General features: G+C 74.5%; 53 protein-coding genes, 3 tRNA genes, 1 pseudogene and 1 riboswitch (1 of these 58 running past the window's edge). Of the genes and pseudogenes, 28 read left to right on the plus strand and 29 right to left on the minus strand.

Going from position 1 to position 56,276, the window contains the following annotated elements:
• From ABT095_RS22635 to ABT095_RS22690, 12 genes are all read left to right on the plus strand, one after another.
• The coding region (locus ABT095_RS22635) for a hypothetical protein (protein WP_350531283.1) at nt 1-232 on the plus strand (232 nt) is incomplete at its 5' end.
• 97 nt (nt 233-329) lie between these two features.
• Entirely contained in the window at nt 330-1,517 is a 1,188-nt protein-coding gene (locus tag ABT095_RS22640; RefSeq protein WP_350531284.1) for a radical SAM protein, read from the plus strand.
• A 60-nt stretch (nt 1,518-1,577) separates the two neighbouring features.
• Nucleotides 1,578-2,810 carry an MFS transporter gene (locus tag ABT095_RS22645; RefSeq protein WP_350531285.1) on the plus strand — a complete coding sequence of 411 codons (1,233 nt, stop codon included), beginning with the start codon at nt 1,578-1,580 and terminating at the stop codon, nt 2,808-2,810.
• A 15-nt stretch (nt 2,811-2,825) separates the two neighbouring features.
• Complete coding sequence (locus tag ABT095_RS22650) at nt 2,826-4,859, plus strand: prolyl oligopeptidase family serine peptidase (protein ID WP_350531286.1); 2,034 nt, start codon at nt 2,826-2,828, stop codon at nt 4,857-4,859.
• A gap of 202 nt (nt 4,860-5,061) precedes the next feature.
• Nucleotides 5,062-5,244, plus strand: a complete 183-nt coding sequence (locus ABT095_RS22655; protein ID WP_350531287.1) for a hypothetical protein — start codon at nt 5,062-5,064, stop codon at nt 5,242-5,244.
• Nucleotides 5,232-5,393, plus strand: a complete 162-nt coding sequence (locus ABT095_RS22660; RefSeq protein ID WP_350531288.1) for a hypothetical protein — start codon at nt 5,232-5,234, stop codon at nt 5,391-5,393. The genes ABT095_RS22655 and ABT095_RS22660 overlap by 13 nt, the downstream gene beginning before the upstream one ends.
• Nucleotides 5,394-5,451: 58 nt before the next feature.
• Nucleotides 5,452-7,341 (plus strand): AfsR/SARP family transcriptional regulator, encoded by a 1,890-nt coding sequence (locus ABT095_RS22665; protein ID WP_350531289.1) that lies wholly within the window; start codon nt 5,452-5,454, stop codon nt 7,339-7,341.
• Nucleotides 7,342-7,572: 231 nt separating this feature from the next.
• Nucleotides 7,573-8,823, plus strand: a complete 1,251-nt coding sequence (locus ABT095_RS22670; protein WP_350531290.1) for a S53 family peptidase — start codon at nt 7,573-7,575, stop codon at nt 8,821-8,823.
• A gap of 237 nt (nt 8,824-9,060) precedes the next feature.
• Nucleotides 9,061-10,794: a pyruvate dehydrogenase gene (locus ABT095_RS22675; protein WP_350531291.1), complete on the plus strand. Its 1,734-nt coding sequence runs from the start codon at nt 9,061-9,063 to the stop codon at nt 10,792-10,794.
• Nucleotides 10,795-10,853: 59 nt separating this feature from the next.
• Complete coding sequence (locus ABT095_RS22680; RefSeq protein WP_350531292.1) at nt 10,854-11,453, plus strand: helix-turn-helix domain-containing protein; 600 nt, start codon at nt 10,854-10,856, stop codon at nt 11,451-11,453.
• Nucleotides 11,453-11,611, plus strand: a complete 159-nt coding sequence (locus ABT095_RS22685; protein WP_350531293.1) for a DUF6126 family protein — start codon at nt 11,453-11,455, stop codon at nt 11,609-11,611. Before ABT095_RS22680 ends, ABT095_RS22685 begins: the two co-directional genes overlap by 1 nt.
• 60 nt (nt 11,612-11,671) lie before the next feature.
• On the plus strand, nt 11,672-12,097 hold the full coding sequence (locus ABT095_RS22690) for a DUF2690 domain-containing protein (protein WP_350531294.1): 426 nt from the start codon (nt 11,672-11,674) through the stop codon (nt 12,095-12,097).
• Here ABT095_RS22690 and ABT095_RS22695 read toward each other — a convergent pair whose 3' ends face one another.
• The 3 genes from ABT095_RS22695 to pdxR all read right to left on the minus strand — a co-directional run bounded on the left by ABT095_RS22695 (nt 12,098) and on the right by pdxR (nt 14,780).
• Nucleotides 12,098-12,715: a type 1 periplasmic-binding domain-containing protein gene (locus tag ABT095_RS22695; RefSeq protein WP_350531295.1), complete on the minus strand. Its 618-nt coding sequence runs from the start codon at nt 12,713-12,715 to the stop codon at nt 12,098-12,100. It lies immediately after the preceding gene.
• Nucleotides 12,712-13,290, minus strand: a complete 579-nt coding sequence (locus ABT095_RS22700) for an RNA polymerase sigma factor (protein ID WP_350531296.1) — start codon at nt 13,288-13,290, stop codon at nt 12,712-12,714. Before ABT095_RS22700 ends, ABT095_RS22695 begins: the two co-directional genes overlap by 4 nt.
• Nucleotides 13,291-13,355: 65 nt before the next feature.
• The gene (pdxR, locus tag ABT095_RS22705; RefSeq protein WP_350531297.1) at nt 13,356-14,780 is read right to left on the minus strand and encodes a MocR-like pyridoxine biosynthesis transcription factor PdxR; all 1,425 of its coding nucleotides are present in this window, start codon (nt 14,778-14,780) and stop codon (nt 13,356-13,358) included.
• A gap of 80 nt (nt 14,781-14,860) precedes the next feature.
• Between pdxR and ABT095_RS22710 the strand changes: the two genes are divergently transcribed.
• Nucleotides 14,861-15,346, plus strand: a complete 486-nt coding sequence (locus ABT095_RS22710; protein ID WP_350531298.1) for a carboxymuconolactone decarboxylase family protein — start codon at nt 14,861-14,863, stop codon at nt 15,344-15,346.
• Nucleotides 15,347-15,424: 78 nt separating this feature from the next.
• Complete coding sequence (locus ABT095_RS22715; protein ID WP_350531299.1) at nt 15,425-16,261, plus strand: isocitrate lyase/PEP mutase family protein; 837 nt, start codon at nt 15,425-15,427, stop codon at nt 16,259-16,261.
• Nucleotides 16,262-16,266: 5 nt separating this feature from the next.
• On the opposite strand, the gene ABT095_RS22720 is transcribed toward ABT095_RS22715, so the two are convergent.
• Nucleotides 16,267-16,464 (minus strand): hypothetical protein, encoded by a 198-nt coding sequence (locus ABT095_RS22720; protein ID WP_350531300.1) that lies wholly within the window; start codon nt 16,462-16,464, stop codon nt 16,267-16,269.
• A gap of 161 nt (nt 16,465-16,625) precedes the next feature.
• Here ABT095_RS22720 and ABT095_RS22725 point away from each other — a divergent pair, with 161 nt between their 5' ends.
• Nucleotides 16,626-19,277: a beta propeller repeat protein gene (locus tag ABT095_RS22725; protein WP_350531301.1), complete on the plus strand. Its 2,652-nt coding sequence runs from the start codon at nt 16,626-16,628 to the stop codon at nt 19,275-19,277.
• A 65-nt stretch (nt 19,278-19,342) separates the two neighbouring features.
• Here the strand turns inward: ABT095_RS22725 and ABT095_RS22730 are convergent, their stop codons facing one another.
• The 10 genes from ABT095_RS22730 to ABT095_RS22775 form a co-directional block, all read right to left on the minus strand.
• Nucleotides 19,343-20,446 carry a cytochrome P450 family protein gene (locus tag ABT095_RS22730; protein WP_350531302.1) on the minus strand — a complete coding sequence of 368 codons (1,104 nt, stop codon included), beginning with the start codon at nt 20,444-20,446 and terminating at the stop codon, nt 19,343-19,345.
• Nucleotides 20,410-21,861, minus strand: coding sequence for a cytochrome P450 (locus ABT095_RS22735; RefSeq protein ID WP_350531303.1), 1,452 nt, complete (start codon nt 21,859-21,861; stop codon nt 20,410-20,412). Before ABT095_RS22735 ends, ABT095_RS22730 begins: the two co-directional genes overlap by 37 nt.
• The gene (locus ABT095_RS22740; protein WP_350531304.1) at nt 21,858-22,481 is read right to left on the minus strand and encodes a GTP-binding protein; all 624 of its coding nucleotides are present in this window, start codon (nt 22,479-22,481) and stop codon (nt 21,858-21,860) included. Before ABT095_RS22740 ends, ABT095_RS22735 begins: the two co-directional genes overlap by 4 nt.
• Nucleotides 22,459-22,803, minus strand: a complete 345-nt coding sequence (locus ABT095_RS22745; protein WP_350531305.1) for a DUF742 domain-containing protein — start codon at nt 22,801-22,803, stop codon at nt 22,459-22,461. The genes ABT095_RS22740 and ABT095_RS22745 overlap by 23 nt, the downstream gene beginning before the upstream one ends.
• Nucleotides 22,800-23,213 carry a roadblock/LC7 domain-containing protein gene (locus tag ABT095_RS22750; RefSeq protein WP_350531306.1) on the minus strand — a complete coding sequence of 138 codons (414 nt, stop codon included), beginning with the start codon at nt 23,211-23,213 and terminating at the stop codon, nt 22,800-22,802. The genes ABT095_RS22745 and ABT095_RS22750 overlap by 4 nt, the downstream gene beginning before the upstream one ends.
• Nucleotides 23,197-24,492: an ATP-binding protein gene (locus tag ABT095_RS22755; RefSeq protein ID WP_350531307.1), complete on the minus strand. Its 1,296-nt coding sequence runs from the start codon at nt 24,490-24,492 to the stop codon at nt 23,197-23,199. Before ABT095_RS22755 ends, ABT095_RS22750 begins: the two co-directional genes overlap by 17 nt.
• A gap of 270 nt (nt 24,493-24,762) precedes the next feature.
• Nucleotides 24,763-25,896, minus strand: coding sequence for a PP2C family protein-serine/threonine phosphatase (locus ABT095_RS22760; RefSeq protein ID WP_350531308.1), 1,134 nt, complete (start codon nt 25,894-25,896; stop codon nt 24,763-24,765).
• 78 nt (nt 25,897-25,974) lie between these two features.
• Nucleotides 25,975-26,175, minus strand: a complete 201-nt coding sequence (locus tag ABT095_RS22765) for a hypothetical protein (RefSeq protein WP_350531309.1) — start codon at nt 26,173-26,175, stop codon at nt 25,975-25,977.
• Between the two features lie 194 nt (nt 26,176-26,369).
• Nucleotides 26,370-26,945, minus strand: a complete 576-nt coding sequence (locus ABT095_RS22770; protein WP_350531310.1) for a TetR/AcrR family transcriptional regulator — start codon at nt 26,943-26,945, stop codon at nt 26,370-26,372.
• Nucleotides 26,945-27,784, minus strand: coding sequence for an alpha/beta fold hydrolase (locus ABT095_RS22775; RefSeq protein ID WP_350531311.1), 840 nt, complete (start codon nt 27,782-27,784; stop codon nt 26,945-26,947). Before ABT095_RS22775 ends, ABT095_RS22770 begins: the two co-directional genes overlap by 1 nt.
• 163 nt (nt 27,785-27,947) lie before the next feature.
• On the opposite strand from ABT095_RS22775, the gene ABT095_RS22780 reads away from it, so the two are divergent.
• Complete coding sequence (locus tag ABT095_RS22780) at nt 27,948-28,151, plus strand: tautomerase family protein (protein WP_350531312.1); 204 nt, start codon at nt 27,948-27,950, stop codon at nt 28,149-28,151.
• A gap of 11 nt (nt 28,152-28,162) precedes the next feature.
• Here the strand turns inward: ABT095_RS22780 and ABT095_RS22785 are convergent, their stop codons facing one another.
• Nucleotides 28,163-28,453 (minus strand): YiaA/YiaB family inner membrane protein, encoded by a 291-nt coding sequence (locus tag ABT095_RS22785; protein WP_350531313.1) that lies wholly within the window; start codon nt 28,451-28,453, stop codon nt 28,163-28,165.
• Between the two features lie 206 nt (nt 28,454-28,659).
• Nucleotides 28,660-28,818, plus strand: a riboswitch (cyclic di-AMP (ydaO/yuaA leader).
• Between the two features lie 13 nt (nt 28,819-28,831).
• On the opposite strand from ABT095_RS22785, the gene ABT095_RS22790 reads away from it, so the two are divergent.
• Complete coding sequence (locus tag ABT095_RS22790) at nt 28,832-29,674, plus strand: M23 family metallopeptidase (protein ID WP_350531314.1); 843 nt, start codon at nt 28,832-28,834, stop codon at nt 29,672-29,674.
• 172 nt (nt 29,675-29,846) lie between these two features.
• Here ABT095_RS22790 and ABT095_RS22795 read toward each other — a convergent pair whose 3' ends face one another.
• Nucleotides 29,847-30,743 carry a hypothetical protein gene (locus ABT095_RS22795; RefSeq protein WP_350531315.1) on the minus strand — a complete coding sequence of 299 codons (897 nt, stop codon included), beginning with the start codon at nt 30,741-30,743 and terminating at the stop codon, nt 29,847-29,849.
• Nucleotides 30,744-30,818: 75 nt separating this feature from the next.
• On the opposite strand from ABT095_RS22795, the gene ABT095_RS22800 reads away from it, so the two are divergent.
• Together ABT095_RS22800 and ABT095_RS22805 are read left to right on the plus strand one after the other, a co-directional pair.
• Nucleotides 30,819-31,454, plus strand: a complete 636-nt coding sequence (locus ABT095_RS22800) for a GNAT family N-acetyltransferase (protein WP_350531316.1) — start codon at nt 30,819-30,821, stop codon at nt 31,452-31,454.
• A gap of 110 nt (nt 31,455-31,564) precedes the next feature.
• Nucleotides 31,565-32,275: a sensor domain-containing protein gene (locus tag ABT095_RS22805; RefSeq protein WP_350531317.1), complete on the plus strand. Its 711-nt coding sequence runs from the start codon at nt 31,565-31,567 to the stop codon at nt 32,273-32,275.
• Nucleotides 32,276-32,333: 58 nt separating this feature from the next.
• Here the strand turns inward: ABT095_RS22805 and ABT095_RS22810 are convergent.
• Nucleotides 32,334-32,407: transfer RNA gene (locus tag ABT095_RS22810), tRNA-Met, on the minus strand.
• Nucleotides 32,408-32,572: 165 nt separating this feature from the next.
• Here ABT095_RS22810 and ABT095_RS22815 point away from each other — a divergent pair.
• Together ABT095_RS22815 and ABT095_RS22820 are read left to right on the plus strand one after the other, a co-directional pair.
• Complete coding sequence (locus ABT095_RS22815) at nt 32,573-32,899, plus strand: hypothetical protein (protein ID WP_350531318.1); 327 nt, start codon at nt 32,573-32,575, stop codon at nt 32,897-32,899.
• Nucleotides 32,900-32,989: 90 nt separating this feature from the next.
• Complete coding sequence (locus tag ABT095_RS22820; protein ID WP_350531319.1) at nt 32,990-33,688, plus strand: class I SAM-dependent methyltransferase; 699 nt, start codon at nt 32,990-32,992, stop codon at nt 33,686-33,688.
• Here ABT095_RS22820 and ABT095_RS22825 read toward each other — a convergent pair.
• A complete protein-coding gene (locus ABT095_RS22825) occupies nt 33,676-34,245 on the minus strand; it encodes a Uma2 family endonuclease (RefSeq protein WP_350531320.1) in 570 nt (189 codons plus the stop codon). The genes ABT095_RS22820 and ABT095_RS22825 overlap by 13 nt on opposite strands.
• Nucleotides 34,246-34,285: 40 nt before the next feature.
• Nucleotides 34,286-35,236, minus strand: a complete 951-nt coding sequence (locus tag ABT095_RS22830) for a hypothetical protein (RefSeq protein WP_350531321.1) — start codon at nt 35,234-35,236, stop codon at nt 34,286-34,288.
• 122 nt (nt 35,237-35,358) lie between these two features.
• On the opposite strand from ABT095_RS22830, the gene ABT095_RS22835 reads away from it, so the two are divergent.
• On the plus strand, nt 35,359-36,555 hold the full coding sequence (locus ABT095_RS22835) for an aminotransferase-like domain-containing protein (RefSeq protein ID WP_350531322.1): 1,197 nt from the start codon (nt 35,359-35,361) through the stop codon (nt 36,553-36,555).
• Nucleotides 36,556-36,956: 401 nt separating this feature from the next.
• Here the strand turns inward: ABT095_RS22835 and ABT095_RS22840 are convergent.
• The 4 genes from ABT095_RS22840 to trmB form a co-directional block, all read right to left on the minus strand.
• Nucleotides 36,957-37,030: transfer RNA gene (locus ABT095_RS22840), tRNA-Met, on the minus strand.
• 61 nt (nt 37,031-37,091) lie between these two features.
• Entirely contained in the window at nt 37,092-38,669 is a 1,578-nt protein-coding gene (locus ABT095_RS22845; protein WP_350531323.1) for a phosphatidylinositol-specific phospholipase C domain-containing protein, read from the minus strand.
• Nucleotides 38,670-38,789: 120 nt separating this feature from the next.
• Nucleotides 38,790-39,989 (minus strand): PrsW family intramembrane metalloprotease, encoded by a 1,200-nt coding sequence (locus ABT095_RS22850; RefSeq protein ID WP_350531324.1) that lies wholly within the window; start codon nt 39,987-39,989, stop codon nt 38,790-38,792.
• Nucleotides 39,990-40,087: 98 nt separating this feature from the next.
• The gene (gene trmB, locus ABT095_RS22855; protein WP_350531325.1) at nt 40,088-40,924 is read right to left on the minus strand and encodes a tRNA (guanosine(46)-N7)-methyltransferase TrmB; all 837 of its coding nucleotides are present in this window, start codon (nt 40,922-40,924) and stop codon (nt 40,088-40,090) included.
• A 117-nt stretch (nt 40,925-41,041) separates the two neighbouring features.
• On the opposite strand from trmB, the gene ABT095_RS22860 reads away from it, so the two are divergent.
• Nucleotides 41,042-41,701, plus strand: coding sequence for a hypothetical protein (locus tag ABT095_RS22860; protein WP_350531326.1), 660 nt, complete (start codon nt 41,042-41,044; stop codon nt 41,699-41,701).
• Here ABT095_RS22860 and lhgD read toward each other — a convergent pair.
• The 4 genes from lhgD to ABT095_RS22880 all read right to left on the minus strand — a co-directional run bounded on the left by lhgD (nt 41,694) and on the right by ABT095_RS22880 (nt 46,504).
• Nucleotides 41,694-42,923 carry an L-2-hydroxyglutarate dehydrogenase gene (lhgD, locus tag ABT095_RS22865; RefSeq protein WP_350531327.1) on the minus strand — a complete coding sequence of 410 codons (1,230 nt, stop codon included), beginning with the start codon at nt 42,921-42,923 and terminating at the stop codon, nt 41,694-41,696. The genes ABT095_RS22860 and lhgD overlap by 8 nt on opposite strands.
• 263 nt (nt 42,924-43,186) lie before the next feature.
• A complete protein-coding gene (locus ABT095_RS22870) occupies nt 43,187-44,731 on the minus strand; it encodes a TROVE domain-containing protein (protein WP_350531328.1) in 1,545 nt (514 codons plus the stop codon).
• A gap of 226 nt (nt 44,732-44,957) precedes the next feature.
• A tRNA-OTHER gene (locus ABT095_RS22875) sits at nt 44,958-45,038 on the minus strand.
• Between the two features lie 44 nt (nt 45,039-45,082).
• On the minus strand, nt 45,083-46,504 hold the full coding sequence (locus ABT095_RS22880) for an NsdA family TPR-like regulatory protein (protein WP_350531329.1): 1,422 nt from the start codon (nt 46,502-46,504) through the stop codon (nt 45,083-45,085).
• Between the two features lie 743 nt (nt 46,505-47,247).
• On the opposite strand from ABT095_RS22880, the gene ABT095_RS22885 reads away from it, so the two are divergent.
• From ABT095_RS22885 to ABT095_RS22895, 3 genes are all read left to right on the plus strand, one after another.
• Nucleotides 47,248-49,404 (plus strand): asparagine synthase-related protein, encoded by a 2,157-nt coding sequence (locus tag ABT095_RS22885; RefSeq protein WP_350531330.1) that lies wholly within the window; start codon nt 47,248-47,250, stop codon nt 49,402-49,404.
• A 60-nt stretch (nt 49,405-49,464) separates the two neighbouring features.
• The gene (locus ABT095_RS22890; protein ID WP_350531331.1) at nt 49,465-49,947 is read left to right on the plus strand and encodes a universal stress protein; all 483 of its coding nucleotides are present in this window, start codon (nt 49,465-49,467) and stop codon (nt 49,945-49,947) included.
• 81 nt (nt 49,948-50,028) lie between these two features.
• Nucleotides 50,029-50,712, plus strand: coding sequence for a DsbA family oxidoreductase (locus ABT095_RS22895; protein WP_350531332.1), 684 nt, complete (start codon nt 50,029-50,031; stop codon nt 50,710-50,712).
• Between the two features lie 3 nt (nt 50,713-50,715).
• On the opposite strand, the gene ABT095_RS22900 is transcribed toward ABT095_RS22895, so the two are convergent.
• Both ABT095_RS22900 and ABT095_RS22905 read right to left on the minus strand, forming a co-directional pair.
• The gene (locus tag ABT095_RS22900) at nt 50,716-52,782 is read right to left on the minus strand and encodes a sigma-70 family RNA polymerase sigma factor (protein ID WP_350531333.1); all 2,067 of its coding nucleotides are present in this window, start codon (nt 52,780-52,782) and stop codon (nt 50,716-50,718) included.
• A gap of 253 nt (nt 52,783-53,035) precedes the next feature.
• Nucleotides 53,036-54,124 carry a TetR/AcrR family transcriptional regulator gene (locus tag ABT095_RS22905; RefSeq protein ID WP_350531334.1) on the minus strand — a complete coding sequence of 363 codons (1,089 nt, stop codon included), beginning with the start codon at nt 54,122-54,124 and terminating at the stop codon, nt 53,036-53,038.
• A 405-nt stretch (nt 54,125-54,529) separates the two neighbouring features.
• Here ABT095_RS22905 and ABT095_RS22910 point away from each other — a divergent pair, with 405 nt between their 5' ends.
• Both ABT095_RS22910 and ABT095_RS22915 read left to right on the plus strand, forming a co-directional pair.
• Nucleotides 54,530-55,861, plus strand: coding sequence for an NAD(P)/FAD-dependent oxidoreductase (locus ABT095_RS22910; RefSeq protein ID WP_350531336.1), 1,332 nt, complete (start codon nt 54,530-54,532; stop codon nt 55,859-55,861).
• Nucleotides 55,862-56,040: 179 nt separating this feature from the next.
• A pseudogene (locus ABT095_RS22915) lies at nt 56,041-56,276 on the plus strand (PP2C family protein-serine/threonine phosphatase) (its annotated part continues 1,015 nt past the right edge of the window); the annotation flags it as partial.

Here is a 56,276-nt window from a genome sequence, read left to right on the forward strand (position 1 = left end):
CGGTCTGACCGAGGCCGAGGTCGTGGCGCACGGCGAGGACGAGACCCCGTGGTGCGTGGTCAACAGCGGCAACACCGGTCTGACCGAGGCCGAGGTCGTGGCGCACGGCGAGGACGAGACCCCGTGGTGCGTGGTCAACAGTGGCAACACCGGTCTGACCGAGGCCGAGGTGGTCGCCCACAGCGAGGACGAGACCCCGTGGTGCCTCTCCAACACGGGCACCGTCAGCTGACCTCGGACGCCCAACGGGGCCTGCCGCGCGAGCGGTGGGCCCCGTCCCCCCTCCTGCCCTGAACTCCCGCCCGCCCGACCCCTCCTGGAGGCCCCCGATGTCCGCTCCGCAGCATGCGCCCGGCCGTAGCCGGCTGATCAAGGCCGACAATGGCGGCTGGTGGTTCCTGGGAGACGGCGGTTTCGCCAAGCTGCGCCCGGCCCAGGTCACGCCCGAGGGCGAACTCCTGCCGGGCACCGAGCAGTTCCTGCACGAGCGGGGCCTGTACGAGGCCAAGGAGATCTCCTCGTACTCGCTCACGGTGCTCACCAGCACCGACTGCAACCTCGGCTGCGGGTACTGCTTCCAGAACACCGGCCAGGACGAGAAGGGCGGCAACCGCCCGCCCCGGATCAAGCACGCCCGGCTGACCTCCGAGATGATCACCAAGGTGCTCGGCTTCACCCGGGAGCGGATGGCGGCGGCCGAGCTGAACCGGCTCTCGCTGATGCTGTTCGGCGGCGAGCCGCTGCTCAACCCGCGCGGATCGCGCGAACTGCTGCGCCGGGCCGCCGAGTTGGGCGAGCTGTCGGCGAGCATGGTCTCCAACGGCACCCTGCTCACCCCGCTGATCGCCAAGGAGCTGAACGCGGCCGGCCTCGGCTCGATCCAGATCACCTTCGACGGTGACCAGGCCGAGCACGACGCCATCCGGGTCCGGCGCTCCGGCGGCGGCACCTTCGACGTGATCGTCAACAACGTGGCCAAGGCGATGGCCGCCACCTCGCTGCGCTGGCACCTGCGGGTCAACGTCTCGCACCACAACCGGCACGGCATGGACGCCCTGGTCGAGCGCCTCGCCGAGCGTCTGGACGTCTCCCGCTGCGGCCTCCAGTTCGCCCTGATCGGCGACGTCGGTGTCGGGTACTCCAACGACCTCGCCTACGGCTCCTCGCTGGCCGGGGAGTTCACCCGCTGGCACGCCCGCGCCCTCGAGCTCGGCTTCGCCGTCTCGCGCCCCAAGGCCAACAACGGCTGCCAGGCCTGCTCGATCAAGAACGGCCGGTACGGCGCCGTGGTCAACGCCGACGGGGTGCTGGCCAGTTGCTGGGAGACGGCCGGGATGCCCGGCTGGGAGGTCGGCACCCTGGACGACGGCTACCTCGGCGAGCAGGAGACCGAGGGCCGCTGGATCACCTGCTACGACCAGTACCAGTACGGCGAGCAGGCCGCCCGGCTGGCCGCCTTCCAGGACGAGGTGGACGCCGCCCTGCTCGACCGCCTGCACACCGCCGGCCGGCTCTGAACCCGTATCCAATCCCCGCCGGGCGGCACAGGACCCCCGGCCCGTCCCGGAGGTGGACCGATGGCCGAACCCGGAGTGCTCCGCACCAACCGGGCGTTCCGGCGGCTCTGGGTGGGGTCAGCGCTCTCCACGCTGGGCTCCCAGATCTCCCTGATCGCCTTCCCGCTGCTGGTGCTCGGCCTGGGCGGCGGCGCCGCGCAGGCCGGTCTGGTGGCCTCCTGCTCGCTCGTCACCCGGATGGTGCTGCGGCTGCCCGGCGGCCAGCTGGCCGACCGCTACGACCGCCGGTACCTGATGGTCGCCGCCGACCTGGTGCGGCTGCTCACCGTCGGCTCGGTGCCGGTCGCGGCCGGCCTCGGCCTGCTCGGCTACCCCCAACTGCTGGTGGTGGCCGTGGTCGAGGGCGCCGCGACCGCCGTCTTCGCCCCGGCCGCCACCACCGCCGTCCGGGACACCGTGCCGGACGAGCAGCTCACCGCCGCGCTCGCCAAGGACCAGTCCGCGATGGCCGCCGCCGGCCTGCTCGGCCCCTTCCTCGGCGGCTGGCTGTTCACCCTCGACCGGATCCTGCCCTTCGCGGTGGACGCCGCCTCCTACGCCGTCTCGGTGGTGCTGCTGCTGGCCACCGCGACCAGGCCCCGACCGCCGGCCGACGGCGCCGGGCGCGACCGGCGGGTGACGGCGGGCCTGCGCTGGCTGGCCAAGCAGCCCACCCTGCTGCGCCTGCTGGTCTTCGTCGCGCTGCTCAACCTGGTCGGCGCGTCCGCCGAGGTGGCCATGGTGGTGACGCTGCGCTCCGGCGGGTCCGGCGGCTCGGCGGTCGGCCTGGTGATGGCCTGCGCCGGGGTCGGCGCGGTGATCGGCTCGCTGGTCGCGCCGAAGGTGACGGCGCGCTTCACCGCCGGGCAGCTGTTCCTGCTGATCGGGGTGGTCTGGGGCGGCGGCCTGGCCGTCTTCGCCCTCACCCGGCTCCCCTGGGTGGTGGGCCCGCTGCTGGTGCTGCTGGTGCTGCTCACGCCGCCGGCCGGGATCGTGATCGGCCAGGCCGTGCTCTCCCGCGCCCCGCGCGAGCTGCTCGGCCGGGTGAGCACCGCCGTCGACCTCTTCCTCGCGGGGCTGGCCGCGCTCGGCCCCGTCCTCACCGGCGCCGCCCTCCAGGGGCTGGGTATCCCCGCCACCTGGCTGCTGCTTGCCGCCCTGGTCGGTGCCGCCACCCTGCTCGCCGCCGTCCCGATGCTCCGCCACGGCGCCCTGACCGCGCCCGCCCCCGAACCCGAACCCACCGCCGTCTGACCCCGAGGAGCCGCCGTGCTGCCGTACCCGCCCGCACCCCGCACGGAGCTCACCGAGGAGCTGCACGGCCACCCGGTGGCCGATCCGTACCGCACCCTGGAGGACGCTGCCGACCCGGCCACCGCGGCCTGGTCGGCGGCCCAGGACGAGCTGTTCGCCGCCGCCCGCGAGGGCTGGCGGCACCTCGGTGAACTCGAGGGCAGAGTCAGGCAGTTGCTCGCCACCGGGATGACCACCGCGCCCCAGGTGCACGGCGCGCGCGAGTTCAATCTGCGCGCTCGGCCCGACCAGGACCTGCCCGCGCTGTACGTCGCCGAGGGCGGGCGCTCCCGGGTGGTGTTCGATCCGGCCGCCCTCGACCCCAGCGGGGCCACCCTGCTTGAGGACTGGTCGGTCTCCCCGGCGGGCGACAAGGTGGCGGTGCAGACCTCCAGCGGCGGCACCGAGGACTCCGAGCTGCGGGTGCTGTGCGTGGCCACCGGCGCGCTGCTGGACGGCCCGATCGACCGGGTGCGCCGCTCCACCCTGGCCTGGCTGCCCGGCGGCGAGGCCTTCTACTACGTCCGCCGCCTGCCGCCCGAGCTCAACCCGGGCGAGGAGCGCTACCACCGCCGGGTCTGGCTGCACCGCCTGGGCACCGACCCGGCCGGGGACGCCCTGGTCTTCGGCGCGGGCCGCCCCGCCGAGCAGCACTACAGCGTGGCCACCGACGGCCGCCTGCTCACCGTCACCGCCACCGCCGGGGCCTCGCCCCGCACCGACGTCTTCGCCGCCGTGCTCGCCGAGGCCCCGTACGGGCGCCCGGTGCTGCGGCCCGTGCAGCAGGGCGTGGACGCCGCCACCACCGCCCGCCCGTACGGCGGCGCGCTCTACCTGGCCACCCACCGGGACGCCCCGCGCGGGCGGATCGAGCTGGCCGACCCGGTCACCGGCGAGCGCCGGGTGCTGCTCCCCGAGCAGGACGACGCCGTGCTCGAGGACTTCGCCGTCCTGGACGGCCCCGAGCTGCCCCGGCCGCTGCTGCTCGCCACCCACACCCGGCACGCGATCAGCGAGATCTCGGTGCACTGCCTGCGCACCGGCGAGCGGCTCGGCGCGGTCGGGCTGCCCGGCGCCGGCACGGTCGGGCCGCTGCGCCCCCGCCAGGAGCCGGGCCACGAGCTCTGGTTCGCGTACGCGGACCACGTGACCCCCTCGCGCCCGCTGCACTACGACGCCCGCACCGGCCGCACCACCGAGCGGGCCGCGCCCGAGGGCAGCCCCCGGACGTCCGTCCAGGTCCGCCAGGTGGTCTACCCGGGCCTGGACGGCACCCCGGTGCACATGTTCCTGGTCTCCCCGACCGGCGGGCCCGACCGCCCCCGCCCCACCGTGGTCACCGGCTACGGCGGCTTCGGCGCCCGGATGGTGCCCGGCTACGCCGCCCAGGCGGTGGCCTGGGCGGAGGCCGGGGGCGTCTACGCGTTCACCTGCCTGCGCGGCGGCGGCGAGGAGGGCGACGGCTGGCACCGGGCCGGCCGCCGCGAGCACAAGCAGCAGACCTTCGACGACCTGCACGCCGCCGCCGACTGGCTCACCGCCCAGGGCTGGGCGGCCCGGGTCGGCCTGGTCGGCAGCTCCAACGGCGGCCTCACCGTGGGCGCCGCGCTCACCCAGCGCCCCGAGCGGTACGCGGCGGTGGTCTGCCTCGCCCCGCTGCTCGACATGGTGCGCTACGAGCACTCGGGGCTCGGCCCGAGCTGGCGGGACGAGTACGGCAGCGCCGCCGTACCGGCCGAACTGGCCTGGCTGCTCTCCTACTCGCCGTACCACGCGGTGCGGCCCGGCACGGCCTACCCGGCGGTGCTCCTGGGCGTCGCCGACGGCGACACCCGGGTCGACCCGCTGCACGCGCGCAAGATGTGCGCCGCGCTCCAGCACGCCACCACCGGGGCCGGCCCCGTGCTGCTCCGCCAGGAGCGGGGGGTCGGCCACGGCCGGCGCGGGGTGGCCGCCACCGCGGCCCTGCTCGCCGACCAGCTCGCCTTCCTGGCCGAGTACCTGCGCTGACGGGCACCCGCGCGGACCAGGACGTTCGCTCCGATTACGGAGGGCTTGTCCGATTTGTGAGGCGGGTCTGTTGCTGCATGCAGCATGCTGCACTCCGCCTTCCCTTGGCCGGACCGGAAGCCGGACGGCAGGCTTCCTGTGTCAGGTCGGCCCCGGGCACCGCCCCGGGGCCGACGGCCCGTCAGCCTCCAAGGGGAGCACAATGAAGCACGTCAGCGCCGCGGTCGCCGTTCTCGCGAGTGCCATCGCCCTCGCCGTCCTGCCCGCCGCCGCGGCCCACGCGGACACCCCGGCGCCGCCCGCCACCGGCACCCAGCAGCCCGTGGTCCCGCCCACCGCCCCGGGCGACGACATCAGCACCGAGGACACCGCTTGGGGCCACTGAGGGGCAGGCTGGTCGTCTTCCTGACCGGCCTCGCCCTCGGCGCCGCGCTCGTACTCGCCACCCCCGCCCTGCGGGCCGCCCGCTCCGGTGCCCAGCTGCGCCGGGCCCGGGAGGTCCTGGCCGAGTACGAGCTCCCCGCCTGGCCCTGACCGCGGCGGAAGCAGCCCGGACCTCGGCCCGGCACCCCGATCCGAAGGGTGTGTTGTGATGCTGGATCACCTTGAGCAGGCGCCGGCCGGCTGGGCGGCGGAGCGGGGGCACCGCGACCCCCGGTGGCCCCGACCCGCCGACCGGCACCCCGTCGCCCAGCCGCTGCGGTTCCGGGTGCTCGGCGAGCTCTCCGTCGAGCTCGGCGGCCGCCCCCTCCCGCTCGGCCCGCTGCGGCAGCGCCTGGTCCTCGGCCTGCTGCTCTGCCGCCCCAACGCCACCGTCTCCACCGATCTGCTCACCGAGACCGTCTGGGGCGACGAACCGCCCCGCTCGGCCCGCAAGAACCTCCAGGCGTACGTCTGCGCGCTGCGCAAACTGCTCGCGCTCGCCGGCGGCCCGGACCGGCTGAGCCACCACGCCGGTGGCTACCAGCTGCGGGTCGACCCCCAGGAGCTCGACCTGCTGCGCTTCGAGGAGCTGGCCAGGGCCGGGCGCCAGGCCTCCCGGCTCGGCGCCGAGGCACACGCGGCGCGGCTGCTGCGGGAGGCCCTGGAGCTGTGGAGCGGCCCGCTGCTGGCCGATCTGGGGCAGAGCGAGATCGTGCAGCAGGAGGCCGCCCGGCACGCCACCCGCCGCCTCGCCGTCCAGGAGGACTGGGCGGAGACCGAGCTGTCGCTCGGCCACGCGCCCCTGGTGGCCGAGGCGCTGACCGAGGCGGGCCGCGAGCACCCCATGCGGGAGCGGCTGTGCGCGGCCCGGATGACGGCCCTGCACCGCTCCGGGCGGCAGAGCGAGGCGCTGGCCGCCTACGACGACCTGCGCCAACTCCTCTCCCGCCAGCTCGGTCTCCGGCCCGGAGCGGCGCTCGACCAGCTCTACCGGGCGATCCTGGACGGCGCCGAGGGCCCCGGCCGGGCCCCGGCCGACCGGCCGCCGCGCGCCGAGCGACCCCGCACCGTCCTGCCGGCCGGCCTCCCGGACTTCACCGGCCGCCACCAGGAGCTGGCCCGCCTGCAGGAGGTGCTGTCCCGCCCCGGCCAGGCGGTGGTGCTGAGCGGCGCGGTCGGAGTGGGCAAGACGGCGCTGGCGGCGCACGTGGCGCACGACCTGGAGCGGCACTACCCGGACGGCCGGCTGACCGTACGGCTCTGCCGGGCCGACGGCGCACCCCGCCACCCGAGCTCGGTGCTGGCCGAACTCTGCCGGGCCACCGGCCTGTCGGGCGAGGTGCCGGAGGACGAGGAGGAGGCCGCGGCGCTCTGGCGCTCCTGGCTGACGGGCCGCAGGCTGCTCGTACTCCTTGACGACGTGCCGGACGAGGCGAGCGTGCGCCCGCTGCTGCCGGGGGCGGGGCCGGCCTCGGTGCTGATCACCAGCCGGAGCCGGCTGGCCGGGCTCGGCCCGCTGCACCGCCTGGAGCTCGGGCCGTACCCGCCGGGCGAGGCGGTCGAGCTGCTCGGCCGGATCGTGGGCCCCGACCGGGTGGCGGCGGACCGCGTGGCGGCCGAGCGGATCGTGGCGGCGATCGGCCTGCTGCCGCTGGCGGTGCGCATCGCGGGCACCAAACTGGCGGTGCTGCACCGGCTGGCACTGGCGGAGTACGCCGCCCGCCTCGAGGAGAGCCCCTGTCTCCTGGACGAGTTGGCGGCGGGCGATCTCGCCGTCCGGTCCCGGTTGGCCGGGTGGTGGGCCGGGCTGCCCGAGCTGGCCCGCTCGGTGGTCCGCTCGCTGGGCCGCCTGCCAGGGCCGCTGTTCACCCTGGAGGAGGCGATGGCGGTGCTCGGCTGCGGCGCGCAGCTGGCCTGCCGGGTGCTGGAGGGGCTGGTCGAGGATTCGGTGCTCAGCTGCCCCGTCGCGGAGGTCACCGCACACGCCGTGCTCTACGAACTCCCACCGCTCGTCCACGTCTACGCGCGCGAACAGGCGGACCCGGCGCCCGGCAAGTGACGGGACGTGACATGTTTCCGTGGGTCAGGTAAAGGGATAGTCGAATCTTTGACCAACCCATTGTTGACCTGCCCATGCCCTGGCTACCGTCAGCGGCGGCCCCTATCGATATGACGATCTGATCAACCGTCATATTCGGAGTGCCCGGCCGCCCCGCCGCGCCCCACAACGCGGATCCCGGCCGAACCCCAGTTGCTCCTCGGTTCCCCCAGCCACAGGAGGCAGTTCACCGTGCGTACCCCCACTCTGTCCGCCGCCGCCCGCCGCAGCGTGCTCGCCCTGGCCGGCACCGCCGCGCTCGCCGTCTCCAGCCTCGCGGTCGCGATGCCGGCCGGCGCCACCCCGACCGTGTACTCGAAGGGCGGCACCTCCTGGGTCCGCGCCTGCGACACGCTGGCCAAGGGCGACACCATGGCCTGTCACGCGCTGCGCGTCACCAACACGGTCCAGGCGGTCCACGCACTCGGTGTCACTCCCGACGCGACCCCCTCGGGCCTGGGCCCGGGCGACCTGCTGAGCGCCTACAAGCTGGCCGCGAACGGCGGCGCGGGCCAGACGATCGCCATCGTCGACGCCTACAACGACCCGAACGCCGAGTCGGACATGGCGGTCTACCGCTCCCAGTACGGCCTGCCGGCCTGCACCACCGCCAACGGCTGCTTCAAGAAGGTCAGCCAGACCGGCTCCACCACGAGCCTCCCGGCGAACAACTCCGGCTGGGCGGGCGAGATCTCCCTCGACCTCGACATGGTCTCGGCGATCGCCCCCAACGCGCACGTCATCCTGGTCGAGGCCAAGACCGCCTCGATGGCCAACCTCGGCACCGCCGTCAACGAGGCCGTGAAGCTGGGCGCCAAGTTCGTCTCCAACAGCTACGGCGGCGGCGAGTCCTCCTCGGACACCAGCTACGACACCTCCTACTTCAACCACCCGGGCGTCGCGATCACCGTCTCGGCGGGCGACTCCGCGTACGGCGCGCAGTACCCGGCGGCCTCCAAGTACGTCACCTCCGTCGGCGGCACCGCCCTCCGGAAGGACTCCAGCACCCGCGGTTGGAGCGAGTCGGTCTGGTACACCAACTCCACCGAGGGCACCGGCTCGGGCTGCTCCGCCTATGACGCCAAGCCCGCCTGGCAGAAGGACACCGGCTGCGCCAAGCGCACCATCTCCGACGTCTCGGCGGTCGCCGACCCGGCCACCGGTGTCGCGGTCTACCAGACCTACGGCGGCTCCGGCTGGGCCGTCTACGGCGGCACCTCCGCCTCCTCGCCGATCATCGCCTCGGTCTACGCGCTGGCCGGCACCCCGTCCGCCGGGTCCTCCCCGGCGTCCTTCCCGTACGCCCACACCAGCTCGCTGTTCGACGTGACCACCGGCTCCAACGGCTCCTGCTCCCCGGCGTACCTCTGCAAGGCGGGCGTCGGCTTCGACGGCCCGACCGGCCTCGGCACCCCGAACGGCACCGCAGCCTTCAAGGGCTGACACCCCCCTCGGCCCACCCGGCCTACCCGGCCCCACCCGGGCTGACCCCGCACGGCCCTGACCGATCCGAAACGGCACCCCCACGCCGAGTCGGCCCGGTCAGGGCCTTTCCCGTCCCCGGGGTCCGGCCGCCCCGGCCCGCCGTCAGGCGGCAGCCTCACTCGTTCGCCCGCCCGGCTCGCCGCGAGGCGGGCTCCACCTCAGGGTGGTGGCGAGCTGTGACCCGAGGAGGATGCCGTGGGCAGTGTGGCCGAACAGCTGGTGGAGGTGCTCCGGCAGGCCGGGGTGGAGCGGGTGTACGGGGTGGTGGGCGACAGCCTCAACCCTGTGGTGGACGCGATCCGCCGGGCCGAGGGCATCTCCTGGGTGCACGTGCGCAACGAGGAGGCCGGCGCCTTCGCCGCCGCGGCCGACGCCGAGCTCACCGGCTCGCTCGCAGTCTGCGCCGGCTCCTGCGGCCCGGGCAACACCCACCTCATCCAGGGCCTCTACGACGCCCACCGCTCCGGCCTGCCGGTACTCGCCCTCGCCTCGCACATCCCCTCCACCCAGATCGGCACCGGCTTCTTCCAGGAGACCCACCCCGACCGGGTCTTCACCGACTGCAGCGGCTTCTGCGAACTCGCCTCCACCCCCGCCCAGTTCCCCCGCCTGCTGCGGATCGCGATCCAGCACGCCCTCGGCGCCCGCGGCGTCTCCGTGCTCTCCTTCCCCGGCGACCTCGCCGCCCAGCCCGCCGCCGAGCCGACCGGCCGCAGCACCTTCCTCACCGAGCTCGCCGTCCCCGCCCCGCCCTGGGGCCAGGTGCAGGCCCTCGCCGAGGCGCTGGGCTCCGCCTCCCGGGTGGCGCTGTTCTGCGGGGCCGGAGTCCGCGGCGCCCACGCCGAGGTGATGGAGCTGGCCGGGCGGCTGAACGCCCCGGTCGGGCACTCGCTGCGCGGCAAGGAGTGGATCCAGTACGACAACCCGTACGACGTCGGCATGAGCGGCCTGCTCGGCTACGGCGCCTGCCACGACGCGCTGCACCAGGCCGAGTTGGTGCTGCTGCTCGGCACCGACTTCCCCTACGACAGCTTCCTCCCGCAGGCCCGCACGATCCAGGTCGACCACGACGCGACCAGACTGGGCCGCCGCACCGCACTCGAACTCGCCGTGCACGGCGACGTCGCGGCCACCCTGCGGGCCGTCCTGCCGCTGCTGGAGCAGAAGCCGGACCGGGGGTTCCTGGACGCCATGCTGGAGCGGCACTGCAAGGCGCTGGAGACGGTGGTCGGCGCGTACACCCGCGACATCGGGAAGCACCTGCCGATCCACCCCGAGTACGTGGCCGCCGTCCTCGACGAACTGGCCTCGGAGGACGCGGTGTTCACCGTGGACACCGGCATGTGCAACGTCTGGGCCGCCCGCTACCTGACCCCGAACGGGCGCCGCCGGGTGATCGGCTCCTTCCTGCACGGCTCGATGGCCAATGCGCTGCCGCACGCGATCGGAGCCCAACTGGCCTTCCCCGGGCGGCAGGTGGTCTCGATGTCGGGGGACGGCGGGCTCGGCATGCTGCTCGGCGAACTGCTCACCGTGGTCAAGTACCGGCTGCCGGTCAAGACGGTGGTCTTCAACAACGGCGCGCTCGGCATGATCAAGCTGGAGATGCTGGTCAGCGGCTACCCCGAGACCGAGACCGACAACGGGGACGTGGACTACGCCGCCATCGCCCGCGCGGCGGGCATGCCGGCCAAGCGGGTCACCGACCCGGCCCAGCTCCGCGCCGCCCTCACGGAGGCCCTGGAGCGCCCCGGACCGGCCCTGGTCGACGTGGTCACCGACCCGAACGCCCTCTCCATCCCGCCCGTCATCACCGCCGCCCAGCTCAGGGGCTTCGCCCTCGCGGCCGGCCGCACCGTGCTCTCCGGCGGGGTCGGCAAGATGGTCGACCTGGCCCGGAGCAACCTGCGGAACATCCCGAGGCCGTAGGAGCTTGCCTCTGAGGCAAATTTCTTGCCCGAGCGGCACGGGCGGTGTGCACTGGACCCATGAGTGAGGACCAGGAGGTCGAAGGCCTCGGCGCCCGGCTGCGGGAGCAGCGGCTGAGCAGCAGGTACACGCTGGAGACGGCCGCCGCCCGGGTGGGGCTCTCGCCAGCGTACCTGTCGCGGCTGGAGACCGGACAGCGGCAGCCCTCGCTGCCGGTGCTGCTCGGGCTGGCCCGGGCGTACGGGACGAGCGTCTCCGGGCTGCTCGGCGAGGCACCCGGCGAGGCGGACCCGGTCGTGCGGGGCGGGGCGATCGAGCCCGGCCGCGCGGGCGGCTGGGGGTACCGCCGGGCGGGTGCGCCCGGGCGGGCGATGCAGGCGCTGCACGTCCAGGTGCCGCCCTCGCTGCAGGACGCCGTCGTCCGGGTCCACCCGGGGGAGGAGTGGCTCTACGTGACCCAGGGCCGTCTGCGCCTCACCCTCGGCGAGCGGACCCACCTGCTCGAGGCGGGCGACTCCGCCCACTTCGACTCCCTCACCCCGCACTGCATCGCCGCCGACTCGGCGGACGGTGTCGAACTGCTGTTCCTGCACACCCTGTTGCAGAGCCCCGGCGGAGAACTCTGCCTCGGCGGACCGCATCGACAAGGAGCCCACTGATGACCCAGGAGACCGTCGCCCCCGCCGCCGCACTGACCACTGATGCGGGCCGCCGCACCGACAACCGGGTGTGGATCCGCGCCGTGATCTACATCGCGGTCACCCACTTCTTCGCCGGCTTCGTGATCCTCCTCTTCGAGCTCGGATCGCGGAAGTAGCCGCCCTGCGGCAGCCTGAAGGTGCGTCAGCGAACCGCCCCGCGCCCCCCAGGAGCCACTATGCCCGCCGCCCCTCGACCCGCCGTCTGGGCCACCGCCCTGCTGCTCGCCTGCGGCGGCCTGGCCGCCCTGCCCGCCGCCGAGGCCCAGGCGGCGGGCAGGTGTACGGGGTCGGGCTGCACCGGCAAGGACCCCCAGACCGTCGGCTGCGGCGGTGACGCCCTCACCACGGCGTCCTTCTCGGGCGCCGCCGTCCGGGTGGAACTGCGCCACAGCCCGGCCTGCCAGGCCTCCTGGGCCCGCGCGAGCTCCGCCCCGGTCGGCCAGATCCTCTACGTCGAGAACACCCGGGGCGTCCGCCGCCAGATCACCGTCCGCTCCGGCCAGGCCACCGTCTGGACGCCGATGGCCGACGCCACCGTCGCCACCCGGGCCTGCCTGGGCGTCGCCGACAGCGACGCGGTCACCTGCACCTCCTGGCAGTGACTAGCCGACCCCCACCGTGTTGGTCTGCGAGAGCGGGTAGCAGCCGGGCGTCTGCGAGGTCAGTGAGACGTCCAGGCTGGCGACGGTGGCCGGGCCGGTGGCGCCCTTGGGGGCGGTGTTGAGCAGCAGCAGCTTCTCGCCGTGCGGGACGGCGGCGGGGTGCAGGATCGCGATCCGGCCGTTCTTCGGGTCCAGCTGCATGACCTTCTCCAGCCCCTCGGAGCTGTCGGCCACCTTGGTGTGGCAGTCGGCGGAGGGCGTCATGACCAGGGCGGGCACGCCCACCGAGCGCAGGGCCTCCTGCAGCCCGGACCAGTCGGCGCCCATCAGCTGGAAGGAGACGGTGCCGTCCTGGTTGGGGGTCACCGTGTAGGAGACGGTGCTGAGCTGGACGGCCGGCGGGGCGGCGGTGGGGGCGGCCTGCGGCGCGGGGGCCGAGGCGGTGTGCGGCACCAGGACCACCGCGGCGGTCGCGGCCGCCAGCCCGAAGCCGGTCGCCACCAGCCGGCGGGCGTGGCGGGGCCCGGCGGTGATCCGGGTGCCCGAGGCGGGCAGGGCGGCGGCCCGGGCGGTGAGCTCGGCGCCGAGTCGCTGCTGGAAGTTCAGGGGCGTGGTCACGAGACGACCTCCAGGAGAGTGGTGACGGGCTGGACGTTCTGCGGGGCGGCCTTCTGCAGTGCCTTGCGGGCCCGGTGCAGCCGCACCCGGGCGGTGGTCGCGCTGATGCCCAGCGCCTTGGCGGCCTCCTGGACGGCCAGGCCGTCCACCGCCACCAGGTCGAGCACCGCGCGCAGCGGCTCGGACAGCGCGGCGTGCCGGTCCGCCAGGGCGCGGGCCGCGCGGGCCGCGTCGATGCGCCCCTCGATCGCGGACACGTCCTGGTCGTCGAGCATCCGCTGCCCGGCGATCCTGGCCACCGCGTTGCGCTCGCGGGCGTTGCCCCGGAAGTGCGCGGCCAGGACGTTGCGGGCGATGCCGTACAGCCAGGCGACGGGCACGCCCCGGCGGGGGTCGTAGCTGTCGGCCTGCTCCAGCGCGGTCAGGAAGATGTCGGCCGTGAGATCGGCCGCCAGGTGCACGCTGTCGGTGCGCCGGGTGACGAAGCCCAGCACGGTGTCGAACTGCTGCTGGTAGAACACGGCGAAGGCCGCCGGATCACGTGAGGGTGGTGCTGCTGGTTGCTCCGCTGGCACGGATGGCTCCTCGGTGCGGACGAGTACTGCCTGACATCTCTCCTTGGCTCGGGCGCCTCCGGGCGTTACAAGGTCAGCAGGCGGCACAGCGCCTCGACCGCCGCCGGGAAGGAGTGGTCGGGCGGGGTGCCGTAGCCGATCACCAGGGCGGGCGGGCCGTCCGGGCGGGGGCCGGCGGCCGGGGCGCGGTTGCCGGTGGTGGTGTGGATGGCGAGGCCCAGCCAGGCGGCCTGCTGGAGGAGCTCGCGTTCACTGAGGCCGCCCGGGGGGAGCTGGAGGACGGCGTGCAGGCCGGCGGCCAGGCCGGTGACCCGGACGGCGGGGGCGCGTTCGGCGAGGCGGGCGAGGAGCAGGTCGCGGCGGCGGCGGTAGTGCTGGCGGCAGCGGCGGACATGGCGGTCCAGGCCGCCGGAGGTGATGAACTCGGCCAGCGTCAGCTGCTCGAAGGCTCCGCTGTGCCCGTCCGCCAGCAGCTTCTGGCGGGTCACCGGCTCGACCAGGTCGGCGGGCAGCGCGAGCCAGCCCAGTCGCAGGCCGGGGGCCAGGCTCTTGCTGGCAGTGCCGATGTAGGCCACCCGCTCGGGGTCGAGGGCCTGCAGGGCGCCCACCGGCTGGCGGTCGTAGCGGAGCTCGCCGTCGTAGTCGTCCTCGATGACGAGGCCGCCGTGCTCCCGGGCCCAGGCCACGGCGGCCGCCCGCCGGGCGGGCTGCAGGGCGACGCCGGTGGGGAACTGGTGCGCGGGGGTGAGCGTCACCGCGCCGACGTCCAGCCCGGCGAGCAGGTCCGTCCGCGCCCCGGCGGCGTCCAGCGGCAGCGCCACGGCCGCCAACCCGCCTGCCTCGACGAGCCGTTGCTGGTGCGGCAGCCCGTACTCCTCGACGGCGGCGGCCGCCGCCCCGCGCTCGCGCAGCGTCCGGCAGAGCAGCCCGATGCCCTGGGTGTAGCCGCCGCAGACCACGATCCGCTCCGGATCGGTGCGCACACCCCGGACCCGGGCCAGGTAGTCGGCCAGCGCCCGGCGCAGCTCGATCCGGCCGCGCGGGTCGGAGTAGCTGAGCGCTTCGTTCGGGGCGGTGGTCAGGGCGCGGCGGGCTGCGGCCAGCCAGGCGGTGCGGGGGAAGAGCGAGAGGTCCGGGCGGCCGGGGGTGAAGTCGTAGCGGGCGGCCGGGGTGCGCTGCGGCAGGGCGGGGGCCGCCACGCCCTCGCCGACCGCCCGCTCGGCCACCACCGTGCCCGAGCCCTGGCGGGCCGTCAGCCAGCCCTCGGCGGTGAGTTGGGCGTACGCCTCGGCCACCGTGTTGCGGGCCACCCCGAGATCGCCGGCCAGGGTGCGCGAGGGCGGCAGCCGGGTGCCGGGGGCCAGCCGGCCCTCCCGGACGGTGCCGCGCAGCGCGTCCTCCAGCGCGGCGCGCAGCCCCAGGCCCCTGGCCCGCCCGGCGGAGAGGTCGAGGTGCAGGTCGCCGCCGCGGTCGGCCGGTGAGGTGTCCATGGGGCCAGTCTAATTGGCCCAAGAAACTGGCTTGGAAATGGTCCAAACACAAGGGCCGCCTGACTCCTAGAGTAGTGGTCATGACGAACCAGAACCTTGCCGAGTCCTACGTCCCCGCCCCCGAGCAGCGCTTCTCGATGCCCGAGCTGGCCCCCGAGTGGTACCGCGCGATGATCGACCTCGACCGCGCCTCCCGCACGGCCGTCGACCCGGTGATCGGCGAGCTGGTCCGCACCCGGGCCTCGCAGATCAACGGCTGCGCCTTCTGCCTCGACATGCACACCGCCGACGCCCGCAAGGAGGGCGAGCAGGAGCACCGCCTGCACACGCTCCCGGCCTGGCGCGAGACGCCCTACTTCACCGCCCGCGAGCGCGCCGCCCTGGCGCTCACCGAGGCCGTCACCCTGGTCACCGTCGGCCACGTGCCGGACGACGTCTACCAGGAGGCCGCCAAGCACTTCGACCCGCAGGAGCTGGCCCAGCTGATCGCGGTGATCATCACGATCAACTCCTGGAACCGGATCGCCGTCGCCAGCCGCCTCAGCCCCGCCCCGAAGCAGAGCTGAAGCCCGCCGGTCGCCCGAGCTGACCAACTCTCAGGCGCAGCTGCCCACCGCCCGACCTCTCCTGACAGGCTGTCCTCCATGACGAACCTGACGAACCAGCAAGAGAAGGCCCGACTCCTGCACGACCTGCACCGACCGGGCACCCCGCTGGTGCTCGCCAACGTCTGGGACGCCGCGAGCGCCCGGCTGGTCGAGGAGGCCGGAGCGCCGGCCGTCGCGACCGCCAGCGCCAGCGTCTGCTGGACGCTCGGCGCCCGCGACGGCGGCGGTCTCGACCGGGACCGCGCCATCGCCCAGACCGCCCTGATCGCCTCCGCCGTGGGCCTGCCGGTCACCGCCGATCTGGAGAGCGGCTTCGCCGAGACCGCCGAGGGCGTGGGCGAGACCGTCACCGCGCTGCTCGCCACCGGCGCGGTCGGCGTCAACCTCGAGGACGCGGCCGCCGACGGCTCCGGGCTGCGCCCGCTCGCGGAGGCCACCGCCCGTATCGCGGCGGCCCGCGCGGCGGCCGAGGCGGCCGGGATCGACCTCTTCCTCAACGCCCGCACCGATGTCTACATGCTCGGTGTCGGCGAGCCCGAGCAGCAGCTCGATCTCGCGATCGAGCGCGCGCTGGCCTACGTGGGCGCGGGCGCCAGCGGCGTCTTCCTGCCGGGCCTGGGCGACGCGGACGCGATCGCCGCCTTCGTGAAGGCCGTGCCGGTGCCGGTGAACGTGTTCGGCTTCCCCGGCGGCCCGAGCCTCGCCGAGCTGTCCGCCGCGGGCGTCGCCCGGGTCAGCTTCGGCCCGGGCCTGGCCAAGGTCGCGTACGCGGCCGTGGACCGCGCGGCCCGCGAGCTGTACGGCTCGGGCGGGTACGGGCCGCTCGAGGGCGGCCTGGACTACGGGCGGCTGAACGGGTTGTTCCCGGCCTGATCCGGCTACCGGACCGGCGTGTCCCGGATCTGCTGCTGGATGTCCGCCGCGTAGGAGGAGATCAGCGGCAGCGCGGTCAGCTTGGTGAGCGCGGCGTCCGTCTCGGCCAGTCGAGGGTCGGGGAGGGGCGCCGCGCTCGCGTTGGTGGAGGCGAGCGCGATACCGGCCATGGTCAGGGCCGCGAGCGTGGCGATCTTCTTCATGCCCTGCCCAACGAGTCGGCGGCCCGTCGGTCACAAAGATTCGGTCAACTTTTCGCCCAGGCGCCCCACTACTCACCCGTACTGTGGTCGAGTCTCCCCGGCCCGCCGCCAACACCCTGGTGCGGCACGGCCTTTGGTCAGTCATGACTGGGGAGGAACTGTTGTCGGCACCCACCAGCAAGAGGCGATGGCTCACGATCTGCGCCGTCACCGCCACCATGGGCCTGATCGGGCTCCCCGCCAGCGCCGCCGTGCGCCCGGGCACCCCGTTCGGCCTGCGCCAGCAGGCCGCCCAGGCCGAGCAGCGGCTCCAGCACAAGAGCACGCCGCACACCTTCGCCGCCAAGGCGGCCGACGAGGGCGACGGCGACGGCGGTGAGTCGGACGCCATCCAGGAGGGCGCCGACCAGCGGGCGGAGGCCCGTACCTCCCCCGGTGTGGTGGCTCCCGGGGCCTTCTCCGCCGCCTGGGGCCAGCTGCGCTCGCTCCCGCAGACGGGCGGCGACTGGCGGCACCTCACCGGCCTGGCCTACGACTCGGACGACCCGCGCTACCGCGACATCGACTCCAACTCCAGTGCGGGGATGGGCAAGGTGACCGGCCGGGCGACCGCCGTCGCGGCCGACGACCAGGGGCACGTGTACCAGGGCAGCGCGGGCGGCGGTGTCTGGCGCTCCTCGACCGGCGGCGGTCACTGGGAGCCGATCAGCGACCAGCTGCCCACCCAGTCCACCGGCGCGCTCGCGCTGGACGGGCAGGGCCGGCTCTGGCTCGGCACCGGCGAGGCCAACACCAACACCGACGCCTACCTCGGCGCGGGCGTCTTCGTGCGGGCGGACCCGGCGCACGGCAGCTTCTCCGCCCGCAGCCGGGTCGGCGGCGCCGAGCTGGACAGCACCACGATCCACGCGATCCGCTTCGGCGCCGGCAAGGCCTGGGCGGCCACCAGCAAGGGCGTCCGGAGCCACCCGCTGGCCGACCTGAGCGGCCCCTGGCGGCTGGAGTTCGCGCCCAACCCCGACTACCTGCCGGGTGGTTCGCTCGCGGCCGACCCGAGCGCCCCGTACAAGAACATCACCACGGACGTGGCGATCGACCCGCGTGACCCGTCCAAGGTGGTGCTGGCCGTCGGCTGGCGGGGCGGTGACACGTACAACGGCTTCTACTCGCAGGTGAACGGCAGTTGGCAGCGGCTGACTTCGCTCGGCGACCTGCCGACCGACGCCGCGAGCGTCGGCAGTGTGACCTTCGCCCGCTCGGCGGACGGCTCCCGCTACTACGTGACCGACCAGTCCCCGCAGCAGCAGAGCAGCGACCCGAACAGCGCGCTCGCGGGCATCTTCGTCTCCAAGTCCGGCTCCCCGCTGGGGCCGTGGACCCGGATAGCCGACTACCACCAGCTGGCCGCCGCGGGCTCGGGCATGCAGCAGGAGGGCGACCTCCCGGGCAGCCAGTCCTGGTACGACCAGTCGCTCCAGGTGGACCCGACGAACCCGGACCACGTCTACGCCGGCCTGGAGGAGATCTTCGAGACCTCCGACGCGGGCGCGAACTGGAAGGCCGTCGGGCCGTACTGGAACTTCAACTTCGCCTGCTGGAGCATCGATCCGGCGCAGCAGACCGGCAGCTGCCCGACGACCACCCACCCCGACCAGCACGGTCTGGCGGTCGGCAGCTACCAGGGCCACCCGTACCTCTACGCGGCCAACGACGGCGGCACCTACCGCCGCCCGCTGGTCGGGCAGACGGACGCGAGCGGTCACGCCACCGACTGGGCGTCGCTCAACGACGGCACGATCGACACCCTCGAGTACTACTCGGTGGGCATCGGCAAGGACCCGGCCGCCCACGGGGTGGCGGTCACCGGCGGCCTGCAGGACAACGGGCAGTCGATGCTCCGGCCGCACGACAGGGTGATGGGCTCCAACTTCGGTGGTGACGGCGGTGATTCGATCGCCGACCCGGCCAACGGCTGCAACATCGTCCAGGAGTACGTCTACCTGGCGGTCAACGTCACCCAGAACTGCGGTGTCAACGACGGTAGTTGGCTGAACGACCCGAGCAAGGCGACCAGCTGGTCGATCGCCCCGGCGGACAACGCGCTCGGCGGCGCCGGCGCCCGCTTCATCGCCCCGCTGGCGGCCGACACCGCCGACCCGAACCACTGGGTCGCGGGCGGGCGGCACGTGTGGACCCAGGCCCAGGGCTACGCGATCCGCTCCGCCGACGCCTGGACCGCCGCCTACGACCTGGGCCCGGGCCACGTCTCGACCGCCGTGGCCGCCGCGCACGGCACGGTGTACGCGGCCTGGTGCGGCCCGTGCAACAACCAGGGCTTCACCCGGGGCATCGCCGTCGGCAACGCGGACGGCACCGGCTGGCGCCAGCTGAGCCTGCCCGCCGACGGCTCCTCGGTGCCCAACCGCTACCTGAGCGGCCTCACGGTGGACCCGTCCGACGCGACGCACGTCTTCGTCGCCGTCAACGGCTTCTCCCGGCACTGGACGGAGGGCCCGGGCGCCGGCTTCGGGCACGTCTACGAGTCGCACGACTCGGGCGCGCACTGGACGGACATCAGCGCCGACCTGCCGGACGTCCCGGCCGACTCGCTGGTGCTGCTGCCGAACGGCGGCCTGGCCCTGGCCACCGACCTGGGCGTGCTCTACCGGGCCCCGCACCGCGGCAACTGGCAGCGGCTGGGCGAGCTGCCCGCCGTGGCCGTGGACCAGCTGAAGCTCGGCCCGGACCACCGCCTGTACGCCGCCACCCACGGGCGCGGCCTGTTCGCGATGTCGCTGGAGGACCTGGACTGACGGGTTCGGACCGACGGGCCGGGATTGCGAGGGGGCGGGATCCGCTGCGGATCCCGCCCCCCTCGTCACGTCCGGACGTACAGCGCCCGGACGCCGTTGCTCAGGAAGGACGCGATCGGCTCGACCGGCCGGCCCGGGGCCAGGCTCAGGCCGGGGAAGCGGGCGAACAGCTCGCGCAGCGCCGTCTCGGCCTCCAGCCGGGCCAGGCCGGCCCCGAGGCAGAAGTGCGGGCCGTGGCCGAGCGAGAGGTGCCGGGTGTCCGCCCGGGTGAGGTCGAAGCTGCCCGCCGCCGGGTACTGCCGCTCGTCGCGTCCGGCGGACGCGAAGGAGGCGACGATCCCCTCGCCCGCGCGGATCAGCACCCCGCCGACCTCGATGTCCTCCATCGCGTAGCGCAGCGGGAACTGGCCGACGGGCGAGTCGTAGCGCAGCGTCTCCTCGACCACGGCCGACCAGTCCGCCTTGCCGTCGAGCACCAGCTGCAGCTGCTCCGGATGGGTCAGCAGGGCGCGCACGGCGCTGGTGATCAGGTTCAGCGTGGTCTCGTGTCCGGCCACCAGCAGCTGCAGCATGGTGCCGACCAGCTCGTGCTCGCTCAGCCGGTCGTCCGCCTCGCGGGCGGCGATCAGCGCGGTGGTCAGGTCGTCCTGCGGGTCGGCCCGCTTGGCGGCCACCACCGAGCCGAGCAGCGCGTACAGCCCCTCCCGGGTGGCCGCGGCGGCCTCGGGCGTGGCGGAGCTGGAGACCAGGGTGTCGGAGAGCACGTGCAGTTCGTGCTGCTGGTCGAGGTCCAGGCCGAGCAGCTCGCCGATCACCCGCATCGGCAGCGGGTAGGCGAACCGCTCGCGCAGGTCGAACTCGCCCTCCTCGGCGAGTGAGGCCAGCAGCTCGGCGGTCAACTCGGCTATTCGCGGCTGCAGTCCGGCGATCCGGCGCGGGGTGAAGGCCTGGCTGACCAGCCCGCGCAGCCGCCGGTGGTCCTCGCCGTCGGAGGTGACCATGCCGGGCACGGTGACGAAGGCCAGCAGCGGCCAGTCGGCGGGCAGACGGCCCTCCCGCATGGTGCTCCAGAGCTGGGGGTTCTTGCCGATCCGGGGATCGGCAAGAACCTGCTGGAGGGTCTCGTGGTGGGTTACCGCCCAGACCACCACCCCGCCAGGGAGCTCCACCAGGACGACCGGCCCGGCTTCGCGGAGTCGGATGTTCTCTCCGTGCTGGTCGGTTCCGAAGGCGTCGAGCCGGTGGGGGTGGAGGTCGTCCGAGGTGCGGAGGTCGGTGGAGTCCATGCGGGCCTTTCCGGGGCGGGAGTGCGAGGCGGGGTGAACGCGCTGTAGAGCACCGGCAGTGAGACCAGTGCGCGGGACCACGGGGACGGGCGCCAGGACAGCTCGTTCGCGGGTACCGCCAGTTGGAGGTCGGGCAGGCGGTGGAGCAGAGTCTCCACGGCGGTCTCGACGATCAGGCGGGCCGGGTGCTGGGCCGGGCAGACGTGCCGCCCGGCGCCCCAGGCCAGGTGGGCCCGGTTGCCGATGTGCCCGGCGTTCGGCCCGCCGGCGCCGTGCACCGCCGGGTCGGCGTTGGCGCCCGCCAGGCCGAGCACCAGCAGATCGCCCGCGCTGATGTACTGCCCGCCCAGCACGGTGTCGGAAGTGGCCCACCGGCCGGGGAAGTTCTGCGTCGGTGGGTCACGCCAGAGCACTTCGTCCAGCGCGTCGGAGACGGTGAGGCGTCCGCCGGCCAGGGTGGAGCGGAAACGCCGGTCGGTGAGCAGCAGCCGCAGCGTGTTGCCGGTCCAGTTGATGGTGGTCTCGTTGCCCGCGACCAGGATCACCACCAGGTGGTGCACCGTCTCCTCGTCACTCAGCCCGGCCGGGTGGGCCAGCAGCCAGGAGGTGAGGTCCTGGCCGGGCTCGGCCCGGCGGCGCTTGACCAGGTCGACCAGGATGGCCTGGAACTCGGCGTTGGCCCGCACCGACTTCTCGCTGCTGTCCACGAAGTGGCTGATCAGCTCGATCAGGTGCGGCCCGGCCTCGGCGGGCAGGCCGAGCAGCCGGGTGAAGACCAGCAGCGGCAGCCGGCGGGCGTACTGGCTGACCAGGTCGGCCGTGCCGTCCGGGCCCCAGCTGTCGATCAGGCTGTTGGCGGCGTTCTCGGTGGTCTCCCGCAGCTCCCGGTGGTCGATCCGGGCCAGCGTCTGGGCCACCGCGCCGCGCAGCCGCTGGTGCTCGGCGCCATCCATGTTGAGCAGGGTCGGCCGCCACGAAGTCATCGGCAGCAGCCGGGAGTCCGGCTTCAGCCGCCCCTCCCGGGGCACCCGCCAGCGCCGCGAGTCCTTGGAGAACAGCTGCTCGTTGCGGGTGAGTTCGAGCAGTTCGGCGTAGCCGAGCACCAGCCAGGCCTCCACGCCCGGCTCGAGTTCGATCGGCGCCACGGCGCCGTGCCGCTCACGCATCCGCGCGTACAGCCCGTGCGGGTCGTCCGCCACCGCGCTGCCGTACAACGGCGTGACGTCCACCGGGGCTTGGTGTGCCGGACAGCCCGGCGGCGGCGCGGCGGCCGCGGCCTTCGGCTGGGGAGTGGTCATGACTGCGGCTCCAGGACGGCGGTCGAGTGGAGGTGCGCGACGAAGTCGATCAGGAGATCGTAGGAGGCCCGGCGGTCCCGCGCATCGCAGGCCAGGATCGGCACCTCGGGCAGCAGGTCCAGCGCCTCGCGCAGCTCCGGCTCCGGGTAAGTGGGGCTGTGCGGGAAGGCGTTGACGGCGATGGCGAACGGGATCCGCTGCTCCTCCAGGCGCCCGAGCACCTCGAAGCTCTCCTCCAGCCGGAGGGTGTCCACCAGCACGATGGCGCCCAGCGCCCCGCGCGAGAGGTCGTCCCAGAGCGGCCAGAACCGCTGCTGCCCGGGCGTGCCGAACAGGTAGAGCGCGAGCCGGGAGTTGAGCGTGATCCGCCCGAAGTCCAGCGCCACCGTGGTGCTGGTCTTGTCCGGCCGCCCGGTGAGGTCGTCCACCCCGGCCCCGGCGGCCGTCATGGTCTCCTCGGTGCGCAGCGGGGCGATCTCGCTGAGCGAGCCGACCAGCGTGGTCTTGCCGACCCCGAACGGGCCGGTGACCAGGATCTTCACCGCGCCCTGCACGGTGGCCGGGAGGTAGTCGGGGGTCGGCTCGGCGGCGCTGGTCTCAGCGGAGCTGGCGGAGGCCAAGGAGCACCTCCTCCAGGAGGGTCGCGGGCAGGCGCTCGGCCCGCTCGACGGGCGGCCTGACCTGGACGGCGCCGAGGTCCCACAGGTCGCCGATCAGCACCTTCACCACCCCGAGCGGCAGCGCCAGGTGGGCGGCTATCTCGGCCACCGAGAGCAGCTCCCGGCAGAGCGCCAGGATCCGCCGGTGCTCCCGGCCGAGCCCGCTGTCCGCCGTGGTCACCACCGCCGGGGCGGCACAGACCAGGCTCTCCAGGGCCAGCACGTTCCGGCTCGGGCGGCTGCGTCCGCCGGTGATCACGTACGGCCGGACAGGACCGTTCACCGGGCGTCCCCGCCCGCGGGTTCGAAGCGCGGCGGGCTGGTCAGGTGGGTGCCGATCCGCTCGACCAGCATCTGCATCTGGTACGCCACCAGACCGGCGTCCACGGCCTCGCCGGTCACCACGGCCAGGTGCGCCCCGGCGCCCGCGGCCACCAGGAACAGGTACCCGCCGCCGTACTCGACGATGATCTGCCGGGTGGTCGAGCGGTGCCCGCCGAACCCCTGGGCCACCCCGCGGGCCAGCGACTGCAGGCCGGAGCAGGCCGCCGCCAGCCGTTCGGCGTCCTCCCGCTCGATCCGCTCGCTACGGCCGATCTCCAGCCCGTCGGCGGAGACCACCACCGCGTGCTGCACCTCGGGGACGTTGACGATGTCGGCGAGCAGCCAGCCGAGATCAGGACTGGGAGTCATGGGGTTCTCCGGGACGCTGGGGAAGTCGGGGGAGTTCGGTCTCGTACGGCAGGCCCTCGTACGGCCCGCCCGGGTACGGCGGGCCGTCGTACTGCTGGTCCTGGTACGACTTGCTGGCGGCGGACCGGCCGCTGGCGGTGCCGGCCTGGAAGAGCGACATGAAGGTCTGCGCCTCCAGGGCCGAGCGCGGCGGCACGGGGGCACCGCCGAAGTCCTCGGGCGGTGGCACGGGAGCCGTGCCACGGCGGTTGGTGCGGCGCGGCAGGGCGCGCGGGGGTTCGACGGGGCCCTCGCCCGCCGGGCGGGCGTGCGCGCCCCGGCCGCGCTGGGGGAGTACCGGGGTGACCAGCTCCTCCATGCCGTCCGGCACCGGCGGCAGGCCGCTGGGCAGCGGCTCGGTGAGCAGCGCGTGCGGCAGCAGCACCACCACCCGCACCCCGCCGTAGGGCGAGGGCGCGGAGCTGAGCGTGACCCGGAAGCCGTACTGCTCGGCGAGGCGCCCGACGGCGGCCAGACCCAGCTGCGGCACCTCGCCGAGGCGGGAGACCTCCAGTGTGGAGCCGCCCGCGAGGGCGTTGGCGGCCTTCTCCACGGCCTGCTCGGGCATGCCGACCCCGCCGTCGTCGATCTCGATCACGGCGCCGTTGTGCACCGGCATCAGCGTGACGAACACCTGGGTGGAGGGCGGGGAGTAGCGGGTGGCGTTGTCCAGCAGCTCGGCCACCGCGTGGATCAGCGCCTCGGCGGCCGCGCCGACCACGGCGGTCTCGATCCGGCTGCGCACCACGACGCGCTGGAACGGCAGGATGCGCGACTGCGCGCCGCGCACCACGTCCTCCAGCGAGACCGGCTCGGGCCAGTGCCGCCCGGCGCGGGCGCCGCAGAGCACGGCCAAGGTCTGGGCCAGCCGGGCCTGTTGGGCGGCGGCGTGGTCGGCCTTGAGCAGCCCCTCGAGCAGCGCCGGGTCGTCGTGGGTGCGCTCCATCTCGTCCAGCCCGGCCTGCTGGTCATGGGCCATCACCAGGATCCGTCGGGCGACACTCAGGAAGGCGCGCTGGGTCGAGGTGTTGAGCTCCTGTTCGTGCAGGATGGCGGCGCTCTCGGCGTCCCGGCGGGCGCTCTCCTCGTGGAGCCGCTCCCGCAGTGCGGCGTTCTCCTCGCCCTGCTCGGCCAGTCTGGCCCGCAGATTGGCGGCGACCGCGTGGTAGCGGGCGGCGGCCAGCAGCGAGAGGGCGGCGAGCACACCGGCTGCGGTGCTGAACCACTGAGTCGTCGTCACGCCGCGAATTCTAGGGCGATGATCCTATCCATGGGTGAGCAGTTCTGACGTTGAGTGACCTGATTGCGTCGGTTTTCGGCCCTTGCGTGCAGCGGTAGTCGGGTTTCGGCCATCTCCCGGCCACCTTCCCAGCCACTGCTCAGCCTGGTCAGCGGATCGGCGGGCCGCTCGGGCCCGTCCGGCGACGGCCCCACCAGCGGTGTCCCGCCGGTGGCCGGATCGGGTGTCAGGCCCGGGCGGTTGGCGAAGAGCCCGGGGCCGGCCGCCCGCTCACGCCCCGGCGCCGAGGCGGCGCAGGACGACCACCGTCCGGTCGTCCGCGACGTCCGGGGCGACCAGCCGCAGCAGCTCGGCCGCCGGGTCGGCCGGGCCGCCGGTGCGCAGCAGCGGGGCCGCCGCGGCGAGCAGCCGTCCGATCCCTTCGTCGATGTCCTCGCCGGGCACCTCCACCAGCCCGTCGCTGTACAGCAGCAGGGCGTCCCCGTGCTCCAACTGCCCGCCCGCGGCGGGGAAGGAGGCCCCCGGCAGGATCCCCAGCGCCGGCCCGCCGGCCTCCCGCAGCTGCCAGCTGCCGCCGAGCGCCCGGTGGTAGTGGGCGGCCGGCGGATGCCCGGCGTGGAACAGCCGGTACTCCCCGCTGGAGGGCCGCAGGGCCAGGTGCACCGCCGTCGCGAACTCGTCCTCCCAGTCCAGCCGGCACAGGTAGTCGTTGGCCCGCGGCAGGAAGGACTCGGCGGGCACCGAGCCGAGCAGCATCGCCAGCGCCCCGGAGAGGTGCATCGACCGTGCGGCCGCCCGGCTGCCCTTGCCGGAGACGTCCACCAGGACGACCTCGAGCAGGTCACGCTCGGCCCGGTGCGAGGCGAGCAGGAAGTCCCCGGAGAAGAAGGCCCCGCTCACCGGGGCCAGTGCCCGGTGGAACCGCCAGTCCAGCAGGTGCACCGGCATCCGGCCCAGCGCCCTGGTCCGCTCGGAGAGTTCGAGCAGCATCGAGTCGCCCCGGGTGCCGCGCAGGCCGAGCCGGGTGCGGTAGCGCGAGGTGAGCAGCACCAGCACCGCGGCGGTCACCACCACGATCGCCGAACCGGGCCGCAGCCCGTACGGGGTGCGGACGAAGAAGTCGATGACCAGGCCGGCCGCGACCGGCACCATCAGCATCAGCTGGCGGCGGGTGTGCAGCACGAACCCGCCGCAGATCACCGGGAAGACCAGAGTGGAGGGCGGGCACAGGTCCGGCCAGCGGACCGACACCCAGGTGAGCAGGCCGGTCAGGCCGGTGAGGACGCCGAGGGCCGTCCGCTCGGCGGCGGTGTCCCCGTCCAGGAGCCGGCTCAGCCACCGGCCCAGCGGTCCGCGCCGCAGCCGCAGCCCCACCTGCCGCGCCACCGTCGTGACTGCGGGCACCCCCACCTCCGCGCGGGACCGATCCGGACAATCCGCCCAATCTATCCCGCGCCGCTCTCCGAGCCGGGGAGGCGGGCGTCACTGCCCGTCGGACTCCCCGTACGTCTGGACCGGCCCGGCCGCCACCGGCCGCAGCCGCCACGCGGACCGGGCTACCTCGAACGCCCGACGCACCGCGCCGCCCGCCCTCTCGGCCGGCACCGCCCCGGCCGTCGCCGTCACCGGCGAGGCCGTGCGCTGGCCCGGGATGAGACCGGTGGTACGCGCGGTCTGCGTCATGCTGCCCACACCCCTTGCTGAGATCCGCTGCTTCCCGAACAGTACGTGCTCAGTCTGAGGGACAACATGCGTCGGATTGGTCTCGAATTCCCACCCAAATCCGTACCGGTCGTGACCAACCGACACACACTCAGCTCCCGTCGGGCGCCGCCGCCACGGTCGGGGTGCCTCGCGTCCCCCGCCGGAGGCGGGTCTCAGCTCCCGGCGGGCGGCCAGTGCCGCAGGCCCTCGGTCAGGACCCGGGTCAGGCGGTCGCGGGTGGCCGAGAGGTCCGCCGCGAGCTGGAAGGCGCCGGCGGTGGTCAGGGAGGCGAAGCCGTGGGCCATGGCGCGGACGGTGCGGGCGGCGTGGACGGCCTCCTCGCCCGCCAGGGCGTAGCCGCGCAGGACGGCGATGATCACACCGACCAGCCGGGCGGCGGCCTGCTGCAGGTCGGCGTCGTCCTGCGGGGCCTGGGGGAGGGCGGCGTAGCGGTACGGGGAGCGCCCGGCGTAGGCGAGGTAGGCGTCGAGCAGGGCGGCCACGGCTTCGTCGCGGCTGAGGCCAAGGACGGCCTCGCCGAGCTCGGTGGCCAGGTCCTCGGTGACCCGGACGGCGATCAGGCGCCGCAGCTCGGGCAGCCCGCCGGGCACGTGCTTGTAGAGCGAGGGGGTGGCCACGCCCGCCTTCGCCGCCACGGCGGCCAGCGTCAGGCCCTCGGGGCCCTGGGCGTCGAGGAGTTCGAGGGCGTGGTCGACCACGGCCCGCGGGGTGAGTCCGGCGCGCGGCATCAGGCCACCTCCGCCAGGAAGGGCAGCAGCGCCTCGGCGGTGGCCTGCGGGAACTCCGCCATCGGGTAGTGGCCCGCGCCCTCGATCAGCACGGTCCGGGCGTTCAGCGCCTTCGCCTGCCGCTCGGCGACGGCGGCGGGGGAGGGGAAGTCGGGGTCCTTCTCGCCCATGATCACCAGCGCCGGGCTCTGCACGTCCGCGCCCCAGCCGACCGGCGCGGAGTCGCCGAAGACGTAGCCGCGGGTGGCGACCCGCCGCCCGGGGGTGCGCAGGGCGTCGACCAGCCCGGCCACGTACGCGTCGTGGTCGGCCGGCTTGGCGGTCGGGAATGCCATCTTCCGCAGGTAGAGGCCCCAGAACGCCGGGAACCGGAGCACCGTGTGCCCGAGCGCCTTGACCATCACGCGCTGGAGGGCGTTGGCCGGCAGGTTCTCCACGAACCCGTCGATCAGCGCGATCCCGGCCACCCGCTCGGGGGCGAGCCCGGCGGCCTTGACCACCGAGGCGGCGGTGTACGAGCTGCCGACCAGGGCGGCCCGCTCGATGCGGAGGTGGTCGAGCAGGGCCAGCGCGTCCGTCGCGATCGCGGCGGGGGAGTAGTCGTCCCACTCGATCGAGGACTCGCCGAAGCCGCGCAGGTCCATGGTGACCACCCGGTGCCCGGCCGCGAGCAGCAGCGGGCGCAGGTGCCGGTAGGCCTGGCGGGAGTCGAGCATCCCGGGCAGCAGCAGGACGGGGGTGCCCTCGCCGGAGCCGCTGTCGTCGAAGGCGATCCGGCCGCCGGGGAGGTCGAGGTACTGGGTGGCGGCGGTGCTGGGCGCGTTGACGGTGGCGTTCACTGCGTTCTCCTCGTGGCCGGTGCGCTGTGCCTGATAGCCATAAAGCTAAGGCTAATAGCCTTAGCCGTCAAGCCCTCGGACGCGCGCCGTCGCGCTCGCCGCCGTGGGGTACCGTCTCGGGACCCGTTCGACGCCGTCGATCCGACGCAGCCAAGGAGCCCTCGTGCCGTTCATCAACGTCAAGCAGCTGTCCGGCCGCACCGACGAGCAGAACGCGGCGATCACCCGCGAGCTGACCGCCGCCTACGCCCGGATCACCGGCGTGGCCGCGGAGAACATCTGGGTCGCGATCGAGGAGATCCCCGCCACCCACTGGTCCTCCGGTGGCGTCACCTTCGCGGCCAAGCGCGCCGCCGCCCAGGAGTAGTGGGGCCCACCTCAGGCGGCGTCCACCCGGAAGGGGTCGTGCTCGGCCAGCAGCTTGTCGAGCCTGGCCTGGTCGACCCGGCTGGTGAGGGCGCCCTCCTCCTGCCGGTCGCGGATCACCTTGGCCAGCGTGAACGCCGAGGTGATCTCGTAGAGCAGGCCGACGGCCAGGAATCCGCGTACCCAGGAGCTGACGGGCAGATAGGCGATGCCGATGGCGAGCGCGGCGCTGGCGAGGCCGAAGGACAGGATGGCCTGGAGGTAGTAGGCGGAGGTGGTCCGGCTCTGCAGCTGTGTGGTCATGTCATCCAGGATCGCCAACTCCCGCGCGCGGCACCTGAGTACGGATACTCAACCGTTGCCCGTCCGGGCAGTGGGCAAATCGGTCCTAACCGCTCGAAACATGTCAGAGGTCTGGACCGAGATGTTCAGTGGCTTGGAATCAGGGGCCACTCGGATTAACGTTTGATAACGCAGCGCGGTCGGCAACGCCGTACCCGAAACGGCACCGTGCGCCGTCGCCTAATCCATGGACCCGCCCTCACCGGTGGGCCCGGGAGCCGGGGAACCACGTTCCACTGGGGTGAATCAGCCGGGCCCGCCCGGCCGTAGGAGACCTTCCTGCTCCGAACCCGTCAGCTAACCCGGTAGGCGCGAAGGAAGGAAAGGAGCGCGCCTCCCGTGGCGTCGACGCACTCCCCCGTGGCCCCCGGCCCGGCCGACCACCTGCTGGACGAGCTCGTCATGCCGACGGCCGACGAAGGCGCCCGCCACCGGATGCCCCGCCAGGCCCGGGTCGGCGGCCCGCTGATCGGCGTCACCGCGATGGCCGCCTCACTCGGCGCCACCGGCTTCGCCGCGGCCGCCACCGCGCCCACCGCGCCGGTCACCACCCCCGACGAAGCCCCGGTCACGGCCGACCCGGGTCTCGCGCTCGCCGCCCGCATCCAGCAGCAGGCCGACGGCAGCCGCACCGCCGCGGAGGAGACCCGGCTGGCCGCCGCCCAGGAGGCCGAGGCCAAGCGGGCCGCCACCCAGGCCGAGACCCAGCAGGCCCCGGCCCCGGCTGCCACCCCGGCCCCCGCCGAGCAGCCGGTGGCCGACGGCTTCGCCCTGCCGGTCAGCGGCTACGCGCTCACCGCCCACTACGGGCAGTCCGGTTCGTACTGGTCCCAGCTGCACACCGGCCTCGACTTCGCCGCCCCGACCGGCACCCCGGTGGTCGCCGTCGCCGCGGGCACCGTCAGCTCGGCGGGCTGGTCCGGCGCGTACGGCTACCGGGTGATCCAGACCCTGCCGGACGGCACCGAGCTCTGGTACTGCCACCTCTCCGCGATCACCGTGGCCTCCGGCCCGATCGCCCCCGGCACCCAGCTCGGCCGGGTCGGCGCCACCGGCAACCCCCCGGGCCCGCGCCCGGGTGCCGCCCCCGCCGCCCCGCACCTCCACCTGGAGGTCCGCCCGGCCGGCGCGGCCCCGGTCGACCCGCTGCCCTGGCTGCAGGCCCACGGCCTCCAGCCCTAGGGCCTGTCCGGCCGGTCTTGCCGGGCGCGCGACGCCGGGAATCCCGCCTGGACGCACGCCCGAATCACCCGAGTACGACCCGGTACGAGGGTGACTCGGGCACACGCCCAGCCGGGCCCCCGACGCCGCGCGCTGATCCGACAAGACCGGCCGGACAGGCCCTAGCCGCCCCCTACTCCTCGCCGTCGCCCTGTGCCGCCTCCTGGGCTGCTTCCTGCGCGGCCAGGTACGCCTCGATCTCCGCCGAGCCCGGCTCGGGGGCGAGAGCGGGGTACTCCAGGAGCAGCTCCGGCAGGCCCGGGACCGTCCACTCGCCGAGCAGGCGCAGCGCCTCCCGGGCCACGGCCGCCTCGAACTCGGGGTAGTCGCCGGAGAGTTCGTCCGGCATCGGCAGGCCGAGCGCTTGCCTGTCGGCCAGGTTGTCGTAGCTGCGCCGCATCAGCCACTGCTCGAGCAGCAGCCGGGCGCCGTCGGTGGCCATGCCCACCGAGATCACCCGGGTCGGCCCCCAGCCGCCGTCCCCGCCGACCCAGTCCAGCGTGCCGTCCTCCTCCAGCGCCCCGAAGGCCGCCAGCCGATCGGCCTCGGGCAGCTCCCCGAAGGCGTCCAGCCAGGCCCGCACCGCCGCCGGGTCGCCCTCGTCCACCCCGGCCGCCCGCAGCAGCAGGGTGTAGAGCCGGGGCCAGGTCACCAGGTGCGGCTGCCGCAGCAGCCCGCACAGCAGCTCCCCCTGCCACTCCGCCTCCGCGTGCAGCCGCTCCCACCGCTTGGCGTTCAGCCGCCGGGCCGCCCGCTGACGGTCGATCAGCAGCCGCACCGCCTCCCCGTACGCCTCCGGCTCGGCCGCCGGCTGCACGTACAGGTACATCCGCTCGTACAGCAGCTGCTCCACCACCGGCGAGCTCAGCTCCGGCCACCCGTCGTGCAGGTGTGCGTCGCCGAGCTCGAGCAGCGTCAGCACCGCCCGCACAGCGGACTCGGGCAGCGGCGGGTGGCCCGCCTCGGCCGCCCAGGCGAGCAGATCGGCGGTGCGGGTGTGCGGAGTGAGCTGCAGGTCTTCGACGTTCACCCTGCGTACGGTATCCGGTGGGTCGGCCGGGCGGCGGTATCGTCGGTGGCTCGGCAGACGGCGGAGGAGGAACCGGTGGACGTGAACCCTGCGGCGGCGAGCGGCCCGGTGCGGCTGCTCGGGCCCCGGCTGGCGATCCGCGAGTTCCACCACACCCCCGAGGACGTGGACTCGCTGCACGCCGTCTTCGGCGACCCGGAGACGGCCAAGTACCTGCCCTTCGAGCCGCGCGACCGCGAGCACTGCGCCGACCAGATCGTCCACTTCCTCGACGAGGCCGAGGCCGAGCCCCGCACGGTCTACCGCCTCGCCGTCACCCGGCTGGCCGACGGCGAGCCCGAGTACGCCGTCCCGATCGGCAACGTCGCGCTCGGCCTGGAGGGCAACCGCGCCGCCTTCCTGGGGTACGCGCTGCGCAAGGACACCTGGGGCAACGGCTACGCCGGGGAGATCACCGCGCTGATCTGCGACTTCGCCTTCGGCCCGCTCGGCCTGCACCGCCTCTGGGCCCGGGTCGACCCGGAGAACACCGCCTCCTCCCGCGTCCTCACCCGGGCCGGCTTCCAGCTGGAGGGCCGGATCCGGCACGACCTCTTCCTGCGCAACCGCTGGTACGACGCGCTCCAGTACTCCCTGCTGGAGACCGAGTGGCCGCGCGGCGCCTGGCGTTCCGGGGAGCGCGAGGGGGCGTCCTCACCCGGACGGAGGTAGGGAGAACCCCACCATGAATCCGGCAGCCTGCTCCAATGTGCTGACCCAGGCCGGCACGGCATCGTGGAGGACGTAGCGAGGACCACGAAGCCAAGCCCAGGGGGCCGACCATGAGCACCACGCAGCCCAGCACCGCGCTGTTCGACACCAGCCAGTACCCGTACCGGCGTCGGCCCGCGCCCTCGTTCCTGCAGGCGCCGTTCGCGGGGGCGACGTACCGCGAGCTGGGCTTCGTGCTGACGGCCTTCCCGATAGCGACGGCCGCCTTCGTGCTGGCGATCACCGGGCTCTCGGTCGGCGCCGGCCTGCTGGTCACGGTGGTCGGCCTGCCGGTGCTGGGCCTGCTGCTGGCGAGCGCCCGGGGCTTCGGCGCGATGGAGCGGCTGCGCGCCCGCACCCTGCTCGACATGGACGTCCCCGCCCCCGCACCGGTCCGCCCCAGCCGTCCCGGCTTCTGGGGCGCCGTCACCGCCCGGCTGGCCGACGGCACGGGCTGGCGCGCGGTGATCTACCAGCTGGTGATGTTCCCGTACGCGGTCTTCGCCTTCGTCACCGCCACGGTCGTGCTCTCGGTGGGCTGGGCCGCCGCGCTCTACCCGGCCTACCACTGGGCGATCGCCCGCTGGACTCCCTGGCCCGGCCTGCAGCTCTTCGACTTCAGCAACGGGAGCGGTGAGCACCGCTACTACCTGAGCTCCCCGTGGCAGATAGCCGGCTTCTCCGCCTTCGGGCTGCTCCTGGTCTTCCTCTCCCCGCTGCTGATCCGCGCCCTGACCAGCGTCCACCGCCTGGCCGTCCGGGTCCTGCTCGGCGCGCTCTGACCCCGAGCACGCAGAAGACCCGGCAGACGAATCTGCCGGGCCTTCCGTTGCTACTGAGTAGCGGGGACAGGATTTGAACCTGCGACCTCTGGGTTATGAGCCCAGCGAGCTACCGAGCTGCTCCACCCCGCGTCGGTGACTTCACTCTATGCGACAGGTGCCCGGAAAGCGAAATCGGTTTCCCGGCGCACCGGAGCCGAACGCGCCTTTCGTCGCCGAGTGGATCGTTTCCGCACCGATCCGGCTACCTAGGGTGAGCTGCGCACGCACCCACCATGACCGAGAGGTTCTGTCCCCATGCGTCTGCGCACCTCCCTCGCCGCCTTCGGTGGCGCACTGCTGCTCACCCTGTCCATGCCCACCTCGTCCTACGCCGCCACGGGCGACTTCCTCTACAAGGTCGCTCCGGGCGCCGAGGCCGTGCTCGCGGACCCGCAGAGCGGCGTCTGCCTCAACCTGGACGGCGCGACCGAAGCGGACCCGGCCTACGCCCCCCAGAACTTCACCAACTCCACCGCCACGGTCTTCCTCGACTCCGACTGCAACGGCGACACCTTCTACGTCATGAACCCCGGCAAGAAGCTCGGCGACCGGCTCAAGCTCCGCTCGGTGATCTTCTCCTGAGCCGACTGGGCTGACGCGCCCCACATGCGGGCCCCCGGGGGGCGTGGTGCGATGGGCTGCGCCTGTCCCGCCACCCCCAGGGGGCCTGCCGTGCTGGTCACCTCCCGCCCGCTCGACGAGTACTGCGAGCTCTTCGGCCTGAGCCGCCGCGAGCTGTGCGCCGTCCCCGGCCGGATCCTCGACTGCCCCGGCGGCGCCGCCGGACTGGTGGCCGAGGCCTGCGCCCTCGGGGTCGAGGTGATCGCCACCGATCCGGCGTACGCGGCGCCGATAGCCACCCTCGCCGCCCGGGCCCGTGAGGGCCGCGCCGCGATGGCCGCCGCGATGGCGGCCGCCCCGCAGCTCTACCCGCCGCTGCGGCACCAGCAGCCCGCCCGCTACCTCCGGGGCTGGGACCGAGCCCGCCGCCTCTTCGAGGCCGACGCCACCGGCCACCCCTCCCGCTACGTGGCCGCCGCGCTCCCGCACCTGCCCTTCGCGGACGGCTCCTTCGCGCTGACCCTCAGCTCCTACCTGCTCTTCGCCTACCCCGAGCTCTTCCCGCCTGCCGCCCAGCTGGCCGGCCTGCTCGAACTCGTCCGGGTCACCGCCCCTGACGGCGAAGCCAGGATCTACCCCCTCCACGACGGCACCGGCCGCCGCTGCCCCCACCTGCCCGAGCTCCGCGCGGCCCTGCGCCACCACCACGTAGCCAGCCGCCTGATCGCCCTGCCCCGCCCGGGTGCCCCCGGCCGCACCCGCACCGTCCTGCTCCTGACCCGGGCCTCCAGGAGCCGTCAGGCCGGGTAGCGGATCAGCCCGGCGGTGTCGAGACCGAACCCGAACGGTTCCGGGACCGGCACGGTGTCGCCGAACTTCCCCGTCCACTGCCGGTGGTAGGAGCCGTCGGACGGATCGGAGAACAGCGTGATCCGCCCGTCCCGGGGATCGATCAGCAGATAGAGCGGAATGTGCATCAGCGGGTAGTCGCGGACCTTGCCGACCAGGTCGTTCTCCGGGTTCGACGCCGACACGATCTCGACGGTGATCGCGGCGAGCTCGGCCGGTACCTCGTTGCCCCCGAGCTCCACCGCGGACAGCGGGATGTAGGTCAGGTCAGGATTGCGGAGCTTCCCGACGCTCGGGGAGGCCAGGTCGGTGTTCTCGCTGGGCATCAGACCGGCCGGCCGATGGGCGTCGAACTGTTCCCGGACCACGAGCAGGTTCCGTTGGTGGATGACCGAGGGCCCGGCCATCATGATGATCTCGTCGCCGGAGATCTCGACCTTCCACCCGGACGGCGGCGTCAGGCTCTGTGCGAACTCCAGCAGCTGGGCGTGGCGCTCGGGAATGCGAAACTCGGCCATGGTGAAATCCTCGCACCCGCCCGGCCCGCCGTGCTGCAGCTCACGCCTCTGTCGGCTGCTTCGCGGGTTCCGCCGGCTCCGGGCGCTGGGCCGGGACGTGGCGGAGGATCTCCTCCGCCACCGCGCGGCGGCGCGAACGCGGCGGGACAGTCCGGGAGTTGGCCATCTTCTTGGCCACGGCGGTGCGGATCTCGGCGAGCTGGTCGGGCGTCAGGCCGTCGGCGTCGAGGACGGCGCGGGCCGCCTGCAGGGCCTGCAGGAGTTCGAAGGAGGAGAGGGAGTCGTGCAGGGCCCGCAGGATGAGGTCCACCGCGCCGGTGTCCGGGCGGCCCTTCAGCAGCGCCAGGGCCTGGATTCGCAGGCCCTGCACCCCGGTGTCGAACATCGTCCGCACCTGCTCCGGCCCGATTCCGGCCTCCGACAGCGAACCCGCCGCCACCGCAGTCTGGTTGACCGAGTCGGCCAGCGTCTCCCGGTCGGCCACGGTGAGCGCCCGGGCCATCCGCAGCCTGGTCAGCAGCCAGCCCGAGACGAAGCCCACCACCGCGAAGTACACCGCCAGCGCCGCCGCGAACTGCGCCGCTCCCGCCCCGCCGCCCACCAACGGCGCCAGCGCGTCGCCCAGTTGCCGCAGCCGGTGCGGCAGCGTGACCAGCTGGGTCAGCCCGGCGCCGAGCAGGATCTTGGTCAGCCAGTCGGAGACCTGCTCCAGGTTGGTGTTGGGCGCGTAGCTCGAGGTCGAGGTGGACTGCAGGTCGTCCGGGTGCGCGGCCGCGCCGCTGGTGAGCACCTTGGGGATGCCGAACAGGAAGCCCAGCAGGCCCCCGGCCACCACGCAGCCGCCCGCGACCATCAGCGAACCGCCCAGCGCCCGCGCCCAGTCCTGGGCCGAGGCGGTGAACAGCACCACCCCCGCCAGCCCGGCGGCCAGCACCGCCGCCAACCCTGCCTGTACCGCGGGGGCCAGCTCCCCGTCCCGGTCGATCGTCACCGCAGCCTCCCCGAAATCCCGTGCCCGGACACCGGATGGTAGTCCCTGAAGCGCTGACAGGAACTGCCCACATCCTGGTCGCCCTCCTGTGCGCGCCCCCGATCCGCCCTAGGGTGAGGCGCATGCGACCAGTCACGCCCCCGCCCCCAACTGCCGCCCGGGTCAGTGCAGTCGGCCCCTCGCCCGTACGGGAGATCCTGGCGCTCACCGCCCGCCCCGAGGTGATCAACTTCGCCGGCGGCCTGCCCGCGCCCGAGCTGTTCGACGTCGAGGGCCTGCGCGCCGCGTACGACCGGGTCCTCACCGCGAACCCCCAGCGCGCTCTGCAGTACTCCACCACCGAGGGCGACCTCGACCTGCGGACGGCCGTCGCCGCCCGGCTGACCGGCCGCGGCCTGGCCACCGGGCCGGACGACCTGCTGGTCACCACCGGTTCGCAGCAGGCGCTCGCCCTGCTGGCGACCGCCCTGCTCGAGCCCGGCGACGTCGTGCTGGTCGAGGACCCGTGCTACCTGGCCGCCCTGCAGTGCTTCGGCTTCGCCGGGGCCAAGGTGGTGCCGGTGCCCACCGACGGGGACGGGATCGACCCGGCCGCGCTGGCCGAGATCGCCCGGCGCGAGCGCCCCAAGCTGCTCTACCTGGTGCCCACCTTCCAGAACCCCACCGGCCGCACCCTCCCCGGCGAGCGCCGCCGCGCCGTCGCCCAGGTGGCCGCCGACCTCGGCTTCTGGATCGTCGAGGACGACCCGTACGGGGAACTGCGCTACGACGGCGAGCCGGAGCCCTGGATCGCGGCCGACCCGGCCGCCGCCGACCGCACCGCGCTGCTCGGCTCCTTCTCCAAGATCCTCGCCCCGGGCCTGCGGCTCGGCTACCTCCGCGCCCCGGCCGCGCTGCGCCGCGCCTGCGTGATCGCCAAGCAGGCCGCCGACCTGCACACCTCGACCGTCGACCAGGCCGCCGCCGCCCGCTACCTGCGCGACAGCGACCTCGACGCCCACGTGGCGAAGATCCGCAGCGCCTACCGCGAGCGCCGGGACGCGATGCTGGCCGGCCTGCCCGCCGCCCTCCCGGCGGGCAGCGGCTGGAACCAGCCGGCGGGCGGCATGTTCCTCTGGGTCACCCTGCCCGGCGGGCTGGACGCCACCGCGCTGCTGGCCACGGCCGTCGAGCACGAGGTCGCGTACGTGCCGGGGGCGCCGTTCTTCGTCGCCGCGCCGGACCAGGGCGCCCTGCGGTTGTCCTTCACCACCCACGCCCCGGACGAGATCGAGGAGGGCCTGCGCCGCCTGGCCAAGGCGATCGAGGACCACCTCTGAGAACGCCGAAGCGAGAACGCCGAAGCGAGAACGCCGGAGCGAGAACGCCGAAGCGAGAACGCCGGAGCGAGAACGCCGGAGCGAGAATGCCGAAGCCCCCGGGCCCTCACCATGAGGGGGCACCGGGGGCCCGACAACTTCTGCGCATCTCCGCCGTGGAGGCTGCGGACCACGTCACCGAGGACTAGGCCGCGAACTCCACGGAGGCGCGCCCGAGCGAGTCAGCCGCGCACACGGACGCAGTCGTAGAGGTACTCAACTCAGGATCACCTCCCTTCTCTTTCGATGCCCCCACAGTAGGCACGCGCAGGAACAGGTGCAACGGATTTACGTCCGGGAACGAGCGAGAACGACGGAAGGCCCGGCAGACGAATCTGCCGGGCCTTCCATTTGCTACTGAGTAGCGGGGACAGGATTTGAACCTGCGACCTCTGGGTTATGAGCCCAGCGAGCTACCGAGCTGCTCCACCCCGCGTCGGTGAACCCAACCCTACGGGAGTGTGCCGCAGAAAGGAAATCCGTTACCCCGGCCCGCCTCAGCCCGGGCAGGAGTCCAGTGTCACCTTGCCGCCGGAGGTGGCCGCGGTGGCCGGGTCCACCGACAGGCACAGGCCCGTCCACTGGTTGATGAACTTGTAGGCCATGGTGTCCTTGTTCCCCACCCGCAGCGGGGTCGGGATGACGTTCCACAGCTGGTTGCCGGAGAACCAGCGGGTCTCGCAGCCCCACCAGAACAGCTGGGTCCCGGCCGGCGGCGGGGTGCCGTTGTTGTACGGGGCGGTCAGGCAGGAGCCGTTGGCGGCCTTGATCCAGAAGTAGCCCTTGCCGTCGTAGGCCGAGGGCTTCACGGCACTCCACTGGTGGCTGCTGGGCGGCGAGGACTGGCAGGTGCGCTGGGTGACCAGCCCGCCGGTCTTGGAGCTGTCGAACTCCGGCCCGCGCACCATGCACTTGCCGAACCTGCTGTCGACGTAGGTCTTGTCGGCGTTGACCTGCCAGATCGCCTGGTGCCCGCCCTTGACGACGCTCCCGCTGTTCCGGGCGACGATGTCCTCGATCAGCGCCCAGCCGGGGTAGTCCATCATGACGATCCCGAGGCGCCCGTTCCCGCCGCCGCCGTTGAGGTACCACATCAGCCTGAGGTTGACGCCCACCACCGCGGGCCGCTGATGGGTGGTGTCCCAGCCGCTGCCGCCCGCGTAGGTCATCGGGGAGGCGCCGATGCCGCTCGCCGAGGTGTACGTCACCCAGGTCTGGTCGGCGGGTGCGGCGACCGCCTGCTCCAGGTTGGCCCGGACCTCGTCGTACTTCTTGTTGATACCCGGGTCGTCGTAGTCGTCCTCGGTGTGGTCGCCGAAGGACTTCACGCCGTACTGGGCACTCAGGTTGTCGAAGGTGGTGAGCACGATCTTGCCGCGCGCGTCCCCGAGGACGGGCATGTCGGTCTTGGCCGCGCTGTTGACCGACGGGCCGTAGAACAGGCCGGGGAAGTCCGTGTTGGCGTACCGGTCGAAGATGTTCTTGATATCGGTGTCGTTGACCGTCGACGGGTCGTTGGTGCAGTCCTTGACGGAGTTGTTCGGCCGGGGGCACTCGGCCCGCAACCGCATCAGGACGGTCTCGCCCGGGTGCTGGCGCAGGAAGCCCTGGGTCTTGCTCAGCACGTCGGTGAAGTTGGCGTACTGGTACTGCGCGCCGTGGTGGACCACGAAGTACTTGCCCTCGGTGACCCGCACCCGGATGTCGATGGCGCGGATCCCGTGCTCCAGCTGCGTGGCCAGGGTGGCGGCGCTGTCACCGAAGTCCTGCTGGGCCTTGGACAGCTCGATCCCGTGGATGGCGAGCGTCTCGTGCGTGCCCGGGATGGACATCGCGGAGAGCGGGGTCCGGCCCGAGATGTTCTTCATCCAGTCCGGGTTGGTCGTCGACCCGAGCTCGACGGCGTCGGGGTAGACCGACCCGGCCGCGACGGCCTGGCCGGGCAGCAGCAGCGCCGCACCCACGGCGAGGCTGAGTGCCAGGCCGTGCGCCACTGCGCGGCGCCAGGTCCGCCTGCGGGGCCGGTCGGGGTCGGGGAGTCGGTTCTCGGTGCGGAAGACGTCGGGGCCTGGCAAGGCGCCACCTTTCCTCGGCGGGGCGGTGATGTCAGGAACAGACAGCGATTCTTCCGGCGGCCCGGAGCCCGGAGCCAGAGCCGGGAGGGCAGTACCGGTGGGGCCTCGGGGCGGTGGCTGCTAGGCCGTTCGGCTACGACCGGCGTGCCGGGCGGTCCGGGCGCGGGCCCAGGCGGCGAAGCAGACCAGGGCGGCGAAACAGGGCACCATCAGGGCCGCGTACACCAGCAGGAAGCCGTGGGTGCCGAGCCCGGCGGCGGCGTTCCAGACGCCGTGCAGGGCCATCGAGAGCAGCAGCCCGGCGGGGCCGGCGGTGCGGGCCAGCCAGCGGCGGCCGGTGGTGAGGGCGACGGCCAGGCCGAGACCGGTCAGCGCGGTGAACAGCGGGTGCGCGAAGGGCGAGAGCAGCCCGCGCAGCACGAAGGTGTGCACGGTGCTGTCGAAGTCCCGCAGGCTCGGCGTCTCCCCGAGCCCGATCCCGTCCAGCCGGGCCTGCTGGTCGTCGGTGAAGGCCCGGCCTAGGTAGAGCGCGTTCTCGGTGAAGGCGAAGCCGCAGGCGGTGACGCCGCCGAGCACCACCCCGGCGGCCAGCGTGCGCGGGTTGCGCCGCGCCCGGCTGCGGGGGTGGAGGTACGAAGCCCGCGGGGCGCGCAGCAGGCGGCGGGCCGAGCGGCGCAGCGGCGCGGGGGAGCGCCGGGCGAGCGCGGCGCGGGTGCGGACCGTCCGGCAGCGCAGCCGGCGGCGGACCGGCAGCAGGAGCAGCAGCAGGGCCGCGCCCTTGGCGGTCTCCTCGATCAGCGGGGTGGCGAACTCGGCGCCCAGGGTCTCGCCCCGGGCACTGCCCTGGTGGGCGATGAGGAAGTCACTGGCCCAGCCGTTGGCCATGATCGCCACCGTGGTCGCCGCGCAGGCGCCCCAGGCCAGGCAGAACAGGGTGTGCCGCAGCGGCACCCGGCCGGTCTGGTTCAGCCAGGCCAGCGCCCCGAGCACGAACGGCAGCGGCAGCAGCGCCAGGCCCATCCCGACCAGCAGCCCGACCGTGCCGGTCTGCCGGTGGACCAGCTGCAGGATCAGCACCCCGCAGCCCGCGAGGGCGAGCGCGGCCAGGGCTGAGGAGACGGCGGTGCCATGCAGGAAGGCGGTGCGGCGCACCAGCCGCCGGGCGGGCGGGTGCCAGGGCAGCGCCGGGCCCGCCCGGCGCAGTCGCGGGCCCGGGATCAGCCGGGCGCCCGAGTGGCGCGTGGGCGAGTCGTCAGCGGCGACGGCCGCTCCGCCCGCGGGCCGCGAGGGGGGCGAGCCGCCGCCGGGCAGGCTGCTCACCCGAAAAGCCTAGGGGAACCCCACCCTCCCGGGGAGTACCCGACACGAAAGGATGGCGCACATCCGAACGCCTGGCCCCGGCCGCCCCACCAGCAGTACTACCGGCGGCGGAACAGCAGGTCGTGCACCACGTGGCCCTTGGCGATCCCGGCCCGTTCGAACTTGGTCACCGGCCGCCACTCGGGGCGCGGCGCGTAGCCCGGCACGCTGCCGGCCGGGTGGTCGGCGGGCTCCAGCCAGCCGGTGCCGTCGCCCTCGGGGTGCAGGTTCTCCAGCTCGGGCGAGTCGGAGAGCACGGCCAGCATCTGCTCGGCGTACGGCTCCCAGTCGGTGGCGCAGTGCACCAGCGCGCCCGGCGCGAGCCGGGGGAGCACCAGCTCCAGGAAGGAGGGCTGTATCAGGCGGCGCTTGTGGTGCTTGGGCTTGGGCCACGGGTCCGCGAAGTACACCCGCAACCCGGCCAGCGAGGCGTCCGGGAGCATGTCGCGCAGCAGGATCACCGCGTCACCGGCGGCGAGGCGGACGTTGCTCGAGCCGTCCCGTTCGAGCAGCTGCAGCAGGTTGCCGTGGCCGGGGGTGTGCACGTCGGCGGCCAGGATGCCGGTGGCCCGGTCGGCGGCGGCCATCCGCGCGGTGGTCTCGCCCATGCCGAAGCCGATCTCCAGCGTGACCGGCAGGCCGCCGAACAGCGTGGTGAGGTCGAGCGGGCTGCCGTCGATGGCGAGGCCGTACGTCTCCCAGCCCCGGTCCAGCGCACCGGCCTGGGCCGGGGTCATCCGGCCCCGGCGGGGCTGGAAGCTGCGGATGCGGCGCTCGCTGTGCTGGGCCTCGGTGGCCCGGTGCGGGTACATCGGCGCGGGGTACCCGGCCGGAGCGGCCGACAGCCGCGCGGACGGAGAGGTCTGGGTGCTGGGGGCGGGGGCTGAGGCAGTCACAATCGCCCCATAGTACGTGGGTGCCGTGGCGGCCAGCCAGGAGCGTGACGGGCGTCGCACGGCGGGGAGTTGCCCTCCCCGCGGGTCTGTCGGCCGGCCCTGGCAGGATGTGCGGCCGTGACCACAGCCTGGCGGGGGACCCGCCCGCGCACCCAGGACTCCTACCCCCGGCGGCCGTGGCTGGCCGCGCTGTGGATACCCGTGGGGCTGCTCGCGCTGCCGGCCGGTGGCGTCCTGATGGCCTTCGGCGGCCTGTTGATCCTGCCCGGCGTGGTGCTGCTGATCGGTGGTGCCACCGCCCTGGTGGTCACCCCGATGATGCTCGGCACCCCCGCCGCGCTGCGGGTGCTGACCGTGCTGCTGCTCCTTGCCCCGCTCATCGGGGTGCCCATCCTCAGCTACGTCGCCACCCAGGACACCGTGCTCACGCACCGGGGCGTCCCGCACCGGGCCACCGTCGACCGGGTGGTGGTCAGCACCGGCCGGACCACCTCGTACCGCTGCGTCGTGCGGTACCAGGACCAGCCCGCCCACGAGCACAGCGTCCACTGCGACGAGAGCTACCAGGCCGGCCGGCCGGTCCGGGTCACCGACGACCCGGACGGCTGGGTCGAGCCGCAGTTCACCGAGCAGGTCGAGGGCAGCGGCGCCGCCCGGGCCTTCGCGCTCATGGCGGAGGGCGGGCTGCTGGTGGTCTCGGTGGCGCTGGCGCTGCTCGGGGTGGTGCACCGCACCTGGGCCGCCCGCCGCCGACGGGCGCTGCCCGGGATCAGTTGACCGCCAGCGCGGCCAGTGCCCGGCGGGCGACTTCGCGGCCGATCGGGAGCGAGGCGGTCGCGGCCGGGGAGGGCGCGTTGAGCACGTGCACCACCCGGCGGGGGGAGTGCGGGTCGTCGGGGTCGAAGCCCGCGAAGGCGAAGTCGTCGAGGAGCGAGCCGTCCCGGGCCACGGCCTGGGCGCGGACCCCGGCGACGGTCGGGACCAGGTCGGCGGTGGTCACGGCGGGCAGCAGCCGCTGGACAGCCGTGGTGAACGCCCGCTTGGAGAGCGAGCGGTGCAGCTCGCCGATCTCGTACCGCCAGTGCCGCCGGGCGATCTGCCAGGTGCCGGGGAAGACGGCCGTCTCGGCGAGGTCCCGGGCCCGTACCGTCCGCCAGTCGTAGCCCTCCCGGGCCAGCGCGGGCACGGCGTTCGGGCCCACGTGCACATCGCCGTGCACACCCCGGGTGAGGTGCACGCCGAGGAAGGGGAAGGCCGGGTCCGGCACCGGGTAGACCAGTCCGCGCACCAAGCCCCGCCGGTGCTCGACCAGTTCGTAGTACTCGCCCCGGAACGGGATGATCCGCACCCCGGGGTCGTCCCCGGCCAGCCGCGCGACGCGGTCGCTGTGCAGCCCGGCGCAGTTGACCAGCACCCCGCAGCGCAGCTCGCGCTGCCCGGCCCGGACGGTGACGCCGTCCGCGCGGCGGGTGACGGCCAGCACCTCGGTGCCGGTGATCAGCTCCGCCCCGGCCTGCTCGGCGAGTTCGCCGTAGCGGCGGGCCACGGCGGGGTAGTCGCAGATGCCGGTGGTGCCGATGTGCAGCCCGGCCAGGCCGGCCACCTCGGGCTCGTACGAGCGGATGCCCGCCGCGTCCAGCTCGGTGACGGGGATGCCGTTCTCCCGGCCGCGCTCGGCCAGCGCCCGCAGCCGGGGCAGCTCCTCGGCCGAGGTGGCCACGATCAGCTTGCCGGTCACCTCGTACGGGATGCCCTGGGCCTTGCAGAACTCCACCATCTCGGCGGCGCCCTCGGTCGCGTACCGTGCCTTCAACGACCCCGGCCGGTAGTACACACCGCTGTGGATGACCCCGCTGTTGCGCCCGGTCTGGTGCCGCGAGAACTCCGGCTCCTTCTCCACCACGGCGACCCGGACCCCCGGCCGCGCCACCGTCAACGCGTACGCGGTCGACAGCCCCACGATGCCCCCGCCGACCACCACGACGTCGTACTCCGCCATCGCCACCCCTTCCACCCGCCGCACTCTACGCATCAGGAGTACGGCGGGTGGCGGCTTCCGCGCTACTGCTCCCAGGGCCTGCCTTACGATTCGCGTCGGATCAGGCCGGGTCGTTCGGTGCGTGCTATCGGCGTGCGGCCGGAGCGCCCTCGTAGCGGAGCTACCTGGGCGTTTCGGCCGTGCGGCGAAGGGGGCACCTCCCGGCCGAAGGCTGGGGGCGCGTGCCGGGCGGGTCGGCCCCGGCGGGAATCGTGAGGCAGGCCCTACGGCCAGGCCGCGCTCTGTCCGGCCTCCAGGAGGGGGATCAGGCGGAAGGCCGCGTCCGAGAGGCCGCCGAAGGTGTGCCGGTGGGCGGCGCCTGCGGGGGTGTGGCCGACGCGGTAGCCGGCCAGGTTCCAGGTGTAGACCGGGACGTCGGCCGGGACGGCGGCGAGCGGGTCGGGGCCGTAGTGGCCGTACGCCTGCTCGTCGGTGATGATCACCACCCGGTCGTGGCCCCGGTAGTGCTCGGCCAGCGCCCGGGCGGTCTCGGTGCCGCCCAGGTCGCCGAAGCGGTCGAGGGCCCGCAGGACGGACTCGCCCCGACCGAGCCTGACCACCGCGCTCCCGGTGCCGAACTGCACCAGATCGGCCTTCGCGGCCCGCGCGGCCAGCGCCGTGCCGAAGACCGCCGCCGAGTCGGCCCGGTTGAGCTGGGTGCGCTCGCTCGGGCGGTCGAACATCGAGCCCGAGCGGTCGACCAGCACCAGGGTGCGGCCGGGCAGCGCGGGCACGTTCGACAGCGAGTGGCCGAGCGCCGTCTCCAGGGCGTGGCCCCAGCGCAGCGAGGGCGCGTGCCGGTACGCCGCCAGGTAGCGGAACGGGAACTGCCGCGAGCGCGCCACCTCGGCGGGGTCGCTGATCCGGCGGGCGACCTCGGCGGCCACCTCGTCCGAGACCCCGGCCTGGTCGAAGTTGCGCAGGTTCCGCACCAGGGCCATCGGGCCCATCGACGGGATCACGGCCTCCCAGACCGGCGCGTCCAGCGGGCCCTGCAGCCAGCCGGCCAGCGCCTCCCAGGTCAGCCCGGCCGCCGCCAGCCGCTCGGCCCCGCCCGGCGCCGTCACGGCGCCGCGCCGCTCGGCCACCGGCAGGGCCAGCAACTCGCGGTTGGCGGTGAGGAGTCGGTCGCTCACCGGCGGCACGGCCTCGTCCGGGCGGTGGCGGCGGTCCAGCGCGTAGCGGAACAGCTCGCCCTGCCAGGGCTTCTCGGGGTGCGGCGTCGGGTGGGTCAACTCCAGGACGTCGCCGAAGCGGTAGCCCTTGGCGGCGGTGTCGTACTTCAGCAGCGCCCGGTTGTTGTAGAGCCGGCGCACGGCGTCGGCCACCCCGCGCTTGACCGGCTTGGGCAGCGAGCGGCCGTACCGGGAGGTCCAGTACGCGAGCAACTCGCCCGGCTCGTCCGGGCGTCGGAGCACGGCGTCGACGGCCTGCCGGGAGTGGCCGGGCAGGCCCGCGTCGAGCCGGGCCCGGGTGAACTCGGCGGCGCCGACCAGCGCGGCCGTCCGCATCCCGCCCTCGCCGCGCAGCCAGCGCAGCAGCCCGAGGGTCCACTCCGGGTCGGCGACGGCGAGTTCGCGCACCAGCGCGGTGAAGCGGTCGTCCCGCTCCCCGCCGCGCTCGTAGTAGGTGTCCTGGCCGACGAAGTCGGCCACCGCCAGCAGGAAGAGCTCCGACTTCGCACCCCGCAGGTGGCCGACGGCCCCCTCGTGGTTGAGCGGGGCCGCTGCGGCTGGCTGCGGCTTGCGCCGGAGGTTGAAACGGGACATGGCGGGGCCTCCCCTGCGGGATCGTCGGGCGGATGCGCGCAGGCGAAGCACCGGATGCCCGAGGTCGGAGCGGCTGTGGTGACGTGAGAACTCGACTTCCACGCGCCCCGAGGGGGCACTCCATCGAAGTAACCACTGCCTGCGCACCGGGCATCCGGTGTGTCCAGAGATCAAAGGTCGGCTGGGGTGACATAGCTGCTCTACCGGCTGAGCTACACCGACCCGAAGTCGGTGACGGGACTCGAACCCGCGACCTGCCCATTAAGAGTGGAAGTAACCCCTGCCTGCGCACCTGGACGTGACCGACCATAACGAGGGGCCGGCCGCGCCCGCACCCGAATATCGGCCCGGCTACGCCGGGGCGGCCAGCACCAGGCGGGCCCGCTCGGTCAACTCCCTCACCCGGCGCTCGTCCTGGAAGGGCTCGAGCCGGCGGAGCAGCTCGACCACGTACTCGCGGCTGCGTTGGGAGGAGATCCGGCCGGCCAGGTCGACGGCGCGCTCGCCGGCCGCGACGGCGGCCTCCAGGTCGCCCGCCTCGGCCTCGGCCATCGCGGAGACCACCAGGCGCAGGCCGTGCGAGCGGACGAAGCCCTCGGTCGGCCGGGCCAGCGCCTCCCGGGTGAACTGCCGGACCTTGCTCGGCACTCCGAGGTCGCGGAAGCACTCCGCGGCGTCGGCCGCGAGCCGGTCGTAGGCGTAGAAGTCGATCCACGCCGGGTCGGCGTCCCCGGCGCGGGCGCGCTCCAACGCGCCCTCCGCGGCGCCGAGCGCTGCCGCACAGGCCGCCGCGTTGCCGCTCTTGGCCTGGGCCCGGGCCTCGACCAGGTGGAAGAAGCTCATGGTCCGGGCCGTGGCCAGGCCCCGGTTGCGCTCGAGGGCGGCCTGGGCGAGGTCGACGGCCTCCTCGGCGAAGCCGCGGTAGCTGGCCTGAAGGCTCATCGAGGCCAGTACGTACCCGCCGAGCGGCACGTCGGCCGCCGCCCGGGCCAGCCGCAGGGCCTGGATGTAGTACCGCTGGGCGGCCTCGTGCTGGCCGGTGTCGAAGGCCATCCACCCGGCCAGCCTGGTCAGTTCGGCCGTCGCGCCGAACAGCGCCCGGCCCACCGTGTCGCTGTAGGAGGCGAGCAGCAGCGGGGCCGCCTCGACCCGCAGGCACTCCGGCACCATCGATGAACGCCAGTCCCCGCCACCGTACTTGGAGTCCCAGCGGCGGGCCTCCTGGGCGGCCTCGCGCAGTTTGGCGACGTCCGCGTGGCCGACCCGGTACCCGGCCAGGTCGGGGACGAGCGGCTCCCGGGCCACCGAGCCGTCGGCGGGGGTGATCAGCCAGCGGGAGACCGGGGTCGCGTAGGCGGAGACCGCGAAGGTGCCGGCCAGGCTGTCGCTCCACCGGCCGCCGCCGGGGCCGCGCCGCAGCTCCAGGTCGACCCGCCACAGGTCGGTCGCGGAGCGGACGGCCTCCGGCACCTCGCGCGGGAAGGCCAGGCCGAGTTCGGGAGCCGGGTCGGTGTCGCCGAGGCCGATCTCGTCCAGCGGCACGGGGCGGCCGAGCTTGCTGCCGATCGCGGTGGCGATCAGGTGCGGCACCGGGCCCTGCGGGATCATGCCCTTGCTGACCCAGCGGGCCACCGAGGTCTTGTCGTAACGGAGCGTCAGGCCCCGCTGGGTGCCCAGGTCGTTGACCCGGCGGGCCAGGCCGGCGTTGCTGATCTGGGCCAAGGTGAGGAGCGCGCCGAGCCGTTCGTTCGGTCCACGTGAGCTGACGGTCATGGTGGCGGTGGCACCCCCTGCTGGCACTGCGAGTATGGCACTGCGGAGGTGGCGCCGGGCCGGCTGGCGGGGGCCGTTTCGCGGTGGCATCTAGTGGCTTTTAGTGGCACTTGATGGCTTTTTGGCTGGCATTGCATGGCATTCGGGCCACCCGGCTCCCGGGAGGGGAGGAGGGCGGGGCCGCCACGCTGTTGCACCTAGCGTAGTCGGCCGCGTTCCGAGGGTTAAGGGCCCGCATTCCGGATGGCGGGAACCAGCGCCCCCTACCGCCGCCGCCACCTGGCCTCCCGTGCCGCCCGGCGGCGCGGCGGACGGGTGTGCTCCGGTCCCGTGCCGATGTGCGCCCGCCCGTGCTCCCTGGTCGGCTTGCCAGGTCGGCGATTCGCTGGAGCCTGTGGGTCGGCCCGTCGTCGAGGACCCGGCGGGCCGGGGGACGCCGCCGCCTACATCCCCGCGGGCGGGGGCGGGTCCGGGAGGGCATGCGGATGCCCTCCCGGGCAGTGCGACAGTTTCGGCCATCCGGCAGTGTCCATGCCAGCCGCGCCGCACACCCCCCACCACGGCGGCCCGGGCCACGGAGGGGGAGGCCCGGTCCGACCGCCATCGCGTGACGTGCACTCAGCTCCGGTGAGCACTCTCGTCCCAACTCTCCCCGCCCTCGCGGAACCAGTGGCAGGATGGCCCCAGGCGGAGCACTCCCACGCCCCGCCCCACGCGGCAGCGGCGGCAGCGGAGGCCCCAGCATGCGATGGCTCACGGGCTGGAGCGGCAGCACCCCCACGGTGCCCGCCGCGCTCCGCCCGCTCGCGGCCACCCCGCTGTGGACCGGCCCCGACCCGCTCTGGGCCGTCGGGGACTGGCGGCCGGACGAGATCCGCCTGGTCACCCTCCATCCGGGCCGCCCGGCCACCGTGACCACCGGACTCGACGGCCCCGACCCCACCGACCAGGACACCCCGGCAACCAGCCGCCTCGCCGTGCTCGGCCGCTGCGGCGCCACCGACGCCGAACTCGCCGCCGGCCTCGCCACCGCCCGCGGCGGCGCCGTCCGCCACCTCACCGGCTGGCCCGGCAGCTACACGGCCGTGCTGCGCTCCGGCCTGCACAGCACCCAGCTGCTCACCGACCTCGCCGGCGTCCAGCCCGTCTTCCACACCCCCTGGCACGGCGGCACCGCGTACGCCACGGCCGCCCTCCCGCTGGCCGACCTCACCGGCGCCGCCGTCGACACCGGCCACCTGGCGGCCCGGCTGGCCTGCCCGGAGTCGCCGGAGGCGATCGGCACCGGCACCCCGTACCAGGGCGTCCACCGCGTCCCGCCCGGGCAGGTGCTGGCCATCCGCAGCGGCCGGGCCCAGCTGGTGCCGTACGACCGGCACGAGCCGTACGCCCCCGCGCCCCTCGGCCCCGCCGGCCGCCGGGCCGAGGCCCCGGCGGTGCGGGAGCTGACCAGGGCCCTGCTCGAGGCCGTCCGCTGCCGGGTCCGCACCGCCCCGCCCGAGGCCACCGGCGGCGAGCGGCCCCGCCTGGGGGTGGACCTCTCGTACGGCACCGCCTCCGCGACCGTCGCCCTGCTCGCCGCCGCCGTCCCGATCGCGCCGGCCACCGCCGCCCCCCAGGGGCCCGATCCGGCCGCGCCCCGGCCCAGGACCGGTGCCGTCAAAGGCTCCTGGGCCCGCCCGGGAGCGCCGGCCGACCCGCCGGAGGCCGCCCCCGACGCCCTCGCCGCCGTCACCCTCGGCGAAGGCCTGCCCACCGAGGCGGTGTCCGCCGAGGGCGGGCCGGCCGACGGCGAGCCCGGCGCGCACCACGCCCTCGCCGTCGAGGCCCCCCGGCTGCGCCACCTGCTCCTGCCGCCCGCCCTCCCGTACGCCGAACTGTCCGACCCCGAGCAGGAGTTCGGCGCCGGGCCGCTGACCGACGAGCCGGGCCCGGTGCTGGTGACCGCCACCGGTACCGCCGCCCGCTTCGACTCCGGCGGCGCCGACCACCTCACCGGCTACGGCGCCCGCCATCTGCTCGACGGCCACCCGGCCCGGCTGGCCGACCTGATCCGGGCCGGGCGCTCGCGCGAACTCCTTGCCCCGATGGCCGCGTTGGCCTCGCACGACGGCGGCCTGCGCACCCCCGTGGCCGCCCTGCGGGCCGCCCGCCGACTGGCCCGGGCCCGCTACGCCGAGGCGCTGGACGACGCGGCGGTCGCCCTGACACTGCGTCGGCCGTCCGGCCCGAAGGCCGCGCTGCGCTCGCACATCGCCCTCGCCTGGTGCACCCCCGGCCCGGCGGCCCGCTGGCTCTCCGACGACGCCCTCTCCGCCGTCGCGCTGCGCCTGCGCCTCGCCGCCCGGCAGCCGGCCCCCACCGAACCGCCCGGTGCCCGCCGGGCCCGCCACGCACTGCACCGGCATGCGGCCGACTACCGCACGCTCGTCCAGGCCACCGAGCAGTACGGCCAGCGGCTGCACGCCCCCTTCCTGGACAACCAGGTGGTCCGGGCCGCCGCCCTGCTGCCCGACGAGACCCGGTTGCAGCCGGGTGCCCGGCACGCCCTGCTGCGGGCCGTCCTCACCGGCGCCGGCCGCACCGACCTGCCGCCGGACTGGGGCCGCGGCCCCCGCCCCGACCGTGCCGCCCAGGCCCGCACCGGCCTGCGGCTCGCCGCGGACCCGCTCGCCGAACTCTTCCGCGCACCCCTGCTCGCCGAGGCCGGCCTGATCGACCTCCCCGCCGTCCGCACCGCCCTCGCCGAAGCCGCCGCCCCCGGCACCCCCCTCCCACCGGACACCCTCGCCGGCCTCGCCGACCTGATCGCCACCGAACTCTGGCTCCGCCGCACCACCGCCCGCCGCGGCACCTGCTGGACCGGCCTCCCGGCCCCGGTGCGCCCGGAGCTTCCCTGATCACGACGCCCCCGGGTCGCTCCACCCCGCGCCCCCCTCCGTCCCCCACACTTGGGCCCCATGACCGACCACCCCGTCTCCACCGAGCCCCCCACCGCCGGAGGCGTCCTCGTCGCCTGCGACGGCTCCGACGGCTCCCTCTGGGCCCTCGACCGCGCCATGACCGAGGCCCAGGCCCACGGCCTGCCGCTGTACGTCCTCGCCGTGGTCAACCCCTCCCCGTCCGGCTATCCGCCGGGCATGGCCGAGCTGGTGCAGGAGAGCGTCGAGCGCCTCGAAGCGAGCATGGCCGACGGCCTGCGCCGAGCCGTGAGCACCGTCCAGCAGGCCAGGCCCCACCGCTACACCGGCCCGCTCGGCCTGCACGTCGTGCTCGGCAACGTGATCGAGGTGCTGCTCGCCTGCACCCCCGGCCGCCACACCCTGGTGGTCGGCACCCGCGGCAACGGCGGCTTCGCCCGCCTCCTGCTCGGCTCGGTCAGCACGGCGGCCGTCCACCACGCCGCCTGCCCGGTCCTGGTCGTGCCCGCCCCGCCGGCGTAGATACGGGCGTACCGGGAATACCCCCACATAGTTGACGGTTCACCCAGTCGGAACACCCCCATCCGACAGGAGCCCCCCGTCATGAAGGTCGAGATCTACTCGGACATCGCCTGCCCCTGGTGCTACATCGGCAAGCGCCGTTTCGAGCAGGCCCTGGACCGGTTCGAGGGGAAGGACGCCGTCGAGGTGGTCTACCGCCCGTACCAGCTGGTGCCCGACGCCCCGGCCGAGGCCTCGCCGCACCGCGCCTGGCTCGCCGAGCGCTACGGCCCGCAGTCCGTCGCGATGGACGCCCGGGTGACCGAGCTGGGCCGGGCCGAGGGCATCACGTACGACTTCGACGCCGCGCTGCACTCCAACACCTTCCTCGGCCACCGCCTGCTGCACCTCGCCGAGCAGGAGTACGGCGCGGCCGTGCAGGGCGCGCTGAAGGAGGCGCTGCTCAAGGCGCACTTCACCGACGGTGCGGACGTGGGCGACCGTGCCCAGCTCACCGAGATCGCCGTCGCCACCGGCCTGGACCGAGAGCGGGTGGCCGCCTACCTGGCGGGCGAGGAGGGCACTGCCGAGGTCCGCGCCCAGCTCGAGGAGGCCCGCCGGCTCGGCATCAGCGCCGTCCCCACCTTCGTCTTCGAGGGCAAGTACGCCGTCCAGGGCGGCCAGGAGGCCGAAACCTTCCTGCAGGTGCTGACCCAGGTCGCGGCCGAGACCGACGCGACCACCCCCGAGGGCGAGGCCTGCACCGACGGCAGCTGCGCCGTCTAGCCCTCACGTACAGGTGAACCGCGCCTCGGCCCAGTCGGAGAGGTTGATCAGCGACCACCTGTCCCCGGCCGGGGCGACCACCAGCCGCACCGACTTCTGACCGGCCAGCGGCACCCGCACCGCCAGCGGCGCGTCCCCCGGCCGGAAGGTGCCGGAGCTCCAGAGCGTCCGGCCGCCGTCGCCCTGCACGCTGAAGACCACGTCCTCCACCTGCGGGGCGAAGTCGTCCAGCCCGGCGACGGCCTCGAAGGCGGTGCAGCTGCGGTTCAGGTCGATGGTCACGGTCGAGGGGGCGTGCACGGCGAGGCCGTGCCGGTACTGCTTGCCGTTCATCCACAGGCTGTCGCGCTGCCAGGTCCAGTCGCTCTCGCGCCGGATGCTCGGCCCGGCCGGCTCGCCCCGGTGGCCGTCCTTGCCGTACGGGAGGCCGTCCACCCAGAAGTCGGTCGGCGGGGCGGGCGGGGTGAAGGTCGGCGTCGGCACCGGGACCGGGGTGATCACCGGCGGCGCGGGCGGGGTCGGCACCTCGACCACCGGCGGCGCGGGCGTGCTGGGCTCCGGCGTGGGGGTGGGCGTCGGAGTGGGGGTCGGCGTCGGTGACGGCTTCGGCGTGGCCGGGTGGCTGGCGGGCACCGCCCGGGGCAGCACCGGCGCGGGTGACGGCTCCTGGGAGGGGGAGGCCGAGGGCGAGGGGGAGGCGGGCGCGACCGGCGGCGGCAGCGCGGGCGCGGAGGCCACCGGTGCGGCCACCGGCGGCTTGGGCTCGGGCGCACCGCTCAGCGCATACGCCGCCACGGCGGCGGCCGCGACGGCGACCCCGGCGGCGATCGCCGCCTTCGCGGTCGTCCCCAGCCCCTCCCCGGCGATCGTCCCGACCCCGCCGGAACCACCACCCGAAGCCCCGGCACCGCCGGCACCCGCCGCCGCACCACCGGCCGCCGAGGTACCGGCCGCCGAGGTACCGCCGACCACGGCGGCCGTACCGACCACCCCGGCGCCGACCGCCGCCGCGGCGGCGGTGAAGTACCCGGCCCCGACCCAGACCAGCACCCCGCCGGGCAGGAGCGCCCGCAGGCCGGTGTTGATCTCCGTCAGCTCCAGGTACGCGGCCGTGCAGCGGTCGCACTCCTGCACGTGCCGCCCGACCTCCGCCGAGGCGCGCTTGCGCAGCGAGCCCCGGGCGTACGCGCCCAGCCGGTTGGCGTAGGCGGCGCAGTCCTGCTCCTGGCTGCCCGAGACGTGCGCCTGCAGGAAGCCCGCGGCGAGGCGGTCACGCGCCCGGTGGGCCTGCACGGCGGTGGCGTTTGCGGTCTTGCCGAGCAGCACGGCCACCGTCTTGGGCGACTCCCGCTCGACCTCGGTGTGCCAGAGCACCATCCGGTCGTCCTCGGGCAGCCCGACGAAGGCCTGCATCACCATCCGCTGGTCGGCCATCGCCATCGCCCAGGCATCGGCACCCGGATCGGCCAGGTCCAGCTCGGCGGTGGCGGCCGCGGTCTGGGCGAACGCGTTGAAGTCGTCCACCAGTTGCTCGCGGCGCTCGCTGCGGGCCCAGGCGGCGGCGACGTTGCGCACCGCCGTCAGCAGGTAGGCGCGGACGGCGAATTCCGGACCCTTGCCCGCTCGCAGGGCCTGCAGGGTGCGGGCGAACACCTCGCCCGCCAAGTCCTCCGCGGTGAAGCTGTCCCGGCAGCAGGTACGGGCGTAGCGGCGCACCGAGCCGACGTGCCGCCGGTAGATCTCCTCGTACGCGCTGTCGTCGCCCGCGCGCACCAGCGCCGTCAACTCCGCGTCCGAGGGCGGCCGTTCGCCGTCCACCGGGTCCGCGGGGGCGGGCACCAGCGCGCGTGCGCCCGGGTCGCCACCGGGGCTCTGGGCGCCGTCCCGGGCGCCCTCGCGCGCCCCCTCGCGGGCGACGAACGCCTCGGGGGTGACCCCGCCCTGCCCGGCGGGGGCCTGCCCGGGCACCCGGCCGGCGAGCGACTCCCGCAGTGGTGCGCCCGCCTGGTCCGGCACCTGGCCGGGCAACTCCCGGCCGTGGCCGCGCTCGTTCTGCTCCTCGGCGCTCAACACGGCCCCCAGTGCTCGGTACGGCCCACGGCGTCACCGCACCCGCGGCGCGCACCGACCGACGCGCTCCGGGGCGCGCCCGCCCGAGCGCGCAAGGGCGGATGAACGGTGCGCAACGGGACAATGGCTCCAACCACGGCCAAAGAATGGCATAGCGGAGCTGTGACTGGTAGCCACAGGCCCGGCGGCCCACTCTTCCGAGCTGCGGATCGAGGTTCTGTTCGGGCCGTGAACATCAAGGGGCCACCGGAGATCAGCGGGCCCGCAGTCCTTGCAGCAGAATCCGCAACAGGCGGTCCGCAGGAGCATCGTACGGTTGACCGGCGGGCTGCTCCCAGCCCCCGGCGGAGACCACCGGGCGGGCAGCTGACGGGCCGTGGTGCGGCTCGCCGTCGTGGCCGCGGGCCTGGGCCACGTGCACCGGCACCGCGGCCGTCAGCACCAGCACCACGTCCGCCACCGTCACCCCGGGCCGGAGCTCACCGGCCGCCGCCGCGCGCGCCACCAGCGCGGCCAGCAGGTGGAGCAGCAGCCGGGGATCCGCCTCGTCCGGGAGCGCCTGCTCGCTCCCCGCCCCGGCCGCCGCGCCCGAGCCCCGTTCCACCGGCGCGAGGACCGACCCACCCGCACCGAAAACCTGTTCACCCAGGCCCCGCTCACCGACACCGCGGTCGAGGCCGGTCCGCTCCTGCAGCGCGAACCCGTCCGAGCCGAAGCGGGACACCCCCGTCGCCGTCTGCTGCCCCCCGTACCCCGGCACCCCGCCGAACTGCCCGGCCGCGAGCGCCAGATCCGCCTGCTGCTCCGCGAGCCGCTGCTCCGGTACGGCCCCGTCGGCCACCGTGCCCAGCTGCTCCGCGTAGCGGAAGGCCGAGGGCGGGAGTAAGCGGCCGGCGCCCGAGGCCACCGCCCGGGCCAGGTAGTCCGCCAGCGCGTCCCACGGCCCGGAGTTGCCGTACAGCGAGTCCCGGGCCTGGGCGGTCAGCCAGGCGACCTCCTCGGCGGCGATCCGCTGGACCAGCACCTCCTTGCTCGGGAAGCGGCGGTACACCGTGCCGACGCCGACCCCGGCCCGCCGGGCGACCTCCTCCATCGGTGCGTCGTAGCCGAGCTCGCCGAAGACCTGCCGGGCCGCCCGCAGCACGCTCTCCAGATTGCGCCGGGCGTCCACCCGCAGCCGGGACGGCACCGCCGGTGGCTCCACCGCCACCGCCGTCGGGGCGGCCCCGGGCGCCAGGTACCGGTCCACCGGCCCCCGCTGCTCGGGCACGACCCCGTGCGCCTCCTGCGACCGCCCGGGCACCACGCCGTGCACCCCGAGCACCTGGTCCTGATCCGTCATCCCAAACCCTCCCCCGCAGGAGCCCTCTCGGGCACCCCTGCCTGGCCGCTTCGCACCCCCCGGTGCGCGGTGCTTCCGCCCAGTCCAGGCGGACTTCCGTGGACCAACCTTCCCCGGAACGCCCAGGCGCAGTCAGAAACCGCCTCAGGCCGACGCCGGACCGCTCGGTCCCGGCGCACAATCCGACCATAGTTCAAGGAAGTTCGCGGCAGAAGTGGACGGAAACCCTGCCCCCCGGCGCGAAACGGGCCGTCGCCGCCCGACTCGGGCCGCTCCGGACACGCCCGGGCACGAGTTCGAGACAACCCGATCCGGTACGCCCTGTGGACAAGAACCCACCCGGCAGGGCGTCATGGTTGCCGTGAACCGGCCCACATCCGCAGGGGGTGCCCCATCAAGGTACTGATCGTCGGCGGCGGCTGCGCGGGAATGGCCGTCGCACTCCGCCTCCAGCAGACCCTGCGCGACCGGCTGGGGGACGGCCGGGCCGAGATCACCGTGGTCGAGCCGCAGCCCTACCTCACCTACCAGCCGCTGCTCGCCGAGGTCGCCGCCGGTTCCATCGACCCCCGCCACGTGGTGGTGCCGCTGCGCCGGGTGCTGCCCCACTGCCGGGTGCTCACCGCCCGGGTCACCCGGATCGACCACGCCGTCCGCCAGGTCTGGGTCGACGCCGGCGCCCGCGGCGGCCCGGCCGACGTCTCCCTGCTCGGCTACGACCTGCTGGTGATCGCCCCCGGCTCGGTCTCCCGCACCGTCCCCGTCCCCGGCCTGGCCGAGCACGGCCTCGGCTTCTCCACCGTCGGCGAGGCCGTCAGCCTGCGCAACCACGTGCTCGAACAGCTCGACCTCGCCTCCACCACCCGCGACCCCGAGCTGCGCCAGGCCGCGCTCTCGTTCGTCTTCGTCGGCGCGGGCTACGCGGGCGTCGGCGCCCTCGCCGAGCTGGAGGACATGGCCAGGTACGCGACCAAGGGCTACTACAACCTCACCGCCGAGGACCTGCGCTGGGTGCTGGTCGAGGCCACCGACCGAATCCTCCCCGAGGAGTCGCCCGAACTCGCCGCCCACACCCTGGCCGAACTGCGCGACCGGAGCGTCGACGTCCGACTGCGGACCCGGCTGGAATCCGCCGTCGGCCAGGTGATCGCCCTCTCCGACGGCAGCCGCTTCGCCGCCCGCACCCTGGTCTGGACCGCCGGCGTGCGCCCCGCCCCCGTGCTGCGCAGCACCGACCTCCCGCTCGACCAGAACGGCCGGGTGCCCTGCCTGCCCACCCTCCAGGTCCGCGGACCGGACGGCGAGCCGCTGCCCGGCGTCTGGGCGGCGGGCGACTGCGCGGCCGTCCCGGACCCCGGCGCGCCCGACACCTCCGGCGGTCTGTGCGCCCCCAACGCCCAGCACGCCCTGGCCCAGGCCCGGCTGCTCGCCGACAACCTCACCGCCGTACTGGCCGGGCACCCCCCCGAGCCGTACCGGCCGGAACAGCCGGAATGCTCCACCTCCCTCGGCCGGCGCCGCGCCGTCGCCCACACCAAACGCGGCGGCCAGCTCACCGGCCGCCGCGCCTGGTGGCTGCACCGCGCCCGCCACCTGCGCCGCCTGCCCAGCACCGACCGGCGCATCCGCGTCCTCACCGACTGGCTGCTCGGCGTCCTCTTCCACCGCGAAGTGGTCTCGCTCGGTGCGGTCGAACACCCCCGCTCCGAGTTCGAAGCCGGCTTCCCCCGGGAGTGAGCCGGCCGAACGTCCCGACCACCGCTTTCGCCCCTCCATCCGCCGCCGTACCGGACCGACGACTTCCGGAACGGCGCCGAGCCTGACAGGATCAGCCCATCGGGATCATCACTGCACGTGCCAAGATGCACACAAGGTGTGATTGACTACCTGCCATTCGACCGAGGAAGCGGCCGTCGTTGAACCTCATCCGCTGGAGCGCCCGGCTCACCGGAGCCGCATGGCGTGCTGCTCCCACCGCCGCCTCCGGCGAGCCGGTCACCGTGCCGGCCCCGCGTGAACCGAGCGCGGCCCCGGCACTGCTCGACCTCCGCGAGATCCACGAGCTCTACGACCTCCGCGACGTGCTGAGCCGCCTCCCCGCCCCGGTCGCCGTCACCTACGGCCCGCTGCACCAGCTCGGCTACGCCAACCG

The sequence above is a fragment of the Kitasatospora sp. NPDC002227 genome (genome assembly GCF_040296285.1).
GTDB lineage: Bacteria > Actinomycetota > Actinomycetes > Streptomycetales > Streptomycetaceae > Kitasatospora.

Excerpts from the sequence above, each read along its gene's own strand:
- ABT095_RS22770 (WP_350531310.1), bottom strand. The coding sequence starts at position 26,945 with ATGCCGCGCGCCGGACTCACCCCGCGGGCCGTGGTCGACCACGCCCTC.
- ABT095_RS22890 (WP_350531331.1), top strand. The coding sequence starts at position 49,465 with ATGACCGACCACCCCGTCTCCACCGAGCCCCCCACCGCCGGAGGCGTC.
- ABT095_RS22825 (WP_350531320.1), bottom strand. The coding sequence starts at position 34,245 with ATGGCCGAGTTTCGCATTCCCGAGCGCCACGCCCAGCTGCTGGAGTTC.
- ABT095_RS22885 (WP_350531330.1), top strand. The coding sequence starts at position 47,248 with ATGCGATGGCTCACGGGCTGGAGCGGCAGCACCCCCACGGTGCCCGCC.
- ABT095_RS22765 (WP_350531309.1), bottom strand. The coding sequence starts at position 26,175 with ATGACGCAGACCGCGCGTACCACCGGTCTCATCCCGGGCCAGCGCACG.
- ABT095_RS22715 (WP_350531299.1), top strand. The coding sequence starts at position 15,425 with ATGACGAACCTGACGAACCAGCAAGAGAAGGCCCGACTCCTGCACGAC.
- ABT095_RS22835 (WP_350531322.1), top strand. The coding sequence starts at position 35,359 with ATGCGACCAGTCACGCCCCCGCCCCCAACTGCCGCCCGGGTCAGTGCA.
- ABT095_RS22710 (WP_350531298.1), top strand. The coding sequence starts at position 14,861 with ATGACGAACCAGAACCTTGCCGAGTCCTACGTCCCCGCCCCCGAGCAG.
- pdxR (WP_350531297.1), bottom strand. The coding sequence starts at position 14,780 with ATGGACACCTCACCGGCCGACCGCGGCGGCGACCTGCACCTCGACCTC.
- ABT095_RS22805 (WP_350531317.1), top strand. The coding sequence starts at position 31,565 with ATGAGCACCACGCAGCCCAGCACCGCGCTGTTCGACACCAGCCAGTAC.
- ABT095_RS22815 (WP_350531318.1), top strand. The coding sequence starts at position 32,573 with ATGCGTCTGCGCACCTCCCTCGCCGCCTTCGGTGGCGCACTGCTGCTC.
- ABT095_RS22640 (WP_350531284.1), top strand. The coding sequence starts at position 330 with ATGTCCGCTCCGCAGCATGCGCCCGGCCGTAGCCGGCTGATCAAGGCC.
- ABT095_RS22665 (WP_350531289.1), top strand. The coding sequence starts at position 5,452 with ATGCTGGATCACCTTGAGCAGGCGCCGGCCGGCTGGGCGGCGGAGCGG.
- ABT095_RS22895 (WP_350531332.1), top strand. The coding sequence starts at position 50,029 with ATGAAGGTCGAGATCTACTCGGACATCGCCTGCCCCTGGTGCTACATC.
- ABT095_RS22735 (WP_350531303.1), bottom strand. The coding sequence starts at position 21,861 with ATGACCACTCCCCAGCCGAAGGCCGCGGCCGCCGCGCCGCCGCCGGGC.
- ABT095_RS22655 (WP_350531287.1), top strand. The coding sequence starts at position 5,062 with ATGAAGCACGTCAGCGCCGCGGTCGCCGTTCTCGCGAGTGCCATCGCC.
- ABT095_RS22880 (WP_350531329.1), bottom strand. The coding sequence starts at position 46,504 with ATGACCGTCAGCTCACGTGGACCGAACGAACGGCTCGGCGCGCTCCTC.
- ABT095_RS22680 (WP_350531292.1), top strand. The coding sequence starts at position 10,854 with ATGAGTGAGGACCAGGAGGTCGAAGGCCTCGGCGCCCGGCTGCGGGAG.
- ABT095_RS22645 (WP_350531285.1), top strand. The coding sequence starts at position 1,578 with ATGGCCGAACCCGGAGTGCTCCGCACCAACCGGGCGTTCCGGCGGCTC.
- lhgD (WP_350531327.1), bottom strand. The coding sequence starts at position 42,923 with ATGGCGGAGTACGACGTCGTGGTGGTCGGCGGGGGCATCGTGGGGCTG.
- ABT095_RS22905 (WP_350531334.1), bottom strand. The coding sequence starts at position 54,124 with ATGACGGATCAGGACCAGGTGCTCGGGGTGCACGGCGTGGTGCCCGGG.
- ABT095_RS22870 (WP_350531328.1), bottom strand. The coding sequence starts at position 44,731 with ATGTCCCGTTTCAACCTCCGGCGCAAGCCGCAGCCAGCCGCAGCGGCC.
- ABT095_RS22750 (WP_350531306.1), bottom strand. The coding sequence starts at position 23,213 with ATGACTCCCAGTCCTGATCTCGGCTGGCTGCTCGCCGACATCGTCAAC.
- ABT095_RS22785 (WP_350531313.1), bottom strand. The coding sequence starts at position 28,453 with ATGACCACACAGCTGCAGAGCCGGACCACCTCCGCCTACTACCTCCAG.
- ABT095_RS22720 (WP_350531300.1), bottom strand. The coding sequence starts at position 16,464 with ATGAAGAAGATCGCCACGCTCGCGGCCCTGACCATGGCCGGTATCGCG.
- ABT095_RS22685 (WP_350531293.1), top strand. The coding sequence starts at position 11,453 with ATGACCCAGGAGACCGTCGCCCCCGCCGCCGCACTGACCACTGATGCG.
- ABT095_RS22690 (WP_350531294.1), top strand. The coding sequence starts at position 11,672 with ATGCCCGCCGCCCCTCGACCCGCCGTCTGGGCCACCGCCCTGCTGCTC.